The sequence below is a fragment of the Pseudomonas nitroreducens genome (assembly GCF_010994165.1).
Lineage (GTDB): Bacteria > Pseudomonadota > Gammaproteobacteria > Pseudomonadales > Pseudomonadaceae > Pseudomonas > Pseudomonas nitroreducens.
The window spans coordinates 110,962-167,063 of the sequence record NZ_WMBX01000003.1 but is presented as its reverse complement, the minus strand read 5'-3'; the positions used below and the strand labels follow the sequence as shown (position 1 = coordinate 167,063).

At 66.2% G+C, this 56,102-nt stretch carries 54 protein-coding genes (2 of these 54 only partly in view); 25 read left to right on the top strand and 29 right to left on the bottom strand.

Annotated elements, in window-relative coordinates; all coding sequences use genetic code 11:
- A protein-coding gene (locus tag GJV37_RS14175; RefSeq protein ID WP_193452671.1) for a substrate-binding periplasmic protein crosses the window boundary here: on the top strand, positions 1-113 show its final stretch. 652 nt of this gene lie to the left of the window's left edge; only the last 113 of its 765 coding nucleotides appear in the window; its start codon lies beyond the left edge, outside the window; the stop codon is at positions 111-113.
- A gap of 302 nt (positions 114-415) precedes the next feature.
- Here GJV37_RS14175 and hrpB read toward each other — a convergent pair whose 3' ends face one another.
- Complete coding sequence (gene hrpB / locus GJV37_RS14170; RefSeq protein WP_193452670.1) at positions 416-2,947, bottom strand: ATP-dependent helicase HrpB; 2,532 nt, start codon at positions 2,945-2,947, stop codon at positions 416-418.
- A 186-nt stretch (positions 2,948-3,133) separates the two neighbouring features.
- Here hrpB and GJV37_RS14165 point away from each other — a divergent pair, with 186 nt between their 5' ends.
- The 3 genes from GJV37_RS14165 to GJV37_RS14155 are packed head-to-tail and all read left to right on the top strand — an operon-like array spanning position 3,134 to position 4,960.
- Positions 3,134-3,550, top strand: coding sequence for a polyribonucleotide nucleotidyltransferase (locus tag GJV37_RS14165; protein WP_024763942.1), 417 nt, complete (start codon positions 3,134-3,136; stop codon positions 3,548-3,550).
- 1 nt (position 3,551) lies between these two features.
- Positions 3,552-4,064, top strand: coding sequence for a DinB family protein (locus GJV37_RS14160; protein ID WP_193452669.1), 513 nt, complete (start codon positions 3,552-3,554; stop codon positions 4,062-4,064).
- Positions 4,064-4,960, top strand: coding sequence for a cation diffusion facilitator family transporter (locus GJV37_RS14155; RefSeq protein WP_193452668.1), 897 nt, complete (start codon positions 4,064-4,066; stop codon positions 4,958-4,960). The genes GJV37_RS14160 and GJV37_RS14155 overlap by 1 nt, the downstream gene beginning before the upstream one ends.
- A gap of 6 nt (positions 4,961-4,966) precedes the next feature.
- Here GJV37_RS14155 and GJV37_RS29520 read toward each other — a convergent pair whose 3' ends face one another.
- Entirely contained in the window at positions 4,967-6,037 is a 1,071-nt protein-coding gene (locus tag GJV37_RS29520; protein WP_246228372.1) for a DUF6515 family protein, read from the bottom strand.
- Between the two features lie 441 nt (positions 6,038-6,478).
- Between GJV37_RS29520 and GJV37_RS14145 the strand changes: the two genes are divergently transcribed.
- Together GJV37_RS14145 and GJV37_RS14140 are read left to right on the top strand one after the other, a co-directional pair.
- Entirely contained in the window at positions 6,479-6,958 is a 480-nt protein-coding gene (locus GJV37_RS14145; RefSeq protein WP_024763946.1) for an Lrp/AsnC family transcriptional regulator, read from the top strand.
- Positions 6,959-7,221: 263 nt separating this feature from the next.
- Positions 7,222-7,425 (top strand): DUF2788 domain-containing protein, encoded by a 204-nt coding sequence (locus GJV37_RS14140; protein WP_015475469.1) that lies wholly within the window; start codon positions 7,222-7,224, stop codon positions 7,423-7,425.
- 21 nt (positions 7,426-7,446) lie between these two features.
- On the opposite strand, the gene GJV37_RS14135 is transcribed toward GJV37_RS14140, so the two are convergent.
- Positions 7,447-8,013, bottom strand: a complete 567-nt coding sequence (locus GJV37_RS14135) for a pseudouridine synthase (protein ID WP_169888769.1) — start codon at positions 8,011-8,013, stop codon at positions 7,447-7,449.
- A 151-nt stretch (positions 8,014-8,164) separates the two neighbouring features.
- Between GJV37_RS14135 and GJV37_RS14130 the strand changes: the two genes are divergently transcribed.
- The gene (locus tag GJV37_RS14130) at positions 8,165-9,205 is read left to right on the top strand and encodes an MBL fold metallo-hydrolase (RefSeq protein WP_193452667.1); all 1,041 of its coding nucleotides are present in this window, start codon (positions 8,165-8,167) and stop codon (positions 9,203-9,205) included.
- Here the strand turns inward: GJV37_RS14130 and GJV37_RS14125 are convergent.
- Positions 9,105-10,085, bottom strand: coding sequence for a sterol desaturase family protein (locus tag GJV37_RS14125; RefSeq protein WP_084358051.1), 981 nt, complete (start codon positions 10,083-10,085; stop codon positions 9,105-9,107). The genes GJV37_RS14130 and GJV37_RS14125 overlap by 101 nt on opposite strands.
- A gap of 112 nt (positions 10,086-10,197) precedes the next feature.
- On the opposite strand from GJV37_RS14125, the gene GJV37_RS14120 reads away from it, so the two are divergent.
- Positions 10,198-11,208: an AraC family transcriptional regulator gene (locus GJV37_RS14120; protein ID WP_065084321.1), complete on the top strand. Its 1,011-nt coding sequence runs from the start codon at positions 10,198-10,200 to the stop codon at positions 11,206-11,208.
- 20 nt (positions 11,209-11,228) lie between these two features.
- On the opposite strand, the gene GJV37_RS14115 is transcribed toward GJV37_RS14120, so the two are convergent.
- The 17 genes from GJV37_RS14115 to GJV37_RS14035 all read right to left on the bottom strand — a co-directional run bounded on the left by GJV37_RS14115 (position 11,229) and on the right by GJV37_RS14035 (position 29,773).
- Positions 11,229-11,792: a hypothetical protein gene (locus tag GJV37_RS14115; protein WP_065084322.1), complete on the bottom strand. Its 564-nt coding sequence runs from the start codon at positions 11,790-11,792 to the stop codon at positions 11,229-11,231.
- A gap of 116 nt (positions 11,793-11,908) precedes the next feature.
- Positions 11,909-12,685 (bottom strand): deoxyribose-phosphate aldolase, encoded by a 777-nt coding sequence (gene deoC, locus GJV37_RS14110; RefSeq protein WP_065084323.1) that lies wholly within the window; start codon positions 12,683-12,685, stop codon positions 11,909-11,911.
- Positions 12,686-12,767: 82 nt separating this feature from the next.
- Positions 12,768-14,252, bottom strand: a complete 1,485-nt coding sequence (gene amn, locus GJV37_RS14105) for an AMP nucleosidase (protein WP_376784772.1) — start codon at positions 14,250-14,252, stop codon at positions 12,768-12,770.
- A gap of 123 nt (positions 14,253-14,375) precedes the next feature.
- Positions 14,376-16,025 carry an acyl-CoA dehydrogenase family protein gene (locus GJV37_RS14100; RefSeq protein ID WP_193452666.1) on the bottom strand — a complete coding sequence of 550 codons (1,650 nt, stop codon included), beginning with the start codon at positions 16,023-16,025 and terminating at the stop codon, positions 14,376-14,378.
- Complete coding sequence (locus tag GJV37_RS14095; RefSeq protein ID WP_193452665.1) at positions 16,022-16,705, bottom strand: TetR/AcrR family transcriptional regulator; 684 nt, start codon at positions 16,703-16,705, stop codon at positions 16,022-16,024. The genes GJV37_RS14100 and GJV37_RS14095 overlap by 4 nt, the downstream gene beginning before the upstream one ends.
- Positions 16,706-16,826: 121 nt before the next feature.
- Positions 16,827-18,077, bottom strand: coding sequence for an OprD family porin (locus GJV37_RS14090; RefSeq protein WP_193452664.1), 1,251 nt, complete (start codon positions 18,075-18,077; stop codon positions 16,827-16,829).
- Between the two features lie 239 nt (positions 18,078-18,316).
- Complete coding sequence (locus GJV37_RS14085) at positions 18,317-19,294, bottom strand: NADH:ubiquinone reductase (RefSeq protein WP_169888524.1); 978 nt, start codon at positions 19,292-19,294, stop codon at positions 18,317-18,319.
- A 19-nt stretch (positions 19,295-19,313) separates the two neighbouring features.
- Entirely contained in the window at positions 19,314-20,231 is a 918-nt protein-coding gene (locus GJV37_RS14080) for an SDR family NAD(P)-dependent oxidoreductase (protein WP_024763956.1), read from the bottom strand.
- A gap of 48 nt (positions 20,232-20,279) precedes the next feature.
- A complete protein-coding gene (locus GJV37_RS14075) occupies positions 20,280-21,425 on the bottom strand; it encodes an acyl-CoA dehydrogenase family protein (protein ID WP_193452663.1) in 1,146 nt (381 codons plus the stop codon).
- A gap of 16 nt (positions 21,426-21,441) precedes the next feature.
- A complete protein-coding gene (locus GJV37_RS14070; protein WP_164488292.1) occupies positions 21,442-22,197 on the bottom strand; it encodes an enoyl-CoA hydratase/isomerase family protein in 756 nt (251 codons plus the stop codon).
- Positions 22,198-22,205: 8 nt separating this feature from the next.
- Positions 22,206-23,264 (bottom strand): acyl-CoA dehydrogenase family protein, encoded by a 1,059-nt coding sequence (locus tag GJV37_RS14065; RefSeq protein WP_193452662.1) that lies wholly within the window; start codon positions 23,262-23,264, stop codon positions 22,206-22,208.
- Positions 23,265-23,268: 4 nt separating this feature from the next.
- Entirely contained in the window at positions 23,269-23,673 is a 405-nt protein-coding gene (locus GJV37_RS14060) for a PaaI family thioesterase (RefSeq protein ID WP_169888767.1), read from the bottom strand.
- Positions 23,674-23,711: 38 nt separating this feature from the next.
- The gene (locus GJV37_RS14055) at positions 23,712-25,076 is read right to left on the bottom strand and encodes an MFS transporter (protein ID WP_193452661.1); all 1,365 of its coding nucleotides are present in this window, start codon (positions 25,074-25,076) and stop codon (positions 23,712-23,714) included.
- Positions 25,077-25,115: 39 nt separating this feature from the next.
- Positions 25,116-25,997, bottom strand: a complete 882-nt coding sequence (locus GJV37_RS14050; protein WP_193452660.1) for a MaoC/PaaZ C-terminal domain-containing protein — start codon at positions 25,995-25,997, stop codon at positions 25,116-25,118.
- On the bottom strand, positions 25,981-28,116 hold the full coding sequence (locus tag GJV37_RS14045) for an acetate--CoA ligase family protein (protein ID WP_193452659.1): 2,136 nt from the start codon (positions 28,114-28,116) through the stop codon (positions 25,981-25,983). The genes GJV37_RS14050 and GJV37_RS14045 overlap by 17 nt, the downstream gene beginning before the upstream one ends.
- A 122-nt stretch (positions 28,117-28,238) precedes the next feature.
- Positions 28,239-29,390, bottom strand: coding sequence for a thiolase (locus GJV37_RS14040; protein WP_024763964.1), 1,152 nt, complete (start codon positions 29,388-29,390; stop codon positions 28,239-28,241).
- Positions 29,387-29,773 (bottom strand): Zn-ribbon domain-containing OB-fold protein, encoded by a 387-nt coding sequence (locus GJV37_RS14035; RefSeq protein ID WP_193452658.1) that lies wholly within the window; start codon positions 29,771-29,773, stop codon positions 29,387-29,389. The genes GJV37_RS14040 and GJV37_RS14035 overlap by 4 nt, the downstream gene beginning before the upstream one ends.
- A 141-nt stretch (positions 29,774-29,914) precedes the next feature.
- Between GJV37_RS14035 and GJV37_RS14030 the strand changes: the two genes are divergently transcribed.
- Positions 29,915-30,730, top strand: coding sequence for an IclR family transcriptional regulator (locus tag GJV37_RS14030; protein WP_193452657.1), 816 nt, complete (start codon positions 29,915-29,917; stop codon positions 30,728-30,730).
- A 397-nt stretch (positions 30,731-31,127) separates the two neighbouring features.
- Entirely contained in the window at positions 31,128-32,147 is a 1,020-nt protein-coding gene (locus GJV37_RS14025; protein ID WP_054906784.1) for a branched-chain amino acid aminotransferase, read from the top strand.
- Between the two features lie 204 nt (positions 32,148-32,351).
- Here GJV37_RS14025 and GJV37_RS14020 read toward each other — a convergent pair whose 3' ends face one another.
- Positions 32,352-34,742 (bottom strand): hybrid sensor histidine kinase/response regulator, encoded by a 2,391-nt coding sequence (locus tag GJV37_RS14020; RefSeq protein ID WP_084358338.1) that lies wholly within the window; start codon positions 34,740-34,742, stop codon positions 32,352-32,354.
- 208 nt (positions 34,743-34,950) lie between these two features.
- On the opposite strand from GJV37_RS14020, the gene GJV37_RS14015 reads away from it, so the two are divergent.
- From GJV37_RS14015 to GJV37_RS14000, 4 genes are all read left to right on the top strand, one after another.
- Positions 34,951-35,748, top strand: a complete 798-nt coding sequence (locus GJV37_RS14015) for a hydroxymethylpyrimidine/phosphomethylpyrimidine kinase (RefSeq protein WP_193452656.1) — start codon at positions 34,951-34,953, stop codon at positions 35,746-35,748.
- A 177-nt stretch (positions 35,749-35,925) separates the two neighbouring features.
- Positions 35,926-36,555: a thiamine phosphate synthase gene (thiE, locus tag GJV37_RS14010; RefSeq protein ID WP_024763969.1), complete on the top strand. Its 630-nt coding sequence runs from the start codon at positions 35,926-35,928 to the stop codon at positions 36,553-36,555.
- 42 nt (positions 36,556-36,597) lie between these two features.
- Positions 36,598-37,884 (top strand): glutamate-1-semialdehyde 2,1-aminomutase, encoded by a 1,287-nt coding sequence (gene hemL, locus GJV37_RS14005; RefSeq protein WP_024763970.1) that lies wholly within the window; start codon positions 36,598-36,600, stop codon positions 37,882-37,884.
- Between the two features lie 227 nt (positions 37,885-38,111).
- Positions 38,112-38,654, top strand: coding sequence for a tetratricopeptide repeat protein (locus tag GJV37_RS14000; RefSeq protein ID WP_017521798.1), 543 nt, complete (start codon positions 38,112-38,114; stop codon positions 38,652-38,654).
- 115 nt (positions 38,655-38,769) lie between these two features.
- On the opposite strand, the gene GJV37_RS13995 is transcribed toward GJV37_RS14000, so the two are convergent.
- Positions 38,770-39,102 (bottom strand): DUF1820 family protein, encoded by a 333-nt coding sequence (locus GJV37_RS13995; protein WP_054906781.1) that lies wholly within the window; start codon positions 39,100-39,102, stop codon positions 38,770-38,772.
- A 137-nt stretch (positions 39,103-39,239) separates the two neighbouring features.
- On the opposite strand from GJV37_RS13995, the gene miaB reads away from it, so the two are divergent.
- The 5 genes from miaB (at position 39,240) to lnt (ending at position 44,737) form a co-directional block, all read left to right on the top strand.
- Positions 39,240-40,577 carry a tRNA (N6-isopentenyl adenosine(37)-C2)-methylthiotransferase MiaB gene (gene miaB, locus GJV37_RS13990; RefSeq protein ID WP_065084333.1) on the top strand — a complete coding sequence of 446 codons (1,338 nt, stop codon included), beginning with the start codon at positions 39,240-39,242 and terminating at the stop codon, positions 40,575-40,577.
- Positions 40,578-40,681: 104 nt separating this feature from the next.
- Positions 40,682-41,683, top strand: coding sequence for a PhoH family protein (locus tag GJV37_RS13985; protein WP_024763973.1), 1,002 nt, complete (start codon positions 40,682-40,684; stop codon positions 41,681-41,683).
- Positions 41,676-42,137, top strand: a complete 462-nt coding sequence (ybeY, locus tag GJV37_RS13980) for an rRNA maturation RNase YbeY (protein WP_024763974.1) — start codon at positions 41,676-41,678, stop codon at positions 42,135-42,137. Before GJV37_RS13985 ends, ybeY begins: the two co-directional genes overlap by 8 nt.
- 19 nt (positions 42,138-42,156) lie before the next feature.
- A complete protein-coding gene (locus tag GJV37_RS13975) occupies positions 42,157-42,996 on the top strand; it encodes a CorC family transporter (RefSeq protein WP_024763975.1) in 840 nt (279 codons plus the stop codon).
- A 208-nt stretch (positions 42,997-43,204) separates the two neighbouring features.
- A complete protein-coding gene (lnt, locus tag GJV37_RS13970; protein WP_037011420.1) occupies positions 43,205-44,737 on the top strand; it encodes an apolipoprotein N-acyltransferase in 1,533 nt (510 codons plus the stop codon).
- Between the two features lie 47 nt (positions 44,738-44,784).
- Here lnt and GJV37_RS13965 read toward each other — a convergent pair whose 3' ends face one another.
- Positions 44,785-45,546 (bottom strand): YdcF family protein, encoded by a 762-nt coding sequence (locus tag GJV37_RS13965; protein WP_024763977.1) that lies wholly within the window; start codon positions 45,544-45,546, stop codon positions 44,785-44,787.
- A gap of 46 nt (positions 45,547-45,592) precedes the next feature.
- Complete coding sequence (locus GJV37_RS13960; RefSeq protein ID WP_170859186.1) at positions 45,593-46,024, bottom strand: hypothetical protein; 432 nt, start codon at positions 46,022-46,024, stop codon at positions 45,593-45,595.
- A gap of 235 nt (positions 46,025-46,259) precedes the next feature.
- Here GJV37_RS13960 and leuS point away from each other — a divergent pair, with 235 nt between their 5' ends.
- The 3 genes from leuS (at position 46,260) to holA (ending at position 50,649) form a co-directional block, all read left to right on the top strand.
- Positions 46,260-48,881 carry a leucine--tRNA ligase gene (gene leuS / locus GJV37_RS13955; protein ID WP_193452655.1) on the top strand — a complete coding sequence of 874 codons (2,622 nt, stop codon included), beginning with the start codon at positions 46,260-46,262 and terminating at the stop codon, positions 48,879-48,881.
- Between the two features lie 79 nt (positions 48,882-48,960).
- Complete coding sequence (locus tag GJV37_RS13950) at positions 48,961-49,575, top strand: LPS-assembly lipoprotein LptE (protein ID WP_024763980.1); 615 nt, start codon at positions 48,961-48,963, stop codon at positions 49,573-49,575.
- Between the two features lie 36 nt (positions 49,576-49,611).
- On the top strand, positions 49,612-50,649 hold the full coding sequence (gene holA / locus GJV37_RS13945; RefSeq protein WP_193452654.1) for a DNA polymerase III subunit delta: 1,038 nt from the start codon (positions 49,612-49,614) through the stop codon (positions 50,647-50,649).
- A gap of 135 nt (positions 50,650-50,784) precedes the next feature.
- Here holA and GJV37_RS13940 read toward each other — a convergent pair whose 3' ends face one another.
- Both GJV37_RS13940 and GJV37_RS13935 read right to left on the bottom strand, forming a co-directional pair.
- On the bottom strand, positions 50,785-52,017 hold the full coding sequence (locus GJV37_RS13940; RefSeq protein WP_024763982.1) for an MFS transporter: 1,233 nt from the start codon (positions 52,015-52,017) through the stop codon (positions 50,785-50,787).
- Positions 52,018-52,199: 182 nt separating this feature from the next.
- Entirely contained in the window at positions 52,200-52,550 is a 351-nt protein-coding gene (locus tag GJV37_RS13935) for a YciI family protein (RefSeq protein WP_193452653.1), read from the bottom strand.
- Positions 52,551-52,730: 180 nt separating this feature from the next.
- On the opposite strand from GJV37_RS13935, the gene arfA reads away from it, so the two are divergent.
- The 3 genes from arfA (at position 52,731) to GJV37_RS13920 (ending at position 54,698) form a co-directional block, all read left to right on the top strand.
- Entirely contained in the window at positions 52,731-52,883 is a 153-nt protein-coding gene (gene arfA, locus GJV37_RS13930) for an alternative ribosome rescue factor ArfA (protein ID WP_037006939.1), read from the top strand.
- Positions 52,884-52,955: 72 nt separating this feature from the next.
- A complete protein-coding gene (locus GJV37_RS13925; protein ID WP_193452652.1) occupies positions 52,956-53,255 on the top strand; it encodes a hypothetical protein in 300 nt (99 codons plus the stop codon).
- Positions 53,256-53,435: 180 nt separating this feature from the next.
- Complete coding sequence (locus tag GJV37_RS13920) at positions 53,436-54,698, top strand: lytic murein transglycosylase (protein WP_169888484.1); 1,263 nt, start codon at positions 53,436-53,438, stop codon at positions 54,696-54,698.
- A 47-nt stretch (positions 54,699-54,745) separates the two neighbouring features.
- On the opposite strand, the gene lipA is transcribed toward GJV37_RS13920, so the two are convergent.
- Positions 54,746-55,741, bottom strand: a complete 996-nt coding sequence (gene lipA / locus GJV37_RS13915) for a lipoyl synthase (protein WP_024763986.1) — start codon at positions 55,739-55,741, stop codon at positions 54,746-54,748.
- Positions 55,742-55,746: 5 nt separating this feature from the next.
- Positions 55,747-56,102: the 3' portion of a lipoyl(octanoyl) transferase LipB gene (gene lipB / locus GJV37_RS13910; protein WP_169888481.1), read on the bottom strand. The gene runs 289 nt beyond the window's last position; only the last 356 of its 645 coding nucleotides appear in the window; the start codon falls outside the window, past its right edge; its stop codon occupies positions 55,747-55,749.

Here is a 56,102-nt window from a genome sequence, read left to right as displayed (position 1 = left end):
CGACCAAGCTGATCGTCTCGCGCCACGCGCCCGACGCCGAAGGGCTGCGCGCACAGCTGGACCATGCCTACGACGAATTGCAGGCGGCAGGTTACGAGATGAAATTGCCCTGACCGGGAAGACCGCTATCGCGTAGGTCCGCAGACACAAGCGGACTCCGTCCGCGATCGGCTCCGCTTCGCACAGAAACATCGCGGATGAATCCGCTCCTACCCGACAGTCCTGTACTCGGATCAGCCCTCACCCTCTCCCAGAGGGAGAGGGGACCGTTCGGTGCAGGATGAAACCTTGGTGCCCGCCGGCACGGGCGGCTCCCTCTCCCTCTGGGAGAGGGCTGGGGTGAGGGAAGGCACTGGCACGGACTTACCTGAAGAAGACAGTTGCTCCTACAAGAGCAGGAGCCCTTGCGCGAATTTCAGGTCTTGCGCGGCTTGGCCCGCGCCGTCGGCTCGGCGATCAGCGGGTCGTCCGGCCAGTAGTGCTTCGGGTAGCGCCCCTTGAGGTCCTTCTTCACTTCGGCATAGGTGCTGCGCCAGAAGTTGGCCAGGTCCTGGGTCACCTGTACCGGCCGCTGCGCCGGAGAGAGCAGGTGCAACTTGACCGCCACCCGGCCCTGGGCGATGCGCGGCGTATCGGCGAGGCCGAACAGCTCCTGCAGGCGCACAGCGAGGACCGGCGGGAACTCGCTGTAGTCCAGGCGGATGTTCGAGCCGGACGGCACCTGCAACGTGCGCGGCGCCAGTTCGTCCAGGCGTTGCGGCAATGGCCAGGGCAGCTGCGCATGGAGAATTCCGCTCAAGTCCAGGTTGCCGAAATGCGAGAGCCGCGAAACCTTGCCCAGGTAAGGCAGCAGCCAGTTCTCCAGCGAGCCCAGCAAGGCGGCGTCGCTGACGTCCGGCCACTCGCTCTCGCCCTTGCCCTCCAGGTCCAGCCGCCGCAACAGCGCGATGCGTGCCTGCCACTGGCGCAGCTCCGGCGTCCAGGGTAACAACTCCAGGCCCTTGCGGCGCACCAGCCCGAGCAGCGCGCGGCTGCGGGCTTCGGCGTCCAGATTGGGCAGCGCCTCGGTGGACAGCACCAGCTCGCCGACCTTGCGCTGTCGCTCGGCGCGCAATACGCCTTCGCGCTCGTCCCAGTCCAGTTCGTCGTGGACGCTGACCTGCTCGGCGAGAATCGACTCGAACAGCGCCGGCTCCAGCGCCGCCGCCAGGTAGATGCGCTCCTCGCGCTGGCCCTGGCGGCTGCCGAGGTCGGCGATCACCAGCCAGGCTTCCTTCATCAGCGCATCCGGCTCGCCGAACAGCGCGGCGCGACCGTTGGCCAGGCGGTATTCGCCGCCACCGGCGCGGCGCTGGCGGGCGATACGGTCCGGGTAGGCAAAGGCCAGCAGGCCGCCGAGCCAGCGCGGATGATCCGGATCGCTCACCGGTTCGCGTGCCGGGCCACGCAAGTAGCCCTTGAACTGCCGCGCCAGCTGGCGAACGCGCTGCACCGCGCCGCGGCTGGCGCGCGGGCCATTCTGCTCGCCGGCCAGCAGGGCGATGCGGTGATGCAGGTCGGCGTCGTTGCCGCGCAGGATGTCGCGCTCGCCCAGCAGGGCGGCCAGATCACAGGCCAATTGTCCCAGCCCCAACGCGTGGCCGCGCAGCAGCAGGTGGGCGATTCGCGGGTGCGCCGGCACCTCGGCCATGGCCTGGCCGTGGGGCGTGAGACTGCCGCCGCCGGCGCGGGAGGCCAGCGCGCCGAGACGCTCCAGCAGGTCCTGGGCCTGTGCATAAGCGGCGGCGGGCGGCAGGTCGAGCCAGGCCAGCTCCTGCGGGGCCACGCCCCAGCGCGCCAGTTGCAGCGCGAGGCCAGCGAGGTCGGCCTGGAGAATTTCCGCCGCGCCATAGGCCGGCAGTTGATCGTGCTGCGCCTCGGACCACAGGCGGTAGCAGGCGCCGGGTTCCAGGCGCCCGGCACGGCCGGCGCGCTGGGTGGCGGAGGCGCGGGAGATGCGCTGGGTATCCAGGCGGGTCATGCCGCTGCCCGGATCGAAGCGCGGCACCCGCGCCAGCCCGGCATCCACCACGACGCGCACGCCATCGATGGTCAGGCTGGTCTCGGCAATATTCGTGGCCAGCACCACCTTGCGCTTACCCGCCGGCGCGGGCTCAATGGCAGCGTGCTGGGCGTCCAGATCAAGCTCGCCGTGCAGCGGGCAGATGAGTACTTCAGGCCGACCAGCCAGTGTGTCGCCCAGCTGTTCGGCGACGCGGCGAATCTCCGCCTGGCCGGGCAGGAACACCAGCAGGCTGCCGGGTTCATCCGCCAGCGCCTGCTGCACGGTCTGCACCACGCGCGGCTCGATGAATTCGCCGGCCTGCCAGGGGCGGCCCCAGCGGATGTCCACCGGGAACATGCGGCCCTCGCTGCGTACCACCGGGGCATCGTCCAGCAACGTGGAGAGGCGCTCGCCCTCCAGGGTCGCGGACATCACCAGCACCTTGAGCGGCGGCTCGTCGCGCAGCAGCGCGCGGCCGTTGAGGGTCAGCGCCAGGGCCAGGTCCGCATCGAGGCTGCGTTCATGGAATTCGTCGAAGATCACCAGGCCCACGCCCTCCAGCGCCGGGTCATCCTGGAGGCGGCGCGCGAGGATGCCTTCGGTAACCACCTCGATGCGCGTCTTCGGGCCGACCCTGCTATCCAGGCGGATGCGGTAACCAACGGTCTCGCCGACTGTCTCGCCCAGCTCACTGGCCAGGCGCTCGGCGGCAGCGCGGGCAGCCAGGCGGCGTGGTTCCAGCATCAGGATCGACTGCCCGGCCAGCCACGCCTCGCCCAGCAGCGCCAGCGGCACGCGGGTGGTCTTGCCGGCGCCGGGCGGCGCTTCCAGTACCACCTCATGGTGCTCGGCCAGGGCCTGGCGCAGGACGGGAAGGACGCTGTCGATGGGAAGGGCGTTCATGCCGGCTCCTGGAATTTCATGGGGCAGTAACCCCGATTGTGCGGGGGCCGGCGATTATAGCGGGCGAACCACGATGCCAACTCGGCAGTCATAGAAGCAACGAGAACGCCGCATAGTGCGAATCTGCCAGCAGCGACAGCGAGCTCGTTGATATAGTTGTCCGCATCATCCTCCCGGAGGTCTTCCATGCGTCTTGCCACCCGTGTGTCCTGCGCCGTTCTGAGCGCCGCCCTGTTCAGCCAGCTGACCGCCTGCGGCACCCTGTTCTACCCCGATCGCCGCGGCCAGATCGACGGCCGTATCGACCCCGCCATCGTCGCCTTCGACGCCATCGGACTGTTGTTCTACGTCATCCCGGGCCTGATTGCCTTCGGCGTAGACTTCGCCACCGGCGCGATCTACCTGCCCGATGCGAAGTACTCGGTCGCGCCGGAAAAGCTCAAGGATGCCGTGGGTGAAGACGGCACCGTGGACAAGGCTAAACTCAAGGCGATCCTCGAGCGTGAAACCGGCCGCAGCCTGCCCCTGGACGACCCGCGTCTGATCCAGCGCAGCGGCAGCCTCCAACAACTCGCCAGCCTGGGCCTGCGCCCGGAGGCCTGATATGCACGGCGCTCTCGCTTCACACCTTCAGCAACTCCTGGCGTACCACCAGTGGGCCTACGAACGCATCCTGGAGGCCATCGCGCCCCTGGATGAAGAGACCTACCGCGCACCGCGCGGGCTGTTCTTCGGCAGCCTTCACGGCACCCTCAACCACCTCGCGGTGGTCGATCGCATCTGGTTCGCCCGAGTGCAGCGAGAGCCCTGGCAGTTCGAACGCCTCGACGCCGAGGCGGCGCCTGACCGCGCCGGCCTCGCCGACTTCCTCAATGACGGTGTCGGCGCCTGGCGCCTATGGCTGAGCAAGCAGAGCGATGCCACCCTCGGCACCCAGCTGGACTACCGCAACATGGCCGGGCAGGAACACCGCCAGAGCCTGGCGAACATCGTCCAGCACCTGGTCAACCACGGCACCCACCATCGCGGGCAAATGAGCGCCGCGCTCACTGCGCTGGACCAGAAGGCGCCGCTGCTGGACTACATCTACTTCCTGCCCAACCGCCTGGACACCTGATGCTCAAGCACGCCAGCCACTCCCACCTCATGCGGCTGGCGACCTTCGCGTCGCTCGGCGTCGCCACCACCCTGATCGTCGCCAAGGCCATCGCCTGGTGGCTCAGTGGCTCGGTCAGCCTGCTGGCCGGTCTCACCGATTCGCTGCTCGACGGCGCCGCTTCCTTCCTCAACCTGCTGGCGGTGCACTACGCCATCCGCCCCGCGGACGACGACCATCGCTACGGCCACGGCAAGGCGGAATCACTGTCCGGGCTGGCGCAAGCGCTGTTCATCGCGGTGAGTGCCGTACTGGTAGGCACCCAGGCCATCGACCGACTGCAACATCCCGAGCCGGTGGAAGCCGTCGGCTGGGGCATTGCGGTGATGATCCTGTCGCTGGTACTCACCGCCGGCCTGCTGACGGTACAGGGCTACGTGGTGAAGATCACCGGTTCCAATGCCATCCGCGCCGACTCCCTGCACTACCGCTCGGACCTGTTGCTCAACAGCAGCATCCTGGTCGCCCTGGTGCTGGCGAACTTCGGCTGGCAACAGATGGACGCCCTCTTCGGCCTGGGCATCGCCCTGTACATCCTCTGGAGCTCCTTCCAGATCGCCCGCGAATCCATCGCGGTGCTGATGGACGAAGAACTACCGCCGGACGTCAGCACGCGCATGCTCGAACTGGTGCGCGAAGTGCCCGGCGTGCTCGGCGCCCATGACCTGCGCACGCGGATTTCCGGCACGCACTGGTTCGTTCAGCTGCACCTGGAGCTGCCCGGCGAGCTGTCGCTGTCCAAGGCGCATCACCTGTGCGATGAGGCGGTGCTGGCGATCCACAAGGAATTCCCGCAGGCCGAGGTGCTGGTGCACGCCGACCCGCAGGAAGTGGTGGGCAAAGAGACGATCAGCTAGAGAGCATCAGTTGACGCTGTAGCCGCGCCCGCTCAGGCAGGCGCCCAGGGCGCGGCGGTAGTTGTCGGCAATGTAGGCCGGTGGCGCGTAGCTGGCCGATGCCGGATCGAAGCCACTTTGTTGCACGGCCCAGCCGTGGCATTCGTAGCGGTCACGGGCCTGCTGGTCCGGCCCCTGGTTGTACAGCGGATAGGCGATCACGTCATAGCCGGTCTGTGCCACGGCCACCGGTTGCTGCTGGGGCGGTGCCACGACTTCGTAGTCCTGCGAACTGGCCTGCCACAGGTAGTAGGTGCCGGCAGCCAGGAAGTAGCCGATGCTGCCGACCCACACCTGCTCGGCATAGGAGGGCAGGTAGCGCACGCGCACGCCGTAGGGCGGCGTCACTACCACGTAACGAGATCCGTAGGGACGGTACCAGTAGCCGTCGTTGAAGTAGTAGTCATTGCCACGATAAGGCACGCGGTAGTGCCCGCTCGGCATGGCATTCACCACATAGCCCGGCCGCCAGTAGGACGGATGTGGCCCCCAGTTGCCGTGGGACGGCGGCCGCCCCTGCCAGTTGCCGGATGGTGGGCGCACTTCATGGGAACCGAACTTGCCCGCGTTGCCATTGTTGGCCGGCGGACGGTTCTGCCATTGACTATCGCCATAGCCCGGCGGGCGACCCTGACCGCCCTGCCACTGATTGCCATTCTGGCCCGGAGGGCGGCCGTGCCACTGGCCATTGTCATGGCCGTTACCGGCGCCGTTTGGCGGATGCCCTTGCCATTGGCCGTTGTTATTACCGCCATTGCCCGGAGGGCGGCCCTGCCACTGGCCATTGTTTCCACCGCTGGGCGGGCGCCCCTGCCAGCCACCGCCGGAACCGTTCGGGACTTCGTGGGAGCCGAACTTGCCACCGCCAGCGTTGCCCGAACCGCCGGAAGGACGTCCCTGGCCACCGCCCTGGCTCGGCGGCTGGCCCTGGCCGCCCTGCATATCCGCGCCGCCAAAACCGGCAGCCGTGGCGGTCTGCACGGCCACCGCCAGCGAAAGCACAGCGAAGGAGGCGAACCGCCCAATGCCCGACTTCATGAATTCCTCACTTCGGCGACGGCCGAAAACTGCGATGTGACAATGCCATAGACCACGGCGCAACGCCCGCATTGCAAGGTGTTGGGTAAAGTCAGGGTAAAGATGGGGGGCAGATCACGGGCAAGAAAAAAGGGAGGCTCGTCAGCCTCCCTTTGTGGAATCTCGTCCTGCTCGTCGCTGTTGGCGCCGGCTCACCTCGCTCCGCCTTCTGGGCAGTGCGCAGCCCGGTGGCCGGCGCGATCCTGTGGGGTCGGCGGGCCGCGAAGCGCCTGATTGGGCGGATCGCAGGGGGACGTGATGTCCGGGCTGTGAATCTGGAAGAAATAGTACGGCGACAGAGCGGATAAATGATTGCTAAGATTGCTCATAAAGGCACCACCTGAGCAACAAACAGCCAAAAATTACGCCAAAAGCGCAATTCAATTAAAATCCGAGGCTTTCATGGACAAGCTGGACCGCTACGACCTGCGAATTCTTGCCGAACTGCAACGCGACGCGCGCATCTCCAATCAGGAGCTGGCCGAACGCATCGGCCTGTCGCCCTCCCCCTGCTCGCGACGGGTCAAGCAGCTCGAAGACGATGGCTACATCGTCCGCCAGGTCGCCCTGCTGGACAGCAAGAAGCTCGGCCTGAGCCTCACCGCCTTCGTGCTGATCGGCATGGACCGGCACACCCCGGAACGCTTCGAGCATTTCCAGCAGATCATCGGCAAGTGCCCCGAGGTGCTGGAGTGCAGCCTGGTGACCGGGATGGACGCGGACTACCAGCTCAAGGTGATGGTGCCGGACATGGAGCACTACCAGCACTTCCTGCTCGGCACCGTCACGCGCATCGAAGGCGTTACCAGCGTGCGGTCGAGCTTCGTGCTGCGCAACGTCCTGGCCAGCACCGAGTTGCCGCTGGACCACCTGCGCGTCTGATCAGTTTTTGCAGGAGCGGCCAGACCTGCGACACAGCACCGCACCCTGCCTCCCGCCGAACGAAATCGATACCGGAAATTTCCCCGCCAGCCGGGCTGCGGCGGGAATTTTCGCGGCATTGCGTGCGTCGCTCAGGAGGAACTGCTCAATTTATGAACGGCTCTGAACGACAAAGCGCCGCATGCGTATAATGCGCGCCTTCTCCACCACCACCCTCAGTCCCGGCGCCCCACGAGACACATCCGTACCGGGCAGGAGCAGCAATGAACGAAAGTTTCGAAGACTGGATGATGTATGGCCTGGTAACCGGCCTGATCCTGTTCATGGCCTTCATCGTCTGGGACCTTGCCAAGAAGTCCAAGGCCGGCCGCATGGGCACCATGGTGTTGTTCTTCGCACTGGGCCTGGGCGTGCTCGGCTTCCTGATCAAGTCGGTGGTCGTCGCCGGACTCGAAGGCGGATTCTGACGCCCGCCTCGCCCCGGACCCTCAGAGTTCGGGGCTGACTTCCCGCCATTCCCCCGGCTGCAGCCCATCCAGCTGCCACGGCCCGATGCGCACGCGCACCAGGCGCAGCGTGGGCAGGCCGACTGCCGCCGTCATCCGCCGGACCTGGCGATTGCGCCCCTCGCGGATCACCAGCTCCAGCCAGGCCGTAGGCACCGACTTGCGGAAGCGCACCGGCGGGTCGCGCTCCCACAACTGCGGTTCTTCCAGCCGCCGGGCCTCGGCCGGCAAGGTCGGGCCGTCGTTGAGCTGCACGCCCTTGCGCAGCAGGGCGAGCTGTTCGTCGCTCGGCTCGCCTTCCACCTGCACCCAATACGTCTTCGGCAGCTTGTGCCTGGGATCGGCGATACGCGCCTGCAGGCGGCCGTCGTTGGTCAGCAGCAACAGGCCTTCGCTGTCGCGGTCCAGGCGGCCGGCCGGATAGACGCCCGGTACATCGACGAAGTCCTTCAGCGTCGCGCGGCCGTCGCTGTCGTTGAACTGCGTCAGCACGTCGAACGGCTTGTTCAGCAGGATCAGCCTGGGTTGTGCCGGCGGCGCCTTGGCCACCCGGCGAGACGTGGGACGGACGGCAGGACGGCGATTGGCGGGGCGCGGAGGACGGGGCATGGCGAAAAGACTGGTAACTGAGGTTGGGGGTACGGCGAATGCCCGGCATGCTAGGTTGTGCCGAGTCCTCCTCGCAAGAGCACGCACGAGCATGCCCATGAGCCACCCCACCTGGCTGATCACCTTGCAGAACCTCAGCGGGTGCCTCGGCGCCCGCTATCGCGGCCCGCAGACGGCGCACTTCGACGGTACCCGCTTTCACAATCTTGACCGCCAACCGCACAACGGCCTGCGCGCCTTCCTCAAGTGGCAGCGCGAACGCGGCCGCCAGCAGGAATGGATTGCCCAGCCCGGCCCCGACGTCCGCACGGAGACGCCGGCCCGCGTGGAAGGCGACGAACTGCGCGTGACCTACATCAACCACGCGACCCTGCTGATCCAGCACCGCGGCCTGAACATCCTCACCGACCCGCTCTGGTGCGAGCGCACCAGCCCGTTCAGCTTCGTCGGCCCCAAGCGCGTGCACCCGCCGGGCCTGGCGCTGGACGAGTTGCCGCCGATCAACCTGATCCTGGTCAGCCACAACCACTACGACCACCTGGATATCCACAGCCTGCGCGAGCTGGCCCGGCGCTTCCCGTCAGCGAAAGTGGTGACCGGCCTGGGCAACGGCGAGTTGATCCGCGCCTGCGGCTTCACTGACATCGTCGAACTGGACTGGTGGCAGAGCCTGCCGATGCCCGAGGGCATGCTGCTCACCGGCGTGCCGGCGCAACACTGGTCGGCGCGCTCGCGGCGCGACACCAACCGCACGCTGTGGATGGGTTTCGTGCTGGAGTCGCCGGACGGCCCGCTGTTGTTCCCCGGCGATACCGGGTTGGGCGAGGAATTTCGGCTGATGCATGAGCGCTTCGGTCCGATGCGCTTTGCCGCCCTGCCCATCGGCGCCTATGAGCCGCGCTGGTTCATGCGTCACCACCACATGAACCCGGACGACGCCGTACAGGCGCACCAGCATCTCGACTCGCAATGCAGCATGGCGATCCACTTCGGCACCTTCCGCCTGAGCGACGAAGGACAGTTCACGCCGCTCAGCGATCTGGCCGTGGCGCTCCAGCAGCGCGGTGTGCCAGCGGAGCTTTTCCGGGCTCCGAAGCCGGGGGAGCAATGGCGGATACCTCCGCTTCGTTAGAGCTCGGCGTGCCCGGCGGGCGCTGCCACTCCGGCGGCGCCCACAGGTGCTTGAGGCGCAGCCGCAACGGGCCCGGCCGGGCCAGGTCACGGAACATGTCGACCCACTCGTGCAGGTTCAGCCACAACGGGTTGTAGCTCTCCACCTGGCGCACGATGCCGTACTCCGGCGTTTCGCGTTCCTCGACGAAGGTGCCGAACAGTCGGTCGTAGATGATGAGCACGCCACCGTAGTTGCGGTCGATGTACTGGGGATTGCGCCCATGGTGGGCACGGTGGTGGGAAGGGGTGTTGAACAGCCACTCGATGGCTCCGGGCAACTTGCCGACCCCCTGGGTGTGCAGGAAGTACTGATAGGCCAGGCTCACCGAAAGCATGAACAGAACCCACTCCGGGGCGAATCCCAGCCAGACCAATGGCAGATAGAACAGCCAGTTTCCGGCGAAGCCATAGAACAGGCTCTGGCGCATGGCCGTCGTGAAATTCATGTGCCGCGAGGAGTGATGCACCACGTGGGCGGCCCAGAACCAGCGAATACGGTGGCTGGCCCAGTGAAAGAGGAAAAAGCAGAACTCCAGCAGGAAGAACAGCAGGACAAAAGCCAGCGGAGTCATCTCGAACTGCAGCAGGCGATGTTCGAAAAGCAGCCGATAGACCGGCAACACCAGGATCGCCACCAGCACGGCATCCACCACCAGGTAGAGGCCTCCCAGCCCCAGGCTGGCCAGCGAGTCACCGAGCCGAAAGACCCCGCGCCGACGTAGCGCCAGCCACTCGACGAGTAATGTGGCGATGAACAGCGGCGTCAGGATCAGCAGCAAGTCGCGCAGTGGATCGATAGCGGCGACCCAGGACGTCAAACCAGTGGGCAGATCAGGCATGGCGAGGCTCCTGCAAGGTATGTCCTGCGTAGAGCTTGTCGAAAGTTGGGCTGACCGGATTGACCAGCCCCGCTAACTTCTTGACCTATCGCGTCAATCGGCAGACCTGCCCATGGCCCAACAGCACATCGCCAGCAGCTACGCCCGGCTGCTCTACGAGTTCCTCGCCACCCGCGGGGTCGACGCACAGGCTTTGCTCGGCCCCTTGCCGGCCCCCGCGAGCGGCTTGATTCCCCTGGCCCAATGGCAGGTATTGCTGCAGCGCGCGGATTCCCGGCTGGGCGAGCCCGCCATCGGGCTGCGCATCGCCGAAGGGATCGGACCGCAGCACTTCGGTGTGGTGGGCTATGCCGGGCGCACGTGCGCGACACTCGCCGATGCCCTGCAGCGCCTGGAGCGTTACCAGGGGCTGGTCTATGACGTGAATCCGGTCAGAGTGCGCGCAGAAGGCAACCTCCTGCTGCTGGAATGGGGCACCGAGCGCGGCAGGCCGGGCCAACTGGTCGACGAGACCGGCGTGGCTGCCCTGGTTCAGCTAGCCCGTCGCATCTGCGATCAAGCTCTGCTGCCGTCCGAGGTGCATTTCGTCAACCCGTCGCCAGCGGACATCGGCGCCTATCTGGACTTTTTCGGCTGCCCGGTGCGCTTCGGCCAACCCGCGACACGCCTGAGCCTGCCTTTGGCCTATCTACAACTGCCACTGCAACAAGCCGATCCGGCGCTTCTGGAGTTGCTCGACGAACAGGCCGAAGGCTTTCTCCGCCAACGAGGACACTCCGCGCTCCTGCACAGCTGCCAACAGGCACTGGCCCGCCTGCTGCCCGAGGGACGCGGCAACATCGGCGACCTGGCCGGGCAATTGAACCGATCGCCACGCACCCTGCAACGTCATCTGCAGGCCGAGGGCAGCAGCTTCCAGCAACTCCTGGACGACACCCGCCGCCAGTTGGCTGAGCGTTATCTCAGCGATGCTGCTCTCCCACTTGGCGAGATTGCCGCACGACTTGGTTTCTCCGAACAGAGTGCGTTCAGCCGCGCGTTCCGCCACTGGTACGGAACAGCTCCCCTGGCCTGGCGGCGGCACCTGACCAGGAGTCCGCACGCCGCGCCTCTGGACCGGTGAAGGCGCCGGCCCGCCTCGGCCTAGTTCTCGCGCACTCGCTTGCTGCAACAATTGCGGTAGCGCTTGCCGCTGTTGCACGGGCACGGCTTGTCGCCGCGGCCGCCCAGCTCCAGCCAGCTTTCCAGCCGTTGGCGCATGGACTCGCGGACTTCCCGGCGCTCGTCATCCATCTGCGGTTTGCCCAACTCGCGGCTGAGCCAGAGGTAGTCCTCCAGCAGCTCGTCACGCTCCAGCGCGTGCAGTTGCTCGGCAAGGGGCACGCCCTCGTAGCGGCGCTTCGGGTCGGGCAGGAAGGCGATGGGCTCGCCGCCGGGCAGCACGTTCCACAGACGACCCTGACCATCACGCCAGCAGGCGCTGAAGCGGGCACGCAGGGCCAGGCCCGGCCACTCCTCCAGGCACCAGCCATCCACCCGCTCGCCGCCCAGGCCCTCCACCGCCTTGCCCACGGAGAACCAGGGTTCGCCGGCGATGCTGTCAGGCAAGGGAAGCGGCGCGGCGACTTCAGGCGTGCCGTTTTCCACCAGGCGGCGGGAGAAGCGGCGCAAGGGGTTGGTCAGGTGCGAGGGGGCGCGGAAGGGCATGCAATCACCAGCGGAGGAGGTCGGCGAAGGTCCGACCGGAGGAGCGCGCCACGGTTCCCCGTGGCGCGGGAGGCGAGCATTCTAGGCCCGCCCCAGGCTGCGTCAACGCGAGCGGTTCAGTAGCTGCGCGTGGAGATGGGCTTGGCTTCAGCGCGCAACTCGCGCAGCAGATCGTCAAGCAATGACGATGCGCCGAAACGCAGATGCTCCGGGGTGACCCAGCCAGCGCCGAAACGTTCCTCCACCAGCGCCCGGTAGCCCTGCGCATCGGCCAGCGTGCGCAGCCCGCCGGATACCTTGAGCCCCACCTTGCCGCCCTCCTCCTCGATGGTTTCGAGCATCACCCGCACCGCCTCGGGCGTGGCATTCACCGCCGCCTTGCCGGTGCTGGTCTTGAGGAAGTCGGCGCCGCCGGCGATGGCTTCCCGGCAGGCCGTGCGGATCAATTCGGGGTCGGCCAGCTCGCCGGTTTCCAGGATCACCTTGAGACGGTGGTAAGGCCCGCACAGCGTCTTGCAGGTACGGATCAGCTCCACTGCGCCGGTTGGCTCGCCGGCCTTGAGCTTGCGCCAGGGGTAGACCAGGTCGATCTCGTCCGCGCCTTCGGCAAGGGTCTTGCGCACCTCCTCCACCACGTCCGCCAGCGGGGCGTTGCCCGCGGGAAAGTTGCACACGCTGGCGACCTTTACCGAGCGCCCGCCCAGGGTATTGAGTGTTCGCCGGGCGATATGCACCAGTCTCGGCCAGACGCACACCGCGGCCACATCGCCGTAGGGCGTCAGCGCACGGCGACAGAGTTCGACGGTGCTTTGCAGGTCGTCGCGGTCATTCAGGGAGGTCAGGTCCAGCAGGGCGAGCGCACGGCCCGCCGGGGTCTTGCGAGGATCGGTCATCGGCAACGCTCTCCATCGGCTTTCTTCATGCAGCCAGGGCGACCACCATCACCCTGCTGGTCGCCCCGTGCCCTGTCGCAGATCAGCGGAACGGCGGCTCGTCGAAGCTGCGCAGCTTGCGCGAGTGCAGCGAGTTGAGCTGGGTGCGCAGCAGATCGACGGCGGCGATGCCGATGGACAGGTGCTGGCTCACCGCGCGCTGGTAGAACGCCGTGGCGGCGCCGGGCAGCTTGATCTCGCTGTGCAGCGGCTTGTCCGAGACGCACAGCAGCGTGCCGTAGGGAACCCGGAGGCGGTAGCCCTGGGCGGCGATGGTGCCGCTCTCCATGTCCACCGCAATCGCCCGCGCCAGGTTGATCAGCGGGCGCTCCTGGGCCCAGTGCAGCTCCCAGTTGCGGTCGTCGTAGGTGAGCACGGTGCCGGTACGCAGGCGGCGCTTGAGCTGGTCGCCGCGCTCTCCGGTCACCACCGCGGCGGCTTCCTGCAACGCCAGTTGCACCTCGGCCAGCGCCGGGATCGGGATGTGCGGCGGCAGCACACGGTCGAGAATGCCGTCGCGGCGCATGTAGGCGTGGGCCAGCACATAGTCGCCGATGGTCTGCGACTGTCGCAGGCCGCCGCAGTGGCCGACCATCAGCCAGCAGTGCGGGCGCAGCACGGCGAGGTGATCGGTGATGTTCTTCGCGTTGGACGGGCCGACGCCGATATTCACCAGCGTCACGCCGTCGCCATCCTCGGCGATCAGGTGATAGGCCGGCATCTGGAAGCGGTGCCATTCGACACTGGCGACGATGGCGTTGGCCTCACCTTCGTCGGTACCGCGCTCGATGACCACATTGCCCGGCAGGACCATGCGCACGAAGCGCGGATCGTCGCGCAGGCGCTCCAGGCCCAGGTGGATGAACTGGTCGACGTAGCGGTGGTAGTTGGTCAGCAGGATCCACGGCTGCACATGGCGCCAGTCGCTGCCGGTGTAATGCACCATGCGGCGCAGGGAAAAGTCAGTGCGCGCCGCGTCGAACAGCGCCAGCGGCATCGGGTCGGCGTTCTCCCATTCGTACAGGCCGTCCGCCACGCCATCGGAAGTGGCCGACAGGTCGGTGCTGGGGAACACCCGCGCCAACTCGGCGGCGGTCACGCCCGAACCACCCAGTTCATCGCCGCCTTCCACCACGTAGGGGTAAGGGATGTTCTGCTGGCTGACACCGACTTCCACCCGTACGGTGAAGTCTTCCATCAGCGGACGCAGTTGCTCGAGCAGGTATTTGCGGAAGGCCTTGGGCTGGGTGATGGTCACCGCGTAGGTCCCGGGCACCTGGACCTTGGCGTAGGCGCGGGTGGTGGATGGCACTTCGCCCTGGCACAGGTAGGTCACCCGCAGCAGCGGGTAGCGGAATTGTTCGCGCTGCTGCGCGTCGGGGACTTCGCGGTCCTTCAGGTAACGCTTGAGCGCCTGGTTCAGGGCGCCGGTGGCGCGCTCATGAAGCACAGCCAGTTGATCGACGGCCTCTTCGGCGGTCTGCGCGACGAAGAACTCGTCGCCAGTCGTAAGACTCATGGTGGGCATCCTGTCTGAACGATCAGCTCCATCTTGCCTGCTTCCGTTGCGGAAAGGGATGACAGATTCAACAGAGACGATCAGTGACAGGACCAGGCCAGTTGCCCATGGAGGGCAACTGGCAACGTTGCATCACGCCAGGTGCGGTGTCGCCCGCGCCACCAGCGCTTCCACATCCACGCCGCGCGGCAGGGTGCCGTAGACGCGGCCGCCGTCGTCCAGGCGGCTGGCGATGAAGGCGTCGGAGACCACCGAGTTACCCGCTTCCAGCAGCAGCTTGGCCTGCAGGGCGACGGCGACGTTCTCGGTGAGCTGGCGGGCGCGGTACTGGATGTCCTGGGTATCGGCGAAGGACGCCTTGAGGTTGCCGATGAACGAGGCCAGGCGCGCATCACCATGGCCGTCTCCCAGCTCGGCGAACAGCGCGTCGAGCACGCCGGGCTCCTTGGACAGGGCGCGCAGGACGTCCAGGCACTGCACGTTGCCCGAGCCTTCCCAGGTGGAGTTGACCGGTGCTTCGCGGTACAGGCGCGGGAGGATGGTGTCCTCGACGTAGCCGGCACCGCCCAGGCATTCGGCGGCCTCGTTGATCATCGCGGGGGCGCGCTTGCAGATCCAGTACTTGCCCACGGCGGTGACCAGGCGGGCGAACTTGTCTTCCTGTTCGTCGTGCAGGTGGTCCAGGGCACGGCCCATGCGCAGGGTCAGCGCCAGCGCGGCTTCGCTTTCCAGGGCGAGGTCGGCCAGCACGTTCTGCATCAGCGGTTGCTCGGCCAGCACGCGGCCGCCGACCTGGCGGTAGGCGCAGTGGTGCGCGGCCTGGGTCAGCGCCTGGCGCATCAGCGAGCTGGAACCGATCATGCAGTCGAAGCGGGTCATGGCGACCATCTCGATGATGGTCGGCACGCCGCGGCCTTCCTCGCCGACCATCCAGGCCAGCGCGCCGCGGTATTCCACTTCGCTGGAGGCGTTGGACCAGTTGCCCAGCTTGTTCTTCAGGCGCTGGATGTAGAACTCGTTGCGGCTGCCGTCCGGGCGGTGGCGCGGCAGCAGGAAGCAGGTCAGGCCCTTTTCGGTGTAGGCCAGGGTGAGGAAGGCGTCGCACATCGGCGCCGAGCAGAACCACTTGTGGCCGACCAGCTCGTAGGCCTGCCCCGGGCCGGGAATGCCCACCGGGTAGGCGCGGGTGGTATTGGCGCGCACGTCGGTACCGCCCTGCTTCTCGGTCATGGCCATGCCGATGGTGGCGCCGGTCTTCTGCTCGATGGGCAGGTTGCGCGGGTCGTATTCGGTGGAAAGGATCTTCGGCAGCCACTTCTCGGCGATGTCCGGCTGCAGGCGGATGGCCGGCACGCTGGCGAAGGTCATGGTCAGCGGGCAGCCGGTGCCGGCTTCGGCCTGGCTGTGCAGGTAACTGAGGCCGGCGCGGGCAACCTGGGCGCCGGCACGCGGGTCGGTCCAGGGCATGGACGGGATGCCGGCCTCGATGGAGGCGCGCATCAGCTCGTGGTAGGCCGGGTGGAACTCGACCAGGTCGACGCGATGGCCGTAGCGGTCATGGGACTTGAACACCGGCTTGTTCTCGTTGGCCAGGAAGCCCGCCGCCATCAGCGGACCACCGGCCAACGCACCATAGGCGTCGAGTTTCTGCTCGGCGAAGCCACCGCCGTAGCGACGCACCCACTCCTGCAGCGGTACGTCGACGCGATAGAGGTTGGCGCCATCCAGCGGCGGCACCTGGTTGGTCACTTCGTGGGTTTCGGCGTACTGGTGCGGGATCATGGCTGGTCCTCCATCACAGGCGTGGGCCTGGCAGGTTTTGGCAAAGCAGCAGGGAACGCACCGACGGCGCGCAGGCAGAAGTTCACGAGGGCGTCGCTGACGTCCTCCAGGGAAACCTTGGATTCACCGGCATCCCGCGCGGCGCGGGCGGGTGGCGAGAGCGGACCGATCAACGCCTCGGCGATGGCGCCGACCAGGCAGGCGGCAGTGAGCTGCACCGGCTGGGGCTGGAATTCGCCGGTGGCGATACCCTGCTCCAGCAGGGTGATGAACAGGGCAGCGTAGGCGTCGCGGTAGACCAGGCGCTGCTCGTCGACCTCCGGGTCGACCGGTTCGGCGATCAGTGCAAAGGCCAGCTGACGACTGCCCCAGGCACGCGCGGCGAATTGGTGGAGGCCGCGGCTCAGGCGCTCGGCGGCGCTGCCCGAATCCTTCAACAGCACGCCCAAGGCATCGACCTCGCGCTGGCTGGCGCGGGCGAAGACTTCGGCGGCCAGTTCGCCCTTGCCGCTGAAATGCCGATAGAGGCTGCCGGTAGCGATGCCGGCGTCATCCGCCAGGCTCTGCATGGTCAGCGCGGCGAAGCCGCCGTCGGCAACCCGCGCCAGCGCCAACTCGAGGATGCGCTGGCGCTGTTCGCCGTCCTTTTGCAGCCGTGCCTCGGTTTGCCGGTATGCCATGGTCTGAACCCTGATTCATTGCATTGAAAGCAGTGAATCATGGTTCAGACTTTGGCTGAAAGGGACATTCCCGCCACGGGAAGGGCGATTCTGGCCAAACCGCCACCGCCCGTAACGACTATTACCAGAGCGGCATCTGGTAGCTGACGATGACCCGCGTTTCGTCGATGTCGTTGCCGAAATCGCTGCGGAAGGCGCCGTTGCGCACCTTGACACCAAGGTTTTTGAACGGGCCGTTCTGCACCACGTAGCCAATGTCGGTGTCGCGCTCCCACTCCTTGCCGCGCCCCGAGCCGTTGAGCAGGTCGATGTGGTCGCCCTGCAGGTAGCGCGTCATGAAGGTCAGGCCGGGCAGGCCGAGGCCGGCGAAGTCGTAGTCGTAGCGCGCCTGCCAGGAGCGTTCGTCCTTGTTGGCGAAATCGCCGATCTGCACGAAATTGGTCAGGTACGGGTCGGTGCCGGACAGGTAGGCGAAGCCGGTATCGCCGGACATGCGCTGGTAGCCCACACCGAAACCGCTGCCACCGATGCGGTAGGTGAACAGTGCGTTGAGCGCACGGTTGTCGACGTTGCTGCCGCCGTCGTCGGTGGAACGCGCCCAGCGGATGTCGGACTTGAGCGACTGGCCCTCGGCGATCGGCAGGGTGTGCACCACGCTCAGGTAGTGCTGGCGGTAGAAGTTCTCCAGGCCGCCGTAGTGGTAGCTGGTGCTGAGGTTATCGGTCCAGCGGTAGGTGCCGCCGGCGAGGTTGAAGCGGTCGCTGCTGGTATGGCTGCCGAGCACGATGTTGCGCTTGTTGCCACGGGTCATCGACAGGTCTTCGTCGTTGGTCGAGTCACGCTGCTTCACCTGGCGCAGTTGGCCCAGTTGCGCGGTGAGTCCGTCAATCTCGTTAATCTCCGCGAGGCCGCCCTGGAAGGTCTGCGGGTGCAGGCGCGTGTCGTTGTACTGCACCACCGGCATTTTCGGCAGCAGCGTGCCGACCTTCAGGGTGCTTTTCGAGGCGCGCAGCTTGGCAGTCACGCCCAGGTCGCTGTAGTCGTCGGCGGCGCGCTTGTCGCTGGCCGAGTACGGCAGCAGGCCTGACCCGGTGCGGTCGGGGCTGGAGTCCAGTTTGATGCCCAGCAGGCCGAGCGCATCAACACCCACGCCGACCGTGCCCTCGGTGTAGCCCGACTCGAAGCGCAGCAGGAAACCCTGTGCCCACTCCTCGGATTTCGACTGTGCGGCGCCGCTCTGACGGTAGTCGCGGTTGAAGTAGAAATTGCGCAGCTCCAGGCTGGCCTTGCTGTCCGCGATGAAGTCCGCGTGGGCGAACAGGGGCAGGCAGGCGATGCTCGAAACGAGCGCCCGTACGGGAAGATTTTTCATTGTTGTTGTCTCTTCGTCAGGTGAGGTGAAGGCGGCGCCGCTGCTGTCTGGAAGTCAGTACGAGCCCCTCTCCCCCGCCCTCTCCCTGAAGGGAGAGGGAGCTGACCGTGCCGGCTGATGCAGTGGTGTGATCCTGCACCGGACAGTCCCCTCTCCCTTCAGGGAGAGGGTTAGGGAGAGGGAGCCTCCGCGCATAGCCTCCAGAAGAAACGCTTGCTCCCACGCCGCCACATGGAAAATCACTGGATAAGCAAACCCTCCAGTCGCTCGCGGATCAGCTCGCGCGCCTGCTCGACGATGCCGCGCAGCAGTTCCTCGCAGCTCGGTTCGTCATCGATCAGGCCCTGGACCATGCCCGCCGACCAGATACCCAGGTCGGTGTCGCCCTGTTCGTAGACCGTGCGCCCGCGCAGGCCGCTGACCAGCGTGGCGATGTCGGCATAGGTGGCGTTGCCGCGCGCCTCGATGGCCAGCACTTCCTGGCTGATGGCGTTGCGCGCGACCCGCGCGCTGTTGCGCAGCGAACGCATGATCACGTCCGTGGAGCGCTCGTCGGCGGCGCGGATGGCCGCCTTGACCTGCGGGTGGATCGGGCATTCGCGGGTGCTGAGGAAGCGCGTGCCCATGTTGATCGCATCGGCCCCCAGCGCCAGCGCCGCCACCAGCCCGCGCCCGTCGGCGAAACCACCGGAAGCGATGATCGGCACACGCAGCCGGTTGGCCGCCGCCGGCAGCAATACCAGGCCGGGAATGTCATCCTCGCCCGGATGGCCGGCGCATTCGAAGCCGTCGATGGACACCGCGTCGACCCCCAGTTGCTCGGCCTTGAGCGCATGGCGCACCGCCGTGCATTTGTGGATCACCTTGATGCCATGCTGGCGGAACTCAGCGATGTGCTCGCCGGGATTGTTCCCGGCGGTTTCGACGACGCGAATGCCACTCTCGATGATCACCGCGCGGTACTCGGCGTAGGGGATCGGTTTCTGTGTCGGCAACAGCGTCAGGTTGACGCCGAACGGCTTGCCGGTGAGCTCGCGGCAGCGCGCGATCTCGTCGGCCAGCGCCTGCGGCGTCGGCTGGGTCAGCGCCGAGAGCGTCGCCAGGCCACCGGCGTTGGCCACCGCCGCCGCCATCTCGGCGCGCCCCACCCACTGCATGCCGCCCTGCATGATCGGGTGTTCGACGCCGAAGGCTTCGGTGAATCGGGTCTTGAACATGCGCCTGTCCTCCGAAGGGTCAGATCGGGTCCCAGGAGAACACGTCCGGGCTGCGCGCCAGGTCCATGAAGCTCCCGCGCAGCGCCGGCATGCCGTGCTCGGCGATGCTCTGGGGGGTCCAGCCGTTGTCGCTGTGCACGCTGCGCAGCGGGCGGCTCTGGCTCATCAGGAAGATCTCGTGGTTGCGTGCGGCGAACACCTGGCCGTTGACCGCGCTGGCGGCATCGGAGGCGAGGTACACGGCCAGCGGCGCGTTCTTGTCCGGGGTCATGCGCTGCAGGTTTTCCACCCGCGCTTTCTGCTCCGGGGTCTCGGCCGGAATGGAGTCGGTCATGCGGCTCCAGGCGAAGGGCGCGATGCAGTTGGAGCGCACGTTGTAGCGCTGCATGTCGAGGGCGATGGACTTGCTCAGGGCGACGATGCCCAGCTTGGCCGCCGAATAGTTGGCCTGGCCGAAGTTGCCGATCAGCCCCGAGGTGCTGGTCATGTGCACGAAGGCGCCGCTGTTCTGCGCGCGGAAGTGCTCAGCAGCGGCGCGGCTGACGAAGAAGCTGCCGTTGAGGTGCACGTTGATCACCGACAGCCAGTCCTCGGCGCTCATCTTGTGGAAGATGGTGTCGCGCAGGATGCCGGCATTGTTGACCACGATGTCGACGCGGCCGAAGGCATCGATGGCGCTGGCGACGATGCGCCGCGCGCTGTCCCAGTCCGACACGCTGTCGGTATTGATGGCGCCGTCGCCGCCGCGCTGGCGGATCAGCCCGAGGGTTTCCTCGGCCGGGGAAGCCGAGCCGCCCTCGCCCTGCAGGGACACGCCGATATCGTTGATCAGTACCCGCGCACCGCTGTCGGCCAGGGCCAGGGCGATCTCGCGGCCAATGCCGCCACCGGCGCCGGTGACGATCGCTACCTTGCCTTCGTTGAGTCGTTGGGTCATTGCTCGTTCCTTACTTCAATTCGTGTTTGAGGTTCGTTGTGCGCACGATCAGCTCGGCAGGCCGAGCACGGCCTTGGCCAGGATGTTGCGCTGGATCTCGTTGGTGCCGCCGTAGATGGTGGTGGGCCGCGACTGGATGAAGATGCCCGCCGGGTGCAGTTCGGGGTCGTCGCTGAAGGGGTTGAGCAGCGCCGAATCCGCGCCGGCGATCTCCAGTCCCAGCTCGCTGATGCGCTGGTACAGCTCGGACTGGTGGATCTTCAGCAGGGAAACATCCGGGCCCAGTTCCTCGCCGCGCCGCAGGCGTTCGGCGAAGCGCTCGTAGAGCGCCTTGTGGCAGTCCAGGTCCATGCTCAGCGCGGCGAAGCGCTGGGCGAACACCGGGTCGTCCCACAGGCCCTGGTGACGGGCCAGGCGCACCAGGCGCTCGAGGGCGAAGGTGGCCTGCTTGGGCGAGCCGAGGAAGATGCGCTCGAAGCCGAGCAGCGCCTTGGCCATGCCCCAGCCGTGGTTGACCGCGCCGACGAGGTTTTCCTCCGGCACGCGCACGTCGTTGAAGAACACCTCGCAGAACTCGCCCTGCAGTTCGAGGTTGAGGATCGGCCGTACCTCGACGCCGGGGGTGTCCATCGGCACCAGCAGGAAGCTGATGCCCTGCTGCGCCTTGGCACTGCGCTCGGTGCGCGCCAGCACGAAGATCCAGTTGGCCTCGGTGCCCATGGTGGTCCAGGTCTTCTGGCCGTTGATCACCCACTCGCCGTCGTGCAGCACCGCTTCGGTACGCAGGCTGGCGAGGTCGGAGCCGGCATTGGGCTCGCTGTAGCCCTGGCACCAGATGTCCTCGCCGCTCAAGATGCGCGGCAGGAAGCGCTCGCGCTGGGCGTCGGTGCCGTAGCGGATCAGCAGCGGGCCGAGCATGGTGATGCCGCTGTCGGGCAGTCGCGCGCAGCCGTAGTTTTCCATCTCCTCGATCATGATCAACTGCTTGCCGGCGGACAGGCCCATGCCGCCGTGTTGCACCGGCCAGCCGGGGCACAGCCAGCCCTGCTGCGACAGTGCCTGGTACCACTCCCAGGTGTCGTCGCGACCCAGGCGGTGGGCCGGGTTGCGGATGCGTTGCGGGTAGTTGGCGGCGACCCACTCGCGCACCAGCCGACGGAATTCGCCATCGTCGAGAGCGTTGTAATCGGTCATGTCACGGTTCTCCTGATTACTGGCCCCGGAAATCCGGGGAACGTTTTTCGAGGAAGGCCGCTTTGCCTTCGGCGTGGTCGGCACTGAGGAACAGCTGGCTCTGGAAATCGCCTTCGCGTTCGAGCAGCAGCTCCAGGCCATCGGCCAGCAGCGCCTTGGTCAGCGACAGCGCCAGCGGCGCCTGCTGCTCGACCTTCGCGGCCAGTGCCAGCGCCGCATCCAGCGCGGCACCCGGTGCACAGAGCTGGTCCACCAGGCCGATGCGCAATGCTTCCTCGGCCTCGATCACCTGGCCGAACATCAGCACTTGCCGCGCCCGACCGTTGCCGATGCGCGCAGGCAAGGTGTGCAACTGGCCAAGATCGGCGATCAGTCCGACCTTGCCGAAGCCCGCCGCGAAGCGCGCCGTGCCGCCGCAAACCAGGCTGTCGCAGGCCAGCGCCACCGAAAGCCCGGCGCCCACCGCCCAGCCTTCGACGGCGGCGATGATCGGCTTGCCCATGCGCAGCATCTGGCGGATCAGGTCGGCGTTCTTCTGCATGCGCATGCGGCCGGCGTTGAGGTCGGTGACGTGCATGTCGCTGAGGTCGCCGCCAGCGCTGAAGACTTCCGCCGAACCGGTGAGCACCACGCTGCGCACGGAGGGATCGGCGTCCGCTTCACGCAGTGCGTCGAGCAACTCGGCGCGCAATGCGGGGGACAGCGCATTGCGCCGCGCCGGATTGTTGAAACGCAGCAGGCGCACCGAACCGTGAGTTTCCTGCAGCAGCATCTCGCTCATCACGCCACCTCCGCATGCAGCAGGGCGATGTAGCGCGCCCGATGGAAGGCCAGCGAGCCCTGGCTGTTGAGCAGCACCATGGCGCGGCGCAGGAACAGGCCGATGTCGGCCTCGTCGGTGTAGCCGATGCCGCCGTGCAGCTGAATCGCCTGGCGGGTGACCAGCATGGCCGCTTCGGCGGCACGCACCTTGGCGGTGGACACCAGGCGCTGTACCAGGGCAGTCGGCGCACCGTCATCCAGGGCGCTGGCCGCTTCGCCGACGATGGCGCGGGCCAGCTCGATCTGCAGCTTCAGGTCGACCATGCGGTGCTGCAGCGACTGGAAGCTGCCGATCTCGCGGCCGAACTGGCGGCGCACGCCGAGGTAGTCGCGAGTCTGTTCGAAGGCGGCATCCATCAGCCCGACCAGATAGGCCGAGCAGGCCAGCGCCGCTTCATCGAGGGCGGCGGGCGCGGACTCGACGAGTTGCGCCGGCGTGCCGTCGAAGCGCAGGCGCGCCAGGTGGCCGCCGTCCTGGGTCGGCTCCTGATGCAGGCTGAGCCCTTCGGCGTTGCGCTGCACCAGAGCAAGGCCGGCGTTGCAGGCGACCAACCAGGCATCGGCCGCAGCACCGAGCGCTACGTGGGCAATCTCGCCGCGCAACTGGCCGTCGCGCAGCACCGGCAATGCCGCATCTGCTTCATAACCGATGCCGGCCGGGAGGATCAGCCGCTCGCCGGCCAGCAGTGCGTCGCGCTCGTCTGCCGGCAGTAGCGGAGCGACCAGGCTCGCCTCGATCAGCGGCTCGGGCAGCAGGCCACGACCCAGCTCTTCCAGCAGCGCCGCGTACTCGGCCATGCCCAGCCCGCTGCCGCCCAGCTCTTCCGCCAGGCGCAGGCCCGGCCAGCCCATGGCGCAGACTTCGCCCCAGGCGTCGCGGTCGACGCCCGCCTGCTGGAAGCGCAGACGGCGCACCCGGCCCAGGTCGCCGCCGCGCGGGACCAGGGAGGCGGCGCTGTCACGGATCAGCCGCAGGCGCTCTTCGCGCTCCTCGGCCATCGCGGTGTGGTCGGTCATTTCATCATTCCCGTGTCGGTTGAACAGCTCCGGCCGTCGCGGGCCGGTACTTGAAACTGCCGGTGGCGCTGGCGATCAGCTCGCCGGCTTCATCGAAGATTTCCGCCGCGCAGAAGCACAGCGTGCGGGTGCGCTTGAGCACCCGGCCGACGGCGTTGATCTCGCCGCGGGTGCTGCCCATGAAGTGAGTGGCCATGTCGATGGTGACCATCGAGCAACCCGGCATCTGCGCGCGGATCGCGCCGGCCATGGCAGCGTCGAGCACGCTCATCAGCACGCCGCCGTGGAAGCTGTCGATGTAGTTCATCAGCTCCGGGCGGTGGCGCAGGCGTACCCGCACCACTTCGCCATCGACCCAGCGCTCCAGGCCGAGGAACTCCTGGAAGGTGTATCGATCACGGGGGAACATGTCCGGCCCGGGCGCATGGGCGGCGCGGGTGAGATCGGTCATCGCAGGCTTTCCTCCGTAACGGGTTGGCCCAGCGGGCGGGTAGCGCTGTGCGCAGGCGCAGGCGCACGTGCGGGTGTACCGGGCTGCGCCGTGCGCCCTTCGCGATTCGGGTCATACAGGCGGTTGGGGATCAGCAGCGCCGGGATCAGGCCGGTGATCACGTAGGTGATGCCCATCACCAGGAAGCCCGCGCCGATGGACACATGGGAGGCCAGCAGGCCGATGGCCGCCGGGGCCACCGCCGCGCCGATACGGCCGAGGTTGTAGGAGGTGCCGACGGCGGCGCCGCGTACCTGGGTGGAGAAGCTCTCGGTCATGTAGGTGGCCAGCACGCCCACCGGTACGCCGTAGATGAAGCCGAACAGCGCGAGGATCCAGACGATGTTGTCCGGGGTGTGCCAGAACACGATCACCGGCATGAAGATCGCGGTGCCGATGGCGCCGGCGGCGAAGGTGGCGCGGCGGCCGAAGCGGTCCGAGGCGATCCCGGCGAGCACCTTGCCGAGGATCATCGCGGTGTAGGTGCCGACCATGTAGCCGGTCATGGACTTGAAGTTCATGCCCAGCTCGCTTTCCAGGTACGAGGGCATCCAGTTGTTGGTGCCGTAGTAGCCGAACAGCAGGAAGCACGAGGTGAGGCTCCACAGCAGGAACATGCGCCGGGTGGACGGATCGACCAGCAGCTGGCGCATGCCGCCGCTGGGCGCGCTCTGCTGGCGATTGCTGGCGGCCTGCTGCAGCCGTTGCGCGCGGGCTGCCAGCCAGGACGGCGACTCCGGCACCCAGGGCCGCAGCGCCAGGCAGATCAGCGCCGCGCCGATCGCGGTGAAGAATAGCGCGCGCCAGCCGTAGTCGGGGATGATCTGCCCCGCGAGCACCGTCGCCACCAGGTAGCCGACCGTCCAACCAGCCTGCATGGTCGCCAGGATGGTGGTGCGGTACTTCGCGGTGACGAACTCGGACATCAGGATGTTGCAGGCGACGAACAGCGAGCCCAGGCCCAGCGAGGAGACGAAGCGGATCAGCGCAAAGGCCCAGAAGTTGTGCGCCAGCCCGAGCAGCGCGGTGCCCACGGAGAACACCAGGATGGTCCACGTCACCACCCGCACCCGGCCAAAGCGGTCGCACGCCCAGCCGCCGTAGATACCGCCGATGGCCATGCCGGCCAGGGTGATGCTGCCCAGCGAACCGGCCTCGAAGTTGGAGAGGCCGAACTCGGCCTTCAGGCTGTTCAGGCTGTAGGCGAGGAACATCAGGTCCGCGCCATCGGCGAGCAGACCCAGGAAGCAGAAGAGGAAGGCGATCACCAGGGTCCGCCGCGGTATCGCGGTGCCCTGGGCCAAGCTGTCGGGTGCGTTCATTGTTGTTGTTCTCGCAGGTTGGTTGAGGTCGTCGTCGCGCTATGCCCGCCCGGCGTGTTCTCCCTTCTCCGGGGTCAGGCGCACGCGGCCGTTGTCCAGCACCACCACGTCGCGCTCGACGACGCGGGTGCGGAAGGAGCCGTCATTCCAGATTTCGGTACGCAGGGTTTCGCCGGGGAAAACCGGTGCGGAGAAGCGCACCTGCAGGTGGGCGAAGCGTTCCGCGCGGTAGTCGGCCAAGCCGCGCAGCAGCGCGTGGAAGGCCACCCCCAGGGTGCACAGGCCGTGCAGGATCGGCCTGGGGAAACCACCGCGCGCCGCCGCCGCGGGGCTGGCGTGGATCGGGTTGTCGTCGCCGTTCAGGCGGTAGTGCAGCGCCTGCTCGGGGCGAGTCGGCAGGTCGATGACCAGGTCCGGCGCCTGCTCGGGCAGGCGGTGCGGCTGGCTCAGCGACTGGCTGGCGCCGCCGAAGCCGCCGTCGCCACGCAGGAAGGTGGTGCCGCGGGCAATCGCCAGCACCTCGCCGCTCTGCGCATCGCTGACGACCTTCTCGCTATAGAGCAGCGCGCCCTTGCCGGCGCCCTTGTCGACCAGCCCGGTGACGCGGGTGCGGCCGATCACTTCGCCTTCCACCGGCAGCGGCTTGAGCCATTCGATGCTCTGCTCGCCGTGGACCAGGCGCAGGGCATCGACGCCGGTGTCCGGGTTGCCCAGCCAGAAGCCGGGGTGACCGAGCACCACCGCCATGCAGGGCAGCGCTTGCAGCTCGCGATTGGCGTCGACGAAGGTCAGCTGGTGCTCGTCCATCGGGTCCGCGCCGAGGCCGACCGACAGCGCATAGAAGGCGCTGTCGTGGCGGCTGAAACGCTGGCGTACTTCCGGGATCGGGTAATTCAGCAGGTGCTCAGGATTCAGCGCCATGGGCCACCTCCTGCACTTCCAGCACCGCGTCGGCGGCCCAGGCACCCTGCCCTTCGGGCATGGCGAAGACCGGGTTGAGGTCCACCGAACGCAAGCGCGGGCCGGCCTCTGCAGCGAATTGCGAGAGCTGCGAGAGAACGCGCGACAGGGCCTTGATATCGGTCACCGGGCGACCACGGGCGCCCAGCAGCAGCGGCGCGCCCTTGATGCTGCGGATCATCTGCTCGGCTTCGCCGACGCCGAACGGGCAGCGGCGGAACACCACGTCCTTGAGCACCTCGACGAAGATGCCGCCGAGGCCGAACACCGCCACCGGACCGAACTGCGGGTCGCGCTGGATGCCCATGAAGCACTCGACGCCGCCCTGCAGCTGGCGCGCCACCAGCACGCCATCGAGGCGGGCGTGCGGCGCATGCTCGGCGGCGCGTTCGAGCAGCAATGCATACCCTTCGCGTACGGCCTGGGCGCTGCCGACGTTGAGCAGCACGCCGCCGATTTCCGACTTGTGCAGGATGTCCGCCGAGGCGATTTTCAGCACCACCGGGAAGCCGATCTGTTCGGCAAACGCGGCGGCTTCCGCAGCGCTTTTCAGCACACGTTCGGGCGCCGATTCGATGCCGGCGCGCGCCAGCAATTGCTTGGCTTCGGCCTCACCGGGCGTGCTGGCCGGCAGCTCGACGCCACCGGGCACAGGAATGCTGCGCAGCGGCCGGGCGAACGCTTCGCCCAACTGGCCCATGGCCTGGATGGCGCGCACGGCGCGGGTCGGGTCCTCGAACAGGGCGAAGCCGGCCTTCTGGTAAGGCGCCAGCTCCTCGCCCTCGCCCATCACCGAGACCACGAAAAGGCGATCCGGGTGATCGATCTTGATCCGCGCGAATTGCTCGGCCAGGCGCGGGCCGATGGAGGCGGCGGTGCCGGCCTGGGTGAAGAAGGCGATCAGCGAACGATAGCCGCCGTCCACCACCATGGACTCGGTGAAGTCGTGCACCAGGCTCAGGTCGTTGAGCGCCTGGGCCGTGCAGTCCACCGGGTTCAGCGGCGAGGCATAGTGCAGGCGCTGTTTCAGTCGCGCCTGAGCCTCTTCCGGCATCGGCGGCATGGGCAGCCCAACGTCCTCGGCAGCGTCGCTGACGATGATCCCGGCGCCACCGCTGACGGTGATCATCCCCAGGCTGTTGTTCACCGGGTAGATGCGCTGGGTGGCGAGGTAGGCAATGTCCACCAGCTCTTCGGTGGTGCGCGCGCGGACCACGGCGTAGTCGGCCAGCACCGCATCGAGCACCTTGTCGTCGCCAGCCAGGGAGGCGGTGTGTGACATGGCCGCGCGGCCACCCAGCTCGCTGCGCCCGACCTTGTGCAGGATCACCGGCTTGCCGGCGCGATGGGCCGCTTCGAGGGCGGCGAGGAAGCTGTCGACATTGCGGATGGATTCGGCGTAGGCCATCACCACGTCGACCTCCGGCGATTCCACCAGCCAGCCGATGGCGTCGCCCAGGGTGACGTCGGCTTCGTTGCCGGTGGCGACGCAGATCGGCGTACCCAGCCCGCGCTGCCGCGACAGACCCAGCAGGTGTGCGCCGTAGGCGCCGGACTGGGTGGCGATGCCGACGCGCCCGGCCAGCGGGATGCCGCGCTCCAGGCTGGTGGAGAAGAAGGCGTAGTAGCCCAGGTTGGCGTTGAACACGCCCAGGGCGTTCGGCCCCAGCAGGCGCATGTTCGCCGCGCGGGCGGCCTCGACGATGGCGTCCTGCATGGCCACGCCTTCCTCGCCGACTTCGCTGAAGCCGGAGGAGAACACGATGGCGCTGCGCGCGCCCTTGCGGCCCAGTGCCTGGACGGTCTCCAGCACCTGCGGCGCCGGCACCGCGATGATCGCCACGTCCGGCGCCTCAGGCAGTGCGTCGACACTGGCGTAGGCCGGCAGGCCCTGGATTTCGGTGCGATTGGGGTTGACCGGCAGGATGCGGCCGGTGAAGCCGTTGCGCAGCATGTAGGCGATGGGGCGGCCACCGATGCGGTGCGGGTCGCTGGAAGCGCCGACCACGGCGACCGAGCGTGGCTGGATCAGCGGGGTAAGGCTGGCGAAGCCTGTGCGTTGCAAGTGACTCACTGACATGACGTTCCACCTGAACAGATGACGGGTGCCGGACTAGGTCGTCCCGGCGCGAGGGCGAACGCGTCCACGGCGGGCCGCCCGCTTATCGCAGGTGGCCACCGGGAGGGCGTCCTGCCCGGATTTCAGAGCACGTTCTGGGTGCCGAGCAGCGCGGTGACCTGGCTGGACAAGGTGCCGCCGTTGCCGTGCAGCAGGGCGATATCGGCCTTCTTCAACTGGCGTTCACCGGCCTGTCGGCGCAACTGCGTAACCGCCTCGATGATCAGGAACATGCCGTACATGCCCGGATGCACACAGGACAGCCCGCCGCCGTTGGTGTTCACCGCCAGCTCGCCGCCAGGAGCGATGCGTCCGCCCTGGACGAAGCGACCGCCCTCGCCCTTCGGGCAGAAGCCGAGGTCTTCGAGGAACAGGATCGTATTGATGGTGAAGGCGTCGTAGACCATCACCAGGTCGATGTCCGCGTGCTTCACACCGGCCATCTGCATGGCGCGCGGGCCACTCTCGGAAGCGGCGGTGACGGTGAGGTCGGGCATGGCAACGATGGAGCGGTGCCACTGTGCGCCGGCCGCGCCGAGGAAGTAGATCGGCGCCCTGGGCAGGTCCCGCGCACGGTCGGCGCGCACCATCACACAGGCGCCACCGCCGTCGGTGACCAGGCAGCAGTCGGCCTTGCTCAGCGGGTCGCTGACCATCCGCGCAGCGAGCACCTCATCGATGCTCAGCGGGCCACGGGCGAAGGCCTCGGGATTGAGGTTGGCCCAGCCCCGTGCGGCCACGGCCACTTCGGCCAGGTGCTCGCGGGTGGTGCCGTATTGATGCATGTGCCGGCTGGCAGCCAGCGCGTAGGCGGTGATCGGGTGGCGCGGCTGGTAGGGCGTTTCGTGCCACTGCGGCTCGCTCATCGATACCAGCTTGCCGCCGGCGGTGCGCTGGTTGGAGCCATAGCAGATCAGCGCCGCGTCACACAGGCCGGCCTCCAGGGCCAGGGTTGCCTGCAGAAGATGCAGCTCGAAGCTGGAGCCGCCGACATTGGTGCCATCGACGAACTTCGGCTTGATGCCCAGGTATTCGCAGACCGAGAGGGTCGGGAAGGCGTGGGAGCTGGTGGCCGAGAACACCGCGTCGATGTCCGAGAGCGCAAGCCCTGCATCGGCGATGGCTTTCATCGAGGCCTGGCCGAGCAGCTCCATGGCGCTGTAGCCATGGGCTTCGCCGATACCGGCGCTGCCGATGCCGACGATGGCGGTCTTGCCGCGCAGGACCTGGCTCATGGCCGCACCTCCGCCAGGGGCTCGAAGACGACGACAGGGCCGCTGTCCTGCTGGGCGATGCGCGCTTTCACGCGAGTACCGATGGGCAGGCTGAGATGGCCTTCGATGCGCGACATCATGCGCACGCCTTCATCCAGGTCGACCAGGGCGACGTTGTAGTCACCGCTGCGGGCGCGGTTGACAGTCAAGGCATAAAGAGTGCCCAGGCCACTGGCGGGGACCCATTCCAGGTCCGTTTCGCCGCTGCCGGGCACCTGGGTGCGCGGGTAGAACACATGCCGGCCGGTGGAGGCGCTGCGCTGCAACATGAAGCGGCCCTGGGCGAGAAACGCGAGGTACTGCGCCTCGGGCCCTGGCATGCTGCGGTCGGGGAAATCCACCATTGAGGTTTCTCCTTTGTTCTTGTTCTGCCTTTGTTGCAAAGTGCGTTACCGCCCATGCCAAGCCAGCTTCCAGGAAGCCGTTGCAGGCGTCGCAGGGTCAGAATACATTCACAATACTGAATGTCAATCAGAATACAGAATATGACAACTGAAAAGACCGTCGAAGAAGCCAGCAGCAAACGCACCAGCAGCGCCAAGGATGTCGGCGCGGTGGTAAACGCCATCCAGATCCTTCGCCACCTGGCCAATGCCGAAGGCCCCGAGGGCGCGACCGCCATCGCCCGCGCCACGGGAGTCAGCCCGAGCACCACCTTCAACATCCTGCGCACCCTGACCAACGAGCAACTCACCTCGTTCGACAACGACACCAAGACCTACCGCCTGGGGCTGGGCCTATCGGAACTGGCAGTGAGCTTCATCGGCCGCAGCTACGCCGACCTTATCCAGCCGGAACTGGAACGCCTGAGCACCAGCCACAACATCCTGATCACTTTGTGGCAGGTCACCGACGACGCCCACATCCGCGTGATCGCCGTCTCCGCGCCAGCCGTGGCGCACGTCAACGTCGCCGTCGGCTCGCGCCTGCCGGAACTGGTCGGCGCTGCAGGCCGCTGCATCGCCGGCCTGCGCAACCTGCCGGACGACGAACTGCGCCGCCGCCTGACCCGTGTGCGCTGGGAGAACCCGCCAAGCTTCGAGGAATACTGCAGCGATGCAGCCGCCACCCTGGAGCGCGGCTGGGCCATCGACCAGGACCACCTCTACCGCGGCGTCAGCATGGTCGCCAGCGCGATCATCGACCACGACCGCCAGCCACGCTTCATCATTTCCGGCATCGGCATCAGCGCCCAGCATGAGCGCGAGAAGCTCGAGCAGATCGGCGCCAGCCTGCACGAGACAGCCCGCTTCATCAGCCGCTCGCTATTCCCCCAGGGGAATTCCTGTCAGTCGGAATGACGGAAAATTCATTCAGCATGTGAAATGACATTCATATAAATGTCTTTTTTCAGCTGGATGCATGACCCGAAGCCAACAGACGATCAGCAAAATCCGTCTTCGGGCAGGGCATTGCCGCCCGCGACCCTGCGCCGGGGTCGCTCGGTTCCCGATGCGACTGATGGCAGCGATATTCGCAGGCAGGCCCCCACAGCCGCGAATATCGCCGGTATCATGGCAAGTCCTGGTGGAGTCCTGGCGGTACCATCAAGCGGGGGACGTCGCTCCCCCCGCGTAGCGGAATCCTGGTGATTCAGGCAGCGCCCGCCGTCAGGGTCCCGAAATCACCATGCGGATGCTCGCCCGCCATGCCCTGGCAGACGAATGGCCGCAGGCAATCCCATTGAATGAGGCAACCATGGAACAGAAAGACATCGACTGGGGCGCGCTCGGATTCGATTACATCAAGACCGACTTCCGCTACATCTCCCACTGGCGCGATGGCCTCTGGGACGACGGCAAGCTGACCGAAGACAACACCCTGCACATCAGCGAAGGCTCCTCGGCCCTGCATTACGGCCAGCAGTGCTTCGAAGGCCTGAAGGCCTACCGCTGCAAGGACGGCTCGATCAACCTGTTCCGCCCGGACCAGAACGCCGCACGCATGGCCCGCAGTTGCGCCCGCGTACTGATGCCGCAGGTTTCTGAACAGCAGTTCATCGACGCCTGCCGCCAGGTGGTCCGCGCCAACGAGCGCTTCATTCCCCCGTACGGCTCCGGCGGCGCGCTGTACCTGCGCCCGTTCGTGATCGGCGTGGGCGACAACATCGGCGTGCGCCCGGCTCCGGAATTCATCTTCTCGGTGTTCTGCATCCCGGTCGGCGCCTACTTCAAGGGCGGCATGAAGCCCCATGACTTCGTGATCTCCACCTACGACCGCGCCGCGCCCAACGGCACCGGCGCCGCCAAGGTCGGTGGCAACTACGCCGCCAGCCTGATGCCGGGTGCCCAGGCCAAGAAAGACGGCTTCGCCGACTGCATCTACCTCGACCCGGCCACCCACAGCCGCATTGAGGAAGTGGGCTCGGCCAACTTCTTCGCCATCACCCACGACAACGAGTTCGTCACCCCGCGCTCCAGCTCGGTGCTGCCGGGCATCACCCGTCTGTCGCTGATGCAACTGGCCGAACAGCGCCTGGGCCTGAAAGTGGTCGAAGGCGACGTGCAGATCGACGACCTGGCGCGCTTCAAGGAAGCCGGCGCCTGCGGTACCGCCGCGGTGATTACCCCGATCGGCGGCATCCAGTACAAGGACAACCTGCACGTGTTCTTCAGCCGCGAAGACGTCGGCCCGGTGACCCGTCGCCTCTACGAAGAGCTGACCGGCATCCAGAAGGGTGACGTGGAAGGTCCGGAAGGCTGGGTCGTCAAGGTCTGAACCTGACAGCTCGCTGAAACAGAAACGCCGCGATACCGAAAGGCATCGCGGCGTTTTTCATTCGGTTGTGCGCAAGAGTCATCGCTCCACGGACCGTTCGCGAGCAAGCTCGCTCCTACAAGCCCACTCCGGCGCGCTCTTCGCAGCGAACCCAAAGGCACGAGGCTTTCGCAGACGAAGCCCGCCCCCGCACAGGCTCGAACCTCAGGCCGGGCTGGGCAGCGCCGGCTGGCACAGCAGCCAGTCATGCAGCAAAGCCTGCAGCTCCTCGAACTTCACCGGCTTGGCCATGTAGTCGCTCATTCCAGCGGCCAGGCAGCGCTCGCGGTCGCCGCTATGGCTGTGGGCGGTAATCGCCAGCACGGGAAGATCGGCGCAACGCGGCAGGGTGCGAATCGCCCGGCAGGTGGCGAAGCCGTCCATCACCGGCATCTGGCAATCCAGCAACACCGTATCGATCGCCTCCCGACGCAGGAGCTCGATGGCCTCGGCGCCATTGTCGGCTGTGCGCACGCGATAACCGAGCTTGAGCAGCATGCCGCGAATTACCAGTTGATTGATGGCGTTGTCTTCCACCACCAGCACGGTGCACTGGTCGGGGCTGCGCAGCACCTGGCCGCCGGCACGGCGTGGCGGCGGCGCGATGCTCTGCACCGGCTGGCCGACCTGCAACTCCAGGCTGAAGCGGCTGCCCTGCCCCGGCACGGATTCATGCACCAACTCACCGCCCAGCAGCGCCACCAATTTGCGGCACAGCGCCAGGCCAATCCCCAGGCCGCCGTACTCGCGGGTGAGCGAGCCGTCGATCTGGAAGAAGCGCTGGTACAGCACGCCGTCCGGCGGCGTGGAGAAGCCAATTCCGCTGTCCTGCACCTCGATGCGCAGCGCCAGCCCTTCACTGTTCGGCACACCGGCTACGCGCAGATTCACCCCACCCTGGTGCGTGAACTTGATGGCGTTGTCGATCAGGTAGCCCAGCGCCTGGGCCAGCTTGCCGGCGTCGCCTTCGAGGGTGTCAGGCAGGCTCTCGTCCAGTTGCAGCACGAAGCGCAGCCCGCGCTCCTCGGCGCGCGGCGCGTACTGCGCGCGCAGGCCGTCGCACAGGCCGCGCAGGCTGAACGGCTCGCGGCGCGGGTAGAGCTTGCCGGCCTGCAGCTCGATCAGCGCGAGGATGTCATTGACCATGCGCATCATGTCGCGCGCCGAGCCGGTGGCGGTCTTGTGGTACTGGGTGAGCTCGATGTCCATGGGCACCGTCTGCATCAGCTCCAGCGAACCGATCACCCCGCTCATGGGCGTGCGCAATTCATGGGTGACGGTGGCGAGGAACTCGTCCTTCAGGCGGTTGCTGCTGGCCAGCTCCAGGTTCAGCTGCTCCAGCTTGCGGCTGGTTTCCTGGAGGATGCGCGTGCGCTCTTCCTTCATGGCGTTGATGCGGTCGGCCAGCGCCAGGGACAGCAGGCCGACCTCCAGCGCCGAGCCGATCTGGCTGGCGTACATGGTCAGGAATACATTGGGCAGCAAGCCCAACACCATCAACGTGTTGATCACCCCGCCGAGCAGGAAGGCGCTCCAGGCGAAGATGAAGTAACGCGCCACACGCATGCCGCGCAACCAGGCGACGATGCCGGCGGTGAAGATCACCACGGTAAACGCCAGCGCCAGGTAGGTGGCCAGGCGCAGGGCAATGGCGTAGCTGACGGTGAGCGCCAGCACCATCACCAGTGCGCCGACGCCCATCAAGACGCGCAGGATGCGGTCGATCCACAGGCTGTGCTCGCGGGTATGCAGGAAGCTGCGGGCGAACTGACAGCCGAACAGCCCGGCCGAACCGATCAGGAACGGCGTGGAAGCATTGGCCCACCAGGGATTGTTCGGCCAGAAGTATTCGATGCCGGCGCCGTTGACCGAAATCTGATAGAAGCCGAACGAGGCGATATAGAGGATGTAATAGAGGTAGCTGGTGTCGCGCACGCTGAGGAAGATGAACAGGTTGTAGATCAGCATCACCAGCAGCACGCCATAGATGATGCCCAGCACATAGATGCGCCCCGGCTGCTCTTCCAGATAGGCCTTGGGCGACCACAGCGTCAGCGGCGCCTGGATCGAGCCCTGGCTCTCCAGACGCAGGTAGGCGCGCAGCGGCTTGCCCGGCTCCAGCTTGAGATCGAACAGGTAGTTGTTCTGGCGGATCGGCCGGCTGTCGAACGGCAAGGTATCGCCGGTGCGCTGGGCGAGCTTGAAGCCGCCATTGCCATCGGGCAGGTAGAGATCGAGCTTGTCCAGCGGCGGGTAAGCCAGCTCCAGCAGCCAGTTGGCCGGGTCGCGCGAGGCCTGCGGCTGGTAGTCCAGGTCCAGGCGCAGCCAGAACACCGAGCGCGAATAGCCGGCATTGAGCACGTCGCGCTCATGGGGGCGGAAGCTGGCGGCCAGCGCCGGCGAGCTGATCTCGGCGATATCGGCGGTGCCGCGCACGTCCTCGAAGACATCCATCGCCCGCCCGAGCGGCAGTTGCCCCACGTGCTCGTCGAAGCTGATGGCGCTCGCCACTGGCGAGAGGATGAGAAGGATCAGGAAGATCAGCCAGTGCCGCATGGTGCCCCGCAGTGCCACCGACAGCCGCGCCGGAGATCCCCATCTCCCGCTTTGGCGCGCCGTGGAGGCGTTGTGTTGGAATCGGCGAACTCTAGCACAGGCCTTGTGCCCCGTGGCATTCGACCATCCGGACAGGGCGCGGCCGGGCGATGCGCAATGGACCGTTCGGTCAGCTCAGCAGCGCATTTTGGTGATAAGCTCCCGCGCCATGAAAACACCTGCCTCCCGTCCCGTAGTGCTCTGCCTGTGCGGCCACGACCCCAGTGGCGGCGCCGGTCTGCAGGCCGATATCGAAGCCCTGATCGCCCAAGGCTGCCATGCGGCGCCCACCGTCACCGCGCTGACCGTTCAGGATACCGTCAACGTTTCCGACTTCCGCGTGCTCGACCGCGAGTGGGTGCTGGCCCAGGCCAACGCGGTGATCGCCGACCTGCCGGTGGCGGCGGTCAAGCTGGGCATGCTCGGCTCGGTGCAGATGGTCGACACCGTCGTCGAGATCATGCAATCGCTGCCCGGCATCCCGCTGGTCTGCGACCCGGTGCTGCGCGCCGGCGGCGGCGGCTCGCTGGGCAAGGACGACGTCGGCTACGCCATGCGCGAGCGCCTGCTGCCGATTGCCGCAGTCGCCACGCCGAATCTGCCGGAAGCGCGCATTCTCGCCGAGCTGCCCGAAGGCACCGCGGACCAATGCGCCGACAAGCTGTTGCCTTATATCCAGACCCTGCTGATCACCGGCGGCCACGGCGACGAGTCCGAAGTGCACAATCGCCTGTACACCCGCGACGGCCAGCGCCATACCTTCACCTGCCAGCGCCTGCCCGGCAGCTACCACGGCTCGGGCTGCACCCTGGCGAGCACCCTCGCCGGCCGCCTGGCCCTGGGCGAGGAACTGGTCAGCGCAGTGCGCAGCGCCCTGGACTACACCTGGCGCACCCTGCGTGACGCGGAAGCACCCGGCCACGGCCAGTACGTGCCGCGCCGCCTGCCGCTGGACTACTGCCACTGATTCACTGATCAACCGTAAGAACCTGTTTACGATCTGCTGCGCGTCGGCATAACTGCGTTGAAATCGGTCTCGGGATGCTCATTTACTGCGTGTAAACTCTGCTCCCTCAACCGATTTCGCCTTGTTCTGCTCTAGCTCGCGAGATCGTAAACAGGCTCTAAGAAGATCGAGGCACCGATGAAACTGCGCGGACTCTACGCCATCACCGACAGCCAGCTGCTCGACGGCGGCCGCCTGCTGCCCTACGTCGAAGCCGCCCTGAAGGGCGGCGCCAAGCTGCTGCAGTACCGCGACAAGTCCGATGACGCCTCGCGCCGCCTGCGTGAAGCCGAGGCGCTGCGCGATCTCTGCGCGCGCTACGGCGCCACGCTGCTGATCAATGACGACGCCGAGCTGGCCGCGCGCCTGGGTGTCAGCGTGCACCTGGGCCAGACCGATGGCTCGCTGGCCGCGGCCCGCGCTCTGCTCGGCCGCAATGCCGTCATCGGCGGCACCTGCCACGCCAGCCTCGACCTGGCCGAGAAGGCCATTGCCGAAGGCGCCAGCTACGTCGCCTTCGGTCGCTTCTTCACGTCCCAGACCAAACCGGGCGCGTCCGCCGCCAGCCTCGAATTGCTGGAACAGGCCAAGGCGCGCTTCAACGTGCCGCTGGTGGCCATCGGCGGCGTGACCCTGGACAACGCGCCGGAGCTGATCGCCCGCGGCGCCGACATGATCGCCGTGATCCACGCGCTGTTCGCCGCCGACTCCCCGGCCGAAGTCGAACAACGCGCGCGCGCCTTCAGCCAACTCTTCGAAACCCGCTGAGCGCCCAAGCGCCCGGCCCTTCACAGCTTCGCGAGGTACACCATGTCCCGTTCCGAAACGCTTTTCGCCAATGCCCAGAAACACATCCCCGGTGGCGTGAACTCGCCGGTGCGCGCGTTCAAGAGCGTCGGCGGCACCCCGCTGTTCTTCAAGCATGCGGAAGGCGCCTACGTGGTGGACGAGGATGACAAGCGCTACGTCGACTACGTCGGCTCCTGGGGCCCGATGATCCTCGGCCACAGCCACCCGGACGTGCTCGACGCCGTGCGCAAGCAACTCGACCACGGCCTGTCCTACGGCGCACCGACCGCGCTGGAAGTGGAAATGGCCGATCTGGTCTGCTCGCTGGTCCCGTCCATGGACATGGTGCGCATGGTCAGCTCCGGCACCGAAGCCACCATGAGCGCCATCCGCCTGGCCCGCGGCTACACCGGCCGCGACAGCATCATCAAGTTCGAAGGCTGCTACCACGGCCACTCCGACAGCCTGCTGGTGAAAGCCGGCTCCGGCGCCCTGACCTTCGGCGTACCGAACTCCCCCGGCGTACCGGCGGCCTTCGCCAAGCACACCCTGACCCTGCCCTTCAACGACATTGCCGCCGTCGAGAAGACCCTGGGCGAAGTCGGCAAGGAAGTGGCGTGCATCATCGTCGAGCCGGTCGCCGGCAACATGAACTGCGTGCCGCCGGCCCCCGGCTTCCTCGAAGGCCTGCGCCGCCTGTGCGACCAGCACGGCGTGGTGCTGATCTTCGACGAAGTGATGACCGGCTTCCGCGTCGCCCTGGGCGGCGCCCAGGCGCACTACGGCATCACCCCGGACCTGTCGACCTTCGGCAAGATCATCGGTGGCGGCATGCCGGTGGGCGCCTTCGGCGGCAAGCGCGAGATCATGGAGCAGATCTCCCCGCTCGGCCCGGTCTACCAGGCCGGCACCCTGTCGGGCAACCCGCTGGCCATGGCCGCCGGCCTGACCACCCTGCGCCTGATCAGCCGCCCCGGCTTCCACGACGAGCTGACCACCTACACCACCCGCATGCTGCAGGGCCTGCAGGAGCGCGCCGACGCTGCCGGCATCCCCTTCGTGACCACCCAGGCGGGTGCCGCGATGTTCGGCCTGTACTTCACCGGCGCCGACGACATCGTCACCTTCGACGATGTGATGACCAGCGACGCGGAACGCTTCAAGCGCTTCTTCCACCTGATGCTGGACGCTGGCGTGTACCTGGCTCCGAGTGCCTTCGAGGCTGGCTTCACCTCCATCGCCCACGGTGAAACCGAGCTGAAGCTGACCCTGGACGCCGCCGAGCGCGCTTTCGCCGCCCTCAAGTAAGGCCTCCCGCGAAGGCGCCCAGGCGGGCGCCTTCCGCTCTGGACTGGGCCTTTCACAGCGTTACGCCGGCGCTACGCCAACCCTGGCGCCGCTGGCATTTCCAGTAAAAAAACAGAAAAGAAGGTAAAGACTTTGTAAGGAAGCGCCCGCTTATTTCATAATGTGAAGGCTGGCGCATTTCGCTGGCCGGGTTTTGCCCGCCCCGATTCTGGAGGCCGTTTCTCCCCATGTACCGTTCCGGTCGCACCCTGCTGGGTTGCCTGTTGCTTGCACTGCCCCTGTTCACTCAGGCGGGCGGCAACTCGCTGCTGATTCCAGCCACCGGACGCTGCACCCTCAATACCGTGCCCGAACAGCTGCAACAGGCCCTGGCCAGTTGCCAGCAGGCCGCCAATGCCGGCGACGCACAGGCACAGTTCGAGCTGGGGGAGTTCTTCTACACCGGCGAACGCGCCCCGCGCGACTTCCAGGCCGCCCTGCACTGGTACGAGAAGGCTTCGCTGCAGGGCCACGCCGACGCACAACTGCGCCTGGGCACCATGTTCTTCCGCGGCGAAGGCGTGAAGGCCAACAATGTACAGGCCTACATCGTGCTGAAGATGGCTGCGGTCAACGGCGCCGAAGACGCCATGGACAGCGCCGACCTGGTCGCCGAGCAGATGAACAAGGACGAACTGGACATCGCCACCAAGGTGCTCGGGCAGATCTTCCGCAATTACCTGATCGAACTGCAGACCGCCGGCAACTCGCCGTTCTCGCCGCTGCCCTGACCCAAACGCCACTCCCTGCAGGAGCGAGCTTGCTCGCGAACAGGACTATTGGGCTGACTTCGGCGTTGGGCAGTTCGCGAGCGAACTCCTACGAAGGACAAAATGCGCTGATGAATCAGCTGTCCTTGCTCGGCATCGGCATGGGAAACGGCATCACGTTGCCGGTGATCTTGGCATCGCTGATCTTCGCGGTGCCCAGGCGCTCCACTTCGTCGATACGGATGATCGAATGCAGCGGCACGAAGCTGCGGATGACGCCGTCGAACTGCGCCTTGAGCTTCTCCTCGCTGGGGTCGACCACCACTTGGGTGCGCTCGCCGAAGACGAACTCCTCGATCTCCAGGAAGCCCCACAGATCGCTCTGGTAGATCTGCTTGGCGTACATCTCGTACACCTGGCCCTGGTTGAGGAAGACCACCTTGTAGATCGGGTTCTCGCGCTTGCTCATGAACGAAGGATGACAGCTTTGCAAAAAGGGCACGCAGCATAACACAGGCAACCTCCCCCCACGCGCCGCCGCTGGTAGACACAAGCGGCGAGGCATATAATGCGCGGTCATTTTTTAACCAGACCAAGACAGGTTCCATGGCCAAGAAGCTTTTCATCCAGACCCACGGCTGCCAGATGAACGAGTACGACAGCTCGCGCATGGCCGATCTGCTGGGTGAACACCAGGCCCTGGAAATCACCGAAAAGGCCGAAGAAGCCGACGTCATTCTGCTCAATACCTGCTCGATCCGCGAGAAGGCGCAGGAGAAGGTGTTTTCCGAACTGGGCGCCTGGCGCGTGCTCAAACAGCAGAACCCGGACCTGGTGATCGGCGTCGGCGGCTGCGTGGCCAGCCAGGAAGGCGCGGCGATCCGCGAGCGTGCGCCGTACGTGGACGTGGTGTTCGGCCCACAGACCCTGCATCGCCTGCCGGAGATGATCGACGCTGCCCGCGCTACCCGCAAACCCCAGGTAGACGTGTCCTTCCCGGAGATCGAGAAGTTCGACCGCCTGCCCGAGCCACAGGTCAACGGCCCTACCGCCTTCGTCTCGGTCATGGAAGGCTGCAGCAAGTACTGCACCTTCTGCGTGGTGCCCTACACCCGCGGCGAAGAAGTCAGCCGCCCGTTCGATGACGTACTCGCCGAGGTCATCCACCTGGCCGAGAACGGCGTGAAGGAAGTCACTTTGCTGGGCCAGAACGTCAACGGCTACCGCGGCCAGACCCACGACGGCCGCCTGGCCGACTTCGCCGAACTGATCCGCGTGGTCGCCGAAGTCGATGGCATCGAGCGCATCCGCTACACCACCTCGCACCCGCTGGAGTTCTCCGACTCGCTGATCGCCGCCCACGCCGAGGTGCCGGAACTGGTGAAGTTCGTCCACCTGCCGGTGCAGGCCGGTTCGGACCGCATCCTGGCGGCGATGAAGCGCAACCACACCGCGCTGGAATACAAGTCGCGTATCCGCAAGCTGAAGGCGGCGGTACCGGATATCTGCATCAGTTCGGATTTCATCATCGGCTTCCCCGGCGAGACCGAGAAGGACTTCGAGCAGACCCTGAAGCTGGTGGAGGACGTCGGTTTCGACTTCTCCTTCTCCTTCATCTACAGCTCGCGTCCGGGCACCCCGGCTGCCGACCTGGTGGACGATACCCCCGACGAAGTGAAGAAGCAGCGCCTGCTGATCCTCAACAGCCGCCTGAACCAGCAAGGCTTCGAGATCAGCCGACGGATGGTCGGGACCATCCAACGCATCCTCGTCACCGACTACGCCAAGCGCGACCCGGGCCAGCTCCAGGGCCGCACCGAGAACAACCGCGTGGTCAACTTCCGCTGCGACAATCCGCGCCTGATCGGCCAGTTCGTCGACGTGGAAATCTACGAGGCACTGCCCAATTCCCTGCGCGCGACCCTGGTGGAAGCACGTCACTGAACCTCGACCGTTGAATCCCCCGTTGGCGACTGAACTTTCGTACTCGCTCGCCGGGGGTTATTCTTCGACCATCTCCCTTTGCAGCACGGCGACCTAGACAGCCCTTGAACGCCCCCCTGGACATCCATCGTTTCATGCTCGAGCCCTTCGAGGCCCGCAGCTTCGCCAACCTGTGCGGCCAGTTCGACGAACACCTGCACCAGATCGAGAAGCGCCTCGGCATCGAGATCCGCAACCGCGGCAACCAGTTCGAACTGGTCGGCGACCCCGAGCGCACCCAGGCAGCCGAAAACCTCCTGCAGCGCCTCTACCGCGAAGTGCAGAACGGCACCGAGATGACGCCCGACCTGGTTCACCTGTTCCTGCAGGAATCCGGCCTGGAAGAACTCTCCGTGGAGCCCGTGGTCCCGCTGGTGACGCTCAAGACCCGCCAGGCACACATTCGCCCTCGCGGCGCGAACCAGCAGCGCTACGTCAAGGCTATCCTCGACCACGACATCAACTTCGGCATCGGTCCGGCCGGCACCGGCAAGACCTACCTCGCCGTCGCCTGCGCCGTGGACGCCCTGGAGCGCGAGCAGATCCGCCGCATCCTGCTGGTGCGCCCGGCGGTGGAAGCCGGCGAGAAGCTCGGCTTCCTGCCCGGCGACCTGTCGCAGAAGATCGACCCCTACCTGCGCCCGCTGTATGACGCGCTGTACGAGATGCTCGGCTTCGAGACCGTGGCCAAGCTGATCGAACGCCAGGTCATCGAGGTCGCGCCGCTCGCCTACATGCGCGGCCGCACGCTGAGCAACAGCTTCATCATCCTCGACGAAAGCCAGAACACCACGATGGAACAGATGAAGATGTTCCTCACCCGGATCGGTTTCGGCTCCACCGCGGTGATCACCGGCGACGTCACCCAGGTCGACCTGCCCAAAGGCACCCGCTCGGGCCTCAAGCACGTGATGGAAGTGCTGCGCGACGTCCCCGGCATCAGCTTCACCCACTTCAAGTCCAAGGACGTCGTGCGCCACCCACTGGTGCAGCGCATCGTCGATGCCTACGACGCCTATGAGAACCGCCTGACCGGCGTAGAAGGCCAGGGCAACAAGAATGCTTGAACTGGACCTGCAGGTCGCCTCCGACGCGGCCGGCCTGCCAAGCGAAGCCGAGTTCAGAACCTGGTGCGAACTGGCCCTGCGCCAGCGCCAGAATGATTCTGAACTCACCATCCGCCTGGTGGACGAAGCCGAAGGGCGCGAACTGAACAAGACCTGGCGGCACAAGGACTACGCCACCAACGTACTGTCCTTCCCCGCCGATGTTCCCGATGAGCTGCTGGATATCCCGCTGCTGGGCGACCTGGTGATCTGCGCCCCCGTGGTTATCCGCGAGGCCGCCGAACAGGGCAAATCCGTGCAGGCCCACTGGGCCCACCTCGTCATCCATGGCTGCCTCCATCTGCTCGGCTACGATCACATCGACGATGTGGAAGCAGAGGAAATGGAAGGCCTGGAACGGGAATTGCTGGCTGAACTGGGTCACCCGGACCCCTATGCGGCCGATGAAGAATAAAAGCCACTGAGCAGGAATGATGAGCGAAGACCGATCGAGCAATGGGCACAAGTCGTGGTTGGACAAGATCACCCAGGCTTTTGCCCATGAGCCGAGAAACCGCCAGGAGCTGCTGGAGCTGCTGCGCGAAGCCCACGACAACAAGCTGCTCGACAGCGAAGCGTTGTCTATTGTCGAAGGCGCAATCCAGGTAGCGGACCTCCAAGTCCGCGACATCATGGTGCCGCGCTCGCAGATGATCAGCATCAAGGCCACCCAGACGCCGCGCGAGTTCCTGCCGGCGATCATCGACGCGGCGCACTCGCGCTACCCCGTGGTGGGCGAGAGCCTGGACGACGTCATGGGTGTGCTGCTGGCCAAGGACCTGCTGCCGCTGATCCTTCACGACAACGCCCACTCCTTCAATATCAAGGACCTGCTGCGGCCGGCCACCTTCGTGCCGGAGTCCAAGCGCCTGAACGTGCTGCTGCGCGAATTCCGTGCGAACCACAACCACATGGCCATCGTCATCGACGAGTACGGCGGCGTGGCGGGACTGGTGACCATCGAGGACGTGCTGGAGCAGATCGTCGGCGATATCGAGGACGAGCACGACGTCGAGGAAGACAGCTACATCAAGCCATTGCCCAGCGGCGATTTCATCGTCAAGGCACTGACCCCGGTAGAAGCCTTCAACGATTTCTTCGGCGCGGAATTCTCTGACGAAGAATTCGACACCGTCGGCGGCGTCGTGATGAGCGCCTTCGGCCACCTGCCCAAGCGCAACGAAACCACCGAACTGGGCGGCTTCCGTTTCCGCGTGCTCAACGCGGACAGCCGCCGCCTGCACCTGCTGCGTCTGACCCCGCTGCAGGATTAAGAGGCAGACACCTGTAGGAGCGAGCTTGCTCGCGAACCAACTCCGCTGCGAGGGCAGCTCGCGAGCAAGCTCGCTCCTACAATAAGTTCCGACCTATCCTGCAACACACCGCCGCACTCAGCTCATGGCTTTTGGCCCTCATCCCCATAGCCTACCGTTCGTCTCTCCATTACTCTTGCGCATCGCTTAACCGCAACAAGGATTTCCGATGCGCTGGATCACCCGCCCCGGCCTGCCAGGCCACCTGCTCGCCCTGGCCGCCGGCGCGCTCACTCCGCTGTTCCTGGCACCATTCGGCTACTGGCCGCTAGCGGTGCTGTCGCTGGCCCTGTTCTACCTCGGCCTGCGCGGCACCACCGCCGGCTCGGCGCTGTGGCGCGGCTGGTGGTACGGCTTCGGCGCCTTCATCGCCGGGACGAGCTGGATCTACTTCAGCATCCACAACTTCGGTGGCGCCTCCGGGCCGTTGGCCGGCTTCCTGGTAGCGGGTTTCAGTGCCGGTGTCGCGTTCTTCTTCGCCCTCCCCGCCTGGGTCTGGGCGCGCTTCTTCCGCCGCAACAATGCCCCGGTGAGCGACGCACTGGCCTTCGCCGCGCTGTGGATGGTGCTGGAGCTGTTCCGCAGTTGGTTCCTCACCGGCTTCCCCTGGCTCTACGCCGGCTACAGCCAGCTGGAAGGACCGCTGGCCGGCCTCGCCCCGCTGGGCGGCGTGTGGCTGGTATCCTTCGCCATCGCCCTGACCGGCGCGCTGATCATCAACATCCCGGCCCTGACCCGGCGCCCGGCGCGCCTGGCCGCCGGCCTAGTCCTGCTGATCGCCCCCTGGGCCGTCGGCCTGGCTTACAAGGGCCACGCCTGGACCGTCCCAGCCGGCGCACCGCTGAAGGTCGCCGCACTGCAGGGCAACATCGCCCAGGAAATGAAGTGGGATCCCAAGGCCATCACCCACCAGTTGGAGCTGTACCGCGACCTGACCGCCGAGCAGAATGGCGTCGACCTGATCGTCTGGCCGGAAACCGCCGTGCCCGTGCTCAAGGACCAGGCCACCGGCTACCTGGAGATGATCAACGGCGTCGCCACCGCCAAGAAGGCCGCGCTCATCACCGGCGTGCCGGTGCGGGAGAAGACCGCGGATGGCATCCGTTACTACAACGGCATTACCGTGGTCGGCGAAGGCAGCGGCAACTACCTCAAGCAGAAGCTGGTGCCCTTCGGCGAATACGTTCCGCTGCAGGACGTGCTGCGCGGGCTGATCGCCTTCTTCGACCTGCCCATGTCCGACTTTGCGCGCGGCCCGGCCGACCAGCCGCTGCTCAAGGCCAAGGGTTATTCCGTGGCGCCGTACATCTGCTACGAAGTGGTCTACCCGGAGTTCGCCGCCGAGCTCGCGGCACACAGCCAGCTGTTGCTGACCATCAGCAACGATGCCTGGTTCGGCACCTCCATCGGCCCACTGCAGCACCTGCAGATGGCGCAGATGCGCGCGCTGGAAGCCGGCCGCTGGATGGTGCGCGGCACCAACAACGGCGTGACCGCGCTGATCGACCCGTTCGGCAGACTGGCGGTGCAGATCCCGCAATTCCAGCAAGGCGTCCTGCAGGGCGAAGTCGTGCCGATGCAGGGCCTGACCCCCTACCTGAAGTGGCGCGTCTGGCCGTTGGCGACTCTCAGCGCCGTACTGCTGGTCTGGGCGCTGGTGCGCCGTCGCACACACCCGGAAGAGCGTCGGCTGTTCGGCTGACTCAAGCGAAAAGGGCCTCATTGCGAGGCCCTTTTTCATGGCGAAGGCTAGCGGTAGAACAACCGATACCCGACCAGCCCGATCGCCTCGTTCAGCAGTTGCCCGCTCTGCCAGATCGCCCGCCCCTCCGGCAACCAGCCACCCATGGGCACGGCATCGTCCGTCCCGATATACCCCGAAGGCGCCGGCACCACTTCCAGCCCGGCCTTCTCGAAGCTCCAGATCGAACGTGGCATATGAATGGCGCTGGTGACGAGGATTACCCGCCGGATACCCGCCTCGCGCAGCATCTCGGCGCTGAACCGCGCATTCTCCCAGGTCGTGCGGCTGCGACCCTCTTCCCAGCGCACCGGCACGCCGTAATCGTCCAGCAGGCTTTGCGCCATGATCCGCGCCTCGGAAGGTGGCGTGCCGTAGTGCAGGCCGCCGGAGGTCAGTACCGGCAGGCCGCTGGCCTTGGCCAGGCGGGCCGCGTAGCGAATACGCTCGCGGGCCATCAGGCCGGGCTGGTCTTCGTCCCAGGCGCGGTCGCCGCGTACCCGCCCGGCGCCCAGCACCACAATGGCGTCGGCACGCTGCGCCAGCCCTGGCCATTGCGCCTGCCTCAGCGCTTGCTGCGGCTCCAACTGGCGCGCGCCCCAGTCCACGGTCACCGGCAGGCTCATCACCAGCAGGCCCAGGAAGCCGGAAAGGAAACAGAGCATGGAGAAGCGCGGAAAGCGGCGGCGCAGCACGAAGCCCAGGAGCAACAACAGAAGCAGCAGTCCCGGCGGCATGAAGAGCTGTTTGAGGATGAAGCGGATCGGCATTGGCGACTCCTTGTCGAGGCACCAAGCCTAACGGATCGATGGGGTATCAGCGCGCTTTCGCGTTGCGGAACAACTGCGAGCCGCAGGACGTACAAGGCAACACACCCTGGCTGCGGCTCCAGGCGACCGGCGAGCCACACAGCGCGCATTGCAGCTGCTGCGGGTGCGGCACCAGGCGCGGACGGCTCGGAGGCGCAGCGTGGCGCACAGGGCGCGGCGCGCGGGCCGGGGAATGCTCCAGCAGCGCCAGCTCTTCCGCTGCGGCATGCCAACCGCGCAGCCAATTCACATCCTGATCCAGATAGGCCCGGATCAACTCCATCTCGGCACTGCTCAAGCCGCGCAACTCCAGCTCCATCGGGCATTCGTCACGTAGCCGCTCAGCGGTATCGGCCTCAGCCAGGGCCAGTGCGAGCCGTTGCAACAACCGTTCATACAGACCGGAACCCGAAGCACTTGCACGATGCAGCTCAGCCATCAGTCACCTCAAGACAGGCGGAAACCTCCCGCCTTCAGGCAAAGCTTAGCGGCCCACCCCGCGCCAGACCGAGCGTGCGACAAACGGCGCGGGCTACCGGCTCGGGTGGGGGTCATGTATGCTACGAGGCTTTCTGTAGCCGCCTGACCCGTGTTTTCTCGGGGGTCGGCGAAGCGGAGGGCCACTCGACCTCCCCGGCTGCACATTTCTTTTCCGTACAGGTTCAAATCGCGCCATGCACGAGCAATATCAGCCCCTCGAGATCGAATCCCAGGCCCAGAAATTCTGGAACGAACACAATTCCTTCCGCGTCGACGAAGTCGCCGGCAAGGAGAAGTTCTACTGCCTGTCGATGTTCCCGTATCCGAGCGGCAAGCTACACATGGGGCATGTGCGCAACTACACCATCGGTGACGTGATCAGCCGCTACCACCGCATGCAGGGCAAGAACGTCTTGCAGCCGATGGGCTGGGACGCCTTCGGCATGCCGGCGGAAAACGCCGCGATGAAGAACAACGTCGCGCCGGCGGCCTGGACCTACGACAACATCGCCTACATGAAGTCCCAGCTCAACAGCCTGGGCCTGGCCATCGACTGGTCCCGCGAAGTCACCACCTGCAAGCCGGACTACTACCGCTGGGAACAGTGGTTGTTCACCCGCCTGTTCGAGAAGGGCGTGATCTACCGCAAGAACGGCACCGTGAACTGGGACCCGGCGGACCAGACCGTACTGGCCAACGAGCAGGTCATCGACGGCCGTGGCTGGCGTTCGGGCGCGCTGATCGAGAAGCGCGAAATCCCGATGTACTACTTCAAGATCACCGCCTACGCCGAAGAGCTGCTCTCCAGTCTCGACGACCTGCCGGGCTGGCCGGAACAGGTCAAGACCATGCAGCGCAACTGGATCGGCAAGTCCCGCGGCATGGAGATCGCCTTCCCCTATGACCAGGCCTCCATCGGCGAAGCCGGCCAACTGAAGGTCTTCACCACCCGTCCGGACACCCTGATGGGTGCTACGTACGTCGCCGTGGCCGCCGAGCACCCGCTGGCCACCCTGGCTGCCCAGCGTGATCCGTCGCTGCAGGCGTTCATCGACGAGTGCAAGCGCGGCGGCGTCGCCGAAGCCGACATCGCCACCCAGGAGAAGAAAGGCATCGCCACTTCCCTGTTCGTCGAGCATCCGCTGACCGGCGACAAGCTGCCGGTATGGATCGCCAACTACGTCCTGATGACCTACGGCGAAGGCGCCGTGATGGCGGTTCCGGGCCACGACGAGCGCGACTTCGAATTCTCCAACAAGTACGGCCTGCCGATCGTCCAGGTCATTGCCAAGGTAGAAGGCGACAACGACTTCGAAGCCGGCACCTGGAAAGAGTGGTACGGCCTGAAGGACGAGAGCGTCATCACCGTCAACTCCGGCAAATACGACGGCCTGGGCTACCAGGCAGCGTTCGACGCCATTGGCGCCGACCTCGCGGCCAAGAACCTCGGCCAGCAGCGTACCCAGTTCCGCCTGCGCGACTGGGGCATCAGTCGCCAGCGCTACTGGGGCTGCCCGATCCCGATCATCCATTGCGACAGCTGCGGCGACGTGCCGGTCCCGGCCGACCAACTGCCGGTCGTCCTGCCCGAGGACGTGGTGCCGGACGGCGCCGGTTCGCCGCTGGCCAAACTGCCGTCGTTCTACGAGTGCAGTTGCCCGAAATGCGGCCAGCCGGCCAAGCGCGAAACCGACACCATGGACACCTTCGTCGAGTCGTCCTGGTACTTCGCCCGCTACGCCTGCCCGCAGTTCGAAGACGGCATGCTGGACAAGAAGGCCGCCAACTACTGGCTGCCGGTCGACCAGTACATCGGCGGTATCGAGCACGCCATTCTCCACCTGCTCTACGCACGCTTCTTCCACAAGCTGATGCGCGACGAAGGCCTGATCGACTCCGACGAGCCGTTCAAGAACCTGCTGACCCAGGGCATGGTGGTCGCCGAGACCTACTACCGCGTCGCCGCCAACGGTGGCAAGGAGTGGTTCAACCCGGCAGACGTGGAAGTCGAGCGTGACGCCAAGGCCAAGGTCATCGGCGCGCGCCTGAAGACCGACGGCCTGCCGGTGGAAATCGGCGGTACCGAGAAGATGTCCAAGTCCAAGAACAACGGCGTGGACCCCCAGGCCATGATCGACGCCTACGGCGCCGACACGTGCCGCCTGTTCATGATGTTCGCCTCGCCGCCGGACATGAGCTGCGAATGGTCCGACTCCGGCATCGAAGGCGCCAACCGCTTCCTGCGCCGCGTCTGGCGCCTGGCCCAGGCCCACGTCAACGCAGGCCCGGCCGGCGCCGTGGACAAATCCGCCCTGGACGATGCGCAGAAGGCCATTCACCGCGCCATCCACCTGGCCATCCGCCAGGCCAGCCAGGACGTCGGCCAGCACCACAAGTTCAACACTGCCATCGCCGCCGTGATGACCCTGATGAACGTGCTGGAAAAGGCCCCGGCCGAATCCGCCGCCGACCGTGCCCTGCTGCAGGAAGGCCTGGAAACCGTCACCCTGCTGCTGGCCCCGATCACCCCGCACATCTGCCATGTGATCTGGGAAGAACTGGGCAAGCAAGGCGCCGTGATCGACGCCAGCTGGCCGCAGGTCGACGAAGCCGCGCTGGTGCAGGACAGCCTGCAATTGGTGGTACAGGTCAACGGCAAGCTGCGCGGCCACATTGAAATGCCCGCCAGCGCCAGCCGCGAGGAGGTCGAGGCGGCCGCCCGCGCCAACGAAAACGTGCTGCGCTTCACCGACGGCCTGACCATTCGCAAGGTCATCGTGGTGCCCGGCAAGCTGGTCAATATCGTCGCCAACTAAAAGCAACGCTGGAAAAGACCCATTCGCCCGTGGCACCTTCGCCACGGGCATATCGGATCAACAGGAGTGAGGAAGCTTGATGAAACGTATCCTGACCAGCCTCGCGCTGATCGGCCTGGCCAGCGTGCTGAGCGCCTGCGGTTTCCAACTGCGCGGCCTGGGCGATACGAACTTTGCGCTCAAGGAAATCGACGTGAGTGCGCGCAACGCCTATGGCGAGACCGTCACGCAGCTCAAGCAGGTGCTTGAAGGCAGCGGCGTGAAAGTCGTCTCCCGCGCGCCCTACCACCTGATCCTGGCCCGCGAGGACGTAACCCAGCGCAGCGTCAGTTACACCAGTTCCGCCCGTAGCGCGGAAAACGAACTGACCAACACCCTGAGCTACGAGATTCGTGGCACCGACAACCTGCTGCTGCTCGCCAACCAGGTCCAGGTCCGCAAGGTCTACGTGCAGGATGAGAACAACCTGATCGGCTCCGACCAGGAAGCCCAGCAGATTCGTGCCGAAATGCGTCGTGATCTGGTCCAGCAGATGGTCACCCGCCTGCAGCTGATCACCCCGGCGCAGCTCGACGACCTGCAGGCCAAGGCGGAAGCCAAGGCCAAGGCCGAAGCGGACGCGATGAAGGCCGCGGACGAGGCTGCCAAGTCTCAGCCGCAGCAATCGCCGATCGAATTCCCGAAAGCGCAGTAAGCGACAAGGGGCCGGCCAACCGGCCCCTTTCTCATTATGAAGCTCAATCCCGGACAACTCGCCAAGCACCTGCAAGGCAACCTCGCGCCCGTCTACGTGGTCAGCGGCGACGAGCCCCTGCTCTGCCAGGAAGCCTGCGATGCCATCCGCGCCGCCTGTCGCCAGCGTGATTTCGGCGAGCGCCAGGTGTTCAACGCCGAAGCCAACTTCGACTGGGGCCAGCTGATCGAAGCCGGCGCCAGCCTCTCGCTGTTCGCCGAAAAGCGCCTGATCGAGCTGCGCCTGCCCTCCGGCAAGCCCGGCGACAAGGGCGCGGCCATTCTCCAGGAATACCTGCAGCGGCCGCCGGAAGACACCGTCCTGCTGGTCAGCCTGCCCAAGCTCGACGGCAACACGCAGAAGACCAAATGGGCCAAGGCCCTGATCGACGGCGATGCTGCCCAGGTCATCCAGGTCTGGCCCATCGACGCGCACCAGTTACCGCAGTGGATTCGCCAGCGCCTGTCCCAGGCTGGCCTCGCTGCCAGCCAGGAAGCGGTCGACCTGATCGCCGCGCGCGTGGAAGGCAATCTGCTGGCTGCCGCGCAGGAAATCGAAAAGCTCAAGCTGCTCGCCGAAGGCCAGCAGATCGACGTCGATACCGTCCAGGCCGCCGTGGCCGACAGTGCGCGCTTCGATGTCTTCGGCCTGATCGACGCCGCCCTGAACGGCGAAGCCGCCCATTGCCTGCGCATGCTCGAAGGCCTGCGCGGCGAAGGCGTGGAGCCGCCGGTGATCCTCTGGGCGCTGGCGCGGGAAGTTCGCGTGCTGGCCAGCCTCGCCCAGCAGTTCGGCCAGGGCGTGCCGCTGGACAAGGCCTTCAGCCAGTGTCGCCCGCCGATCTGGGACAAGCGCCGCCCACTGATGAGCAAGGCCCTGCAACGGCACACCACGCAACGCTGGAACCAGATGCTGCAGGACGCTCAGCTGATCGATGCACAGATCAAGGGCCAGGCTCCCGGCAACGTCTGGAACAGCCTCGCCCGCCTCGCCCTGCTGGTGGCCGGCCAGCGCATCAGCCTGCCTTCGGCCTGATTGCAGCGTTTCATGCCCCGAACGCGGGAGAGTGGCTGCAAAGACATCGCTGACGGCGCACGCCCCTAAGTCACGCGACCTCCAAGGCACTCTGTAAGAGCGAGCTTGCTCGCGAACCGCCCAGCGCCCGGAACTTCAGGACCGCGACGGCACTGCCCGGTGCGCCTGTCCTTCCGCGCGGTCCAGCGCCACACCACGCGTATCGCGGCCGGTGCTGATCAACACGCAGATGAGGATCGCCACCGTCCCGGCCACGATGGCCATCGCCGTGCCATAGCTGTAGCTCTTGGCAATTTCCGCCTGCAGCGGCGCGTTCACCGAAGCGATCAGGTTGCCCAACTGGTAGACGAACCCCGGCAACACCGCACGGGTTCCCACCGGCGCCAGCTCGTTGAGATAAGCCGGAATCACACCCCAGGCGCCCTGGACCATGAACTGCATGAGGAAGGCACCGACGCCCAGCGCCACCGCGCCATGGCTGAAGGCCCACAGCGGCAGCACCGGCAATGCCAGCAGCGAAGCGCAGATGATCGCCTTCTTCCGCCCGATGCGCTCGGACAGGCTGCCGAAAAGAATGCCGCCCAGGATCGCCGCGATGTTGTAGGCCACCGCGATCAGGCTGACCGTGTGCGTATCGAACCCGTGCTGCAGTTTCAGGAAGGTCGGGTACAGGTCCTGCGTGCCATGGCTGAAGAAGTTGAAGCAGGCCATCAGCAGCACGGCATACAGGCACAACTTCCACTGACTGCGCAGCACCGGCCATAGCGGTGTCGACTCCTTGCGTTCGCGTGCCGCCTGCCAGATCGGCGATTCCGGGACCTTGAACCAGATGAACGCCACCAGCACCACCGGCAGGCAACCGACGATGAACATCCCGCGCCAGCCCAGCACTTCGAAGAACAGGCCGTAGATGATCGAGGCGATCAGGTAGCCCGCGGGATAACCGGCCTGGAACAGCCCGGACACCATCCCGCGCGAGCGCTCGGGAATGGTTTCCATCGCCAGCGACGAGGCCACGCCCCAGATTCCGCCCATGGCCACACCGTAGACCACCCGCAGGATCAGGAAGGTCGCCAGGTTCGGCGAGAACGCCGAGGCCAGCTCCAGCAGCGAGTAGATCAGGATGTTGATCATCAGCACCGGCCGACGCCCGTAGCGCTCGGCCGCGCGACCGAACAGCAGCGCGCCGATGGGTCGCACGGCCAGGGTCAGCAGGATCGCCAGCGATACCTGGGGCAGATCGACGTGGAAGGTCTGGGCGATATCGGTGAGGACGAAGACCAGAAGGAAGAAGTCGAAGGCATCCAGCGTCCAGGCGAGCACCGAAGCGATCACCACATTGCGCTGGGTCGGGGACCATTGCTGCATGACGTATCTCCAGCCGGCGGCGCCGCGGTCCCTGCACGCCAGAGCGATAGTTAGCCAGCTATTAAGCTAGCCGAGCTCCAGTACGCGCCACAGCTGTCCGACTGAAAAGGTCTGTTACAAATTTTGCGACAAAGCACCGCAGTCACCTCGCAACCTGCAGGACCTGACTTACCCCAACGACCTCACTCCCACTCGCGAACCTGGCGCACCTCCACACACCCCAACCGCCCCGGCGGAATCTTCGCGGCGATACGCTCGGCCTCCTCCATGCTCTGGGCCTCGATCAGGTAGAAACCGCCCAGTTGCTCCCGCGTCTCGGCGAATGGCCCGTCCGTCACTGCCAGCCTCTCACCCTGGCCGCGCAGCGTGCGCCCCGTGGTGGTGGGCAGGAGCGCGTTGGCGGCAATGTAGTTGCCGCTGCGGCGCAGTTGCTCGCTGTAGGTCATGCACTCATCGACGATGCCGCGCAGTTCGGCCTCCGGCAGCCCTGCCGCCTTGTGTTCGTCGAAATAGATCATGCAGAGAAACTTCATCGCTCTGGTCCTCGTAGCTGTCCGATGCGCCAGGAAGGTGCGCCGCAGCCAGCGTAGTCCCGAATGACCTTCCGCGGCCTTGGCCCGAGCGCCGGCTGACCAAAGGCATTGGACAGGCGTGCCAGATAGGCGGAACATTTGCGCGCCGGCAACGGCGCCGGCCTCAACGAGGAAAGCCCCATGGCGAAGAAATCCAAACGGCCGAACAAGGCCAAGTCCCTGATCGCACAGCCCCTGTTCCGCAGCCGCCAGGAACAGCCGGCCAAAGGCAAAGGCAGCTACCGCCGCGAAGCCTCCCGTAACTGGGAGGCTTCTTCGCTTCTGGCGGCCTGAAACAGCAGAAAACCTGAACCACCCCTGCCCTTTCGCTTTCAACCGGACAGCCACGCACCTGGAGGTCCGACCATGAAAACGCCCCTGATAGCCGCCATCCTCGCTCTTCCCTTCAGCCTCTCCGCCCACGCGTTCTGCTCCGACCAGGAAGCCGAAGCCAGGGGCAAGCAAGTCGCCGCCAAGGTCACCGAAGTCACCCGCAGCGATCCCCAGCGCGCGCAGAAGCTCAACGAAAAACTCGCGGAAATGAAGAAGTCCCGTTCCAGCGAACAGCGCCCGGACGACTGTGCCGCCTACGACGACATGCTCAAGGAACTCGACCAGAGCGCCCCGAAGGTCGACAAGGAAACCGGCGCCAGCCCCAAGCAATAACCAGGATCACGCTGGCAGGAATGCCTTGACGGTTCACCCGCGGGCTCGGCCGCCCGGTGGCGGGAATTTTCCACCGCGGCGGCCGTCGAACCTTGCGTATCCGTCGCCTCTGCCCAGCGCAGACGCGTCACAATGGCCATGTTAAGGTGGCCCCTCGCCTGCCAGTACCCGAGGAGAGCAATGCGCAAGCCTGTTTCACCCGTTGTCGGCCAACGCTGCCTGCTCGTCGCCGCCCTGTCCCTGGCCAGCTTCGGCCTGCTGACCTCCTGCACCGAGCCACCGCCCAAAGGCGCCGCCACCGAGCGCGCGCAACCCACGCAGAGCTTCGCCCAATGGCGCGACGGCTTCCGCGCACAGGCACTCGCCGCAGGCATCAGCGCTTCAACCTTCGACAGCGCATTCGAAGGCATCGAGCCGGATGAATCGGTTGTCACTGCCGACCGCAGCCAACCCGAGTTCAGCCGTCCCGTCTGGCAATACCTGGAAAGCGCGGTGTCATCCGCGCGAGTACACAACGGACAGGACCGCCTGCAAGAGAACGCCGAGGTACTGCAGCGCATCGACGCAACCTACGGCGTAGAGCGGGAGGCCGTCGTGGCGATCTGGGGCATGGAAAGCAACTTCGGCCAGCAGATGGGCAGCAAGAACGTCATCCGCTCCCTCGCCACCCTGGCCTACGAGGGCCGTCGCCCGGACTTCGGCCGCGACCAGTTGATCGCCGCGCTGCAGATCCTCCAGCACGGCGACGTGCCCGCCAGCAACATGATCGGCTCCTGGGCCGGCGCCATGGGGCAGACGCAGTTCATCCCGACCACGTACAACCGCTACGCCGTGGACTTCGATGGCGACGGTCGCCGCGATATCTGGGGCTCGTCCCCCGACGCCCTGGCCTCCACCGCCAACTACCTGAAGAGTTCCGGCTGGCAGCAAGGCCAGAGCTGGGGTTTCGAAGTGCGCCTGCCGCAGGGCTTCGACTATGCCCAGGCCGACATGGACATCCGCAAACCGATGAACGAGTGGCTGCGCCAGGGCATCAGGGTAGCCAGCGGGAACCTGCCGAGCGACCCGCAAGCCAGTGTTTCACTGCTGTTGCCCGCCGGCTATCGCGGCCCGGCCTTCCTGGTGACGGATAACTTCCGCGCCATCCTCAAGTACAACAATTCGACCTCCTACGCGCTCGCTGTGGGCCTCCTGGCCGACAGTTTCAGGGGCGGCGGACAACTGGCGGGGAGCTGGCCGCTGGAGGACACGCCGCTGAGCCGCTCGGAGCGTATCGAACTGCAGCAACTGCTGGTGCAGCGCGGCTACCAGCCGGGAACTGCCGACGGCATCATTGGCGCCAATACCCGCAAGGCAATCCGGGCCTACCAGCAGTCGATCGGCTCGCCGGCGGACGGCTATCCGACCCCGGCGCTACTCGGACAGCTCCGGCAAAAGAGCTGAACGAAAAAGGCGCCCAAGGGCGCCTTTTTCCTAGCAGAACCGACGGCTCAGCCGATCTTGGTGCCGTGCGCCTGCTGGTCGGCATGGTACGAGGAACGTACCAGCGGGCCGGAAGCGACGTTCTTGAAGCCCATCTTCTCGCCTTCCTCGGCGAACCAGGCAAAGGTGTCCGGGTGGACGAAGCGCTGCACCGGCAGGTGGTTGCGCGAGGGTTGCAGGTACTGGCCGAGGGTCAGCATGTCGATGTCGTGCTCGCGCATGCGGTGCATGACTTCGATGACTTCCTCGTCGGTCTCGCCCAGGCCGAGCATCAGGCCGGACTTGGTCGGTACGTGCGGCACCATCTGCTTGAACTTCTGCAGCAGGTCCAGCGACCACTCGAAGTCGGAGCCCGGACGGGACGACTTGTACAGGCGCGGGACGGTTTCCAGGTTGTGGTTGAACACGTCCGGCGGCTCGTTGGCGGTGATTTCCAGGGCGATGTCCATGCGGCCGCGATAGTCCGGCACCAGGGTTTCCAGCTGGACGCCAGGGGACAGCTTGCGGATCTCGCGCAGGCAGTCAGCGAAGTGCTGGGCGCCGCCGTCACGCAGGTCGTCGCGGTCCACCGAGGTGATCACCACGTACTTCAGGCGCAGGTCGGCGATGGCGATGGCGAGGTTGGTCGGCTCGTCGACATCCAGCGGCTTCGGACGTCCATGGCCGACGTCGCAGAACGGGCAGCGACGGGTGCAGATGTCGCCCATGATCATGAACGTCGCGGTGCCACCGGAGAAGCACTCGCCCAGGTTCGGGCAGGAGGCTTCCTCGCAGACACTGTGCAGCTTGTGCTTGCGCAGCAGTTGCTTGATGCGGTCGACCTCGGGGGAAACGGGGATGCGCACGCGAATCCAGTCGGGCTTCTTCGGCAGTTCGTCGGTGGGGATGATCTTCACCGGAATGCGCGCGACCTTTTCTGCGCCGCGCAGCTTGACGCCAACTTCCACCTTGCCGGGCTTGGCGGCCGGGGCGGCCTGACCGGAGTTCTCCACAACAGTGCTCATCTAGGTTAGATCCCGCCCGTTAGGGTCTTCTGTGCCGCGTAGCCAAGGCGTTCGACGAGTTCGCCACGCAGGCGCTCGCGCACATCGGCCAATGCGATGGGGCCAGCCAGCTGACTGAGCTGGGTCATGGCCATGCCTGCGTAACCGCAGGGATTGATGCGTCGAAAGGGTTCCAGGTCCATGTCCACATTCAAGGCCAGACCATGGAAGGAGCGGCCATTGCGGATGCGCAGGCCGAGGGATGCGATCTTCGCGCCGTCCACATAGACGCCCGGAGCATCGGGTTTGGACACAGCGGTAACACCGTAGCTGTCCAGCAGGCCGATAAGGCTCTGTTCGATGCGCGAGACGAGGTCGCGCA

Bases quoted from the DNA above. Each gene is read 5' to 3' on its own strand.
- hrpB (WP_193452670.1), bottom strand. From the start codon at position 2,947: ATGAACGCCCTTCCCATCGACAGCGTCCTTCCCGTCCTGCGCCAGGCC.
- GJV37_RS14165 (WP_024763942.1), top strand. From the start codon at position 3,134: ATGCGTCTTGCCACCCGTGTGTCCTGCGCCGTTCTGAGCGCCGCCCTG.
- GJV37_RS14160 (WP_193452669.1), top strand. From the start codon at position 3,552: ATGCACGGCGCTCTCGCTTCACACCTTCAGCAACTCCTGGCGTACCAC.
- GJV37_RS14155 (WP_193452668.1), top strand. From the start codon at position 4,064: ATGCTCAAGCACGCCAGCCACTCCCACCTCATGCGGCTGGCGACCTTC.
- GJV37_RS29520 (WP_246228372.1), bottom strand. From the start codon at position 6,037: ATGAAGTCGGGCATTGGGCGGTTCGCCTCCTTCGCTGTGCTTTCGCTG.
- GJV37_RS14145 (WP_024763946.1), top strand. From the start codon at position 6,479: ATGGACAAGCTGGACCGCTACGACCTGCGAATTCTTGCCGAACTGCAA.
- GJV37_RS14140 (WP_015475469.1), top strand. From the start codon at position 7,222: ATGAACGAAAGTTTCGAAGACTGGATGATGTATGGCCTGGTAACCGGC.
- GJV37_RS14130 (WP_193452667.1), top strand. From the start codon at position 8,165: ATGCCCATGAGCCACCCCACCTGGCTGATCACCTTGCAGAACCTCAGC.
- GJV37_RS14125 (WP_084358051.1), bottom strand. From the start codon at position 10,085: ATGCCTGATCTGCCCACTGGTTTGACGTCCTGGGTCGCCGCTATCGAT.
- GJV37_RS14120 (WP_065084321.1), top strand. From the start codon at position 10,198: ATGGCCCAACAGCACATCGCCAGCAGCTACGCCCGGCTGCTCTACGAG.
- GJV37_RS14115 (WP_065084322.1), bottom strand. From the start codon at position 11,792: ATGCCCTTCCGCGCCCCCTCGCACCTGACCAACCCCTTGCGCCGCTTC.
- deoC (WP_065084323.1), bottom strand. From the start codon at position 12,685: ATGACCGATCCTCGCAAGACCCCGGCGGGCCGTGCGCTCGCCCTGCTG.
- amn (WP_376784772.1), bottom strand. From the start codon at position 14,252: ATGCCCACCATGAGTCTTACGACTGGCGACGAGTTCTTCGTCGCGCAG.
- GJV37_RS14100 (WP_193452666.1), bottom strand. From the start codon at position 16,025: ATGATCCCGCACCAGTACGCCGAAACCCACGAAGTGACCAACCAGGTG.
- GJV37_RS14095 (WP_193452665.1), bottom strand. From the start codon at position 16,705: ATGGCATACCGGCAAACCGAGGCACGGCTGCAAAAGGACGGCGAACAG.
- GJV37_RS14090 (WP_193452664.1), bottom strand. From the start codon at position 18,077: ATGAAAAATCTTCCCGTACGGGCGCTCGTTTCGAGCATCGCCTGCCTG.
- GJV37_RS14085 (WP_169888524.1), bottom strand. From the start codon at position 19,294: ATGTTCAAGACCCGATTCACCGAAGCCTTCGGCGTCGAACACCCGATC.
- GJV37_RS14080 (WP_024763956.1), bottom strand. From the start codon at position 20,231: ATGACCCAACGACTCAACGAAGGCAAGGTAGCGATCGTCACCGGCGCC.
- GJV37_RS14075 (WP_193452663.1), bottom strand. From the start codon at position 21,425: ATGACCGATTACAACGCTCTCGACGATGGCGAATTCCGTCGGCTGGTG.
- GJV37_RS14070 (WP_164488292.1), bottom strand. From the start codon at position 22,197: ATGCTGCTGCAGGAAACTCACGGTTCGGTGCGCCTGCTGCGTTTCAAC.
- GJV37_RS14065 (WP_193452662.1), bottom strand. From the start codon at position 23,264: ATGACCGACCACACCGCGATGGCCGAGGAGCGCGAAGAGCGCCTGCGG.
- GJV37_RS14060 (WP_169888767.1), bottom strand. From the start codon at position 23,673: ATGTTCCCCCGTGATCGATACACCTTCCAGGAGTTCCTCGGCCTGGAG.
- GJV37_RS14055 (WP_193452661.1), bottom strand. From the start codon at position 25,076: ATGAACGCACCCGACAGCTTGGCCCAGGGCACCGCGATACCGCGGCGG.
- GJV37_RS14050 (WP_193452660.1), bottom strand. From the start codon at position 25,997: ATGGCGCTGAATCCTGAGCACCTGCTGAATTACCCGATCCCGGAAGTA.
- GJV37_RS14045 (WP_193452659.1), bottom strand. From the start codon at position 28,116: ATGTCAGTGAGTCACTTGCAACGCACAGGCTTCGCCAGCCTTACCCCG.
- GJV37_RS14040 (WP_024763964.1), bottom strand. From the start codon at position 29,390: ATGAGCCAGGTCCTGCGCGGCAAGACCGCCATCGTCGGCATCGGCAGC.
- GJV37_RS14035 (WP_193452658.1), bottom strand. From the start codon at position 29,773: ATGGTGGATTTCCCCGACCGCAGCATGCCAGGGCCCGAGGCGCAGTAC.
- GJV37_RS14030 (WP_193452657.1), top strand. From the start codon at position 29,915: ATGACAACTGAAAAGACCGTCGAAGAAGCCAGCAGCAAACGCACCAGC.
- GJV37_RS14025 (WP_054906784.1), top strand. From the start codon at position 31,128: ATGGAACAGAAAGACATCGACTGGGGCGCGCTCGGATTCGATTACATC.
- GJV37_RS14020 (WP_084358338.1), bottom strand. From the start codon at position 34,742: ATGCGGCACTGGCTGATCTTCCTGATCCTTCTCATCCTCTCGCCAGTG.
- GJV37_RS14015 (WP_193452656.1), top strand. From the start codon at position 34,951: ATGAAAACACCTGCCTCCCGTCCCGTAGTGCTCTGCCTGTGCGGCCAC.
- thiE (WP_024763969.1), top strand. From the start codon at position 35,926: ATGAAACTGCGCGGACTCTACGCCATCACCGACAGCCAGCTGCTCGAC.
- hemL (WP_024763970.1), top strand. From the start codon at position 36,598: ATGTCCCGTTCCGAAACGCTTTTCGCCAATGCCCAGAAACACATCCCC.
- GJV37_RS14000 (WP_017521798.1), top strand. From the start codon at position 38,112: ATGTACCGTTCCGGTCGCACCCTGCTGGGTTGCCTGTTGCTTGCACTG.
- GJV37_RS13995 (WP_054906781.1), bottom strand. From the start codon at position 39,102: ATGAGCAAGCGCGAGAACCCGATCTACAAGGTGGTCTTCCTCAACCAG.
- miaB (WP_065084333.1), top strand. From the start codon at position 39,240: ATGGCCAAGAAGCTTTTCATCCAGACCCACGGCTGCCAGATGAACGAG.
- ybeY (WP_024763974.1), top strand. From the start codon at position 41,676: ATGCTTGAACTGGACCTGCAGGTCGCCTCCGACGCGGCCGGCCTGCCA.
- GJV37_RS13975 (WP_024763975.1), top strand. From the start codon at position 42,157: ATGAGCGAAGACCGATCGAGCAATGGGCACAAGTCGTGGTTGGACAAG.
- lnt (WP_037011420.1), top strand. From the start codon at position 43,205: ATGCGCTGGATCACCCGCCCCGGCCTGCCAGGCCACCTGCTCGCCCTG.
- GJV37_RS13965 (WP_024763977.1), bottom strand. From the start codon at position 45,546: ATGCCGATCCGCTTCATCCTCAAACAGCTCTTCATGCCGCCGGGACTG.
- GJV37_RS13960 (WP_170859186.1), bottom strand. From the start codon at position 46,024: ATGGCTGAGCTGCATCGTGCAAGTGCTTCGGGTTCCGGTCTGTATGAA.
- leuS (WP_193452655.1), top strand. From the start codon at position 46,260: ATGCACGAGCAATATCAGCCCCTCGAGATCGAATCCCAGGCCCAGAAA.
- GJV37_RS13950 (WP_024763980.1), top strand. From the start codon at position 48,961: ATGAAACGTATCCTGACCAGCCTCGCGCTGATCGGCCTGGCCAGCGTG.
- holA (WP_193452654.1), top strand. From the start codon at position 49,612: ATGAAGCTCAATCCCGGACAACTCGCCAAGCACCTGCAAGGCAACCTC.
- GJV37_RS13940 (WP_024763982.1), bottom strand. From the start codon at position 52,017: ATGCAGCAATGGTCCCCGACCCAGCGCAATGTGGTGATCGCTTCGGTG.
- GJV37_RS13935 (WP_193452653.1), bottom strand. From the start codon at position 52,550: ATGAAGTTTCTCTGCATGATCTATTTCGACGAACACAAGGCGGCAGGG.
- arfA (WP_037006939.1), top strand. From the start codon at position 52,731: ATGGCGAAGAAATCCAAACGGCCGAACAAGGCCAAGTCCCTGATCGCA.
- GJV37_RS13925 (WP_193452652.1), top strand. From the start codon at position 52,956: ATGAAAACGCCCCTGATAGCCGCCATCCTCGCTCTTCCCTTCAGCCTC.
- GJV37_RS13920 (WP_169888484.1), top strand. From the start codon at position 53,436: ATGCGCAAGCCTGTTTCACCCGTTGTCGGCCAACGCTGCCTGCTCGTC.
- lipA (WP_024763986.1), bottom strand. From the start codon at position 55,741: ATGAGCACTGTTGTGGAGAACTCCGGTCAGGCCGCCCCGGCCGCCAAG.